General features: G+C 71.1%; 51 protein-coding genes (1 of these 51 running past the window's edge). 17 read left to right on the plus strand and 34 right to left on the minus strand.

Annotated elements, in window-relative coordinates:
- On the plus strand, positions 1–1,349 hold a 1,349-nt coding region (locus HII36_RS15645), incomplete at its 5' end, for a type III PLP-dependent enzyme domain-containing protein (protein ID WP_173523906.1).
- Positions 1,350–1,407: 58 nt separating this feature from the next.
- Entirely contained in the window at positions 1,408–1,947 is a 540-nt protein-coding gene (locus HII36_RS15650) for a hypothetical protein (protein WP_173523907.1), read from the plus strand.
- Between the two features lie 105 nt (positions 1,948–2,052).
- Here the strand turns inward: HII36_RS15650 and HII36_RS15655 are convergent, their stop codons facing one another.
- Genes HII36_RS15655 through HII36_RS15675 form a run of 5 tightly spaced genes read right to left on the minus strand, consistent with a single transcriptional unit; the run spans position 2,053 to position 6,691 of the window.
- Positions 2,053–3,345 carry an ABC transporter substrate-binding protein gene (locus tag HII36_RS15655; RefSeq protein ID WP_173523908.1) on the minus strand — a complete coding sequence of 431 codons (1,293 nt, stop codon included), beginning with the start codon at positions 3,343–3,345 and terminating at the stop codon, positions 2,053–2,055.
- A gap of 10 nt (positions 3,346–3,355) precedes the next feature.
- A complete protein-coding gene (locus tag HII36_RS15660) occupies positions 3,356–4,348 on the minus strand; it encodes a branched-chain amino acid ABC transporter permease (protein ID WP_173523909.1) in 993 nt (330 codons plus the stop codon).
- Positions 4,345–5,226 (minus strand): branched-chain amino acid ABC transporter permease, encoded by an 882-nt coding sequence (locus tag HII36_RS15665; protein WP_173523910.1) that lies wholly within the window; start codon positions 5,224–5,226, stop codon positions 4,345–4,347. Before HII36_RS15665 ends, HII36_RS15660 begins: the two co-directional genes overlap by 4 nt.
- Positions 5,223–5,939: an ABC transporter ATP-binding protein gene (locus HII36_RS15670; protein ID WP_173523911.1), complete on the minus strand. Its 717-nt coding sequence runs from the start codon at positions 5,937–5,939 to the stop codon at positions 5,223–5,225. Before HII36_RS15670 ends, HII36_RS15665 begins: the two co-directional genes overlap by 4 nt.
- Positions 5,936–6,691 carry an ABC transporter ATP-binding protein gene (locus tag HII36_RS15675; protein WP_173523912.1) on the minus strand — a complete coding sequence of 252 codons (756 nt, stop codon included), beginning with the start codon at positions 6,689–6,691 and terminating at the stop codon, positions 5,936–5,938. Before HII36_RS15675 ends, HII36_RS15670 begins: the two co-directional genes overlap by 4 nt.
- Before the next feature lie 178 nt (positions 6,692–6,869).
- On the opposite strand from HII36_RS15675, the gene HII36_RS15680 reads away from it, so the two are divergent.
- Together HII36_RS15680 and HII36_RS15685 are read left to right on the plus strand one after the other, a co-directional pair.
- Complete coding sequence (locus tag HII36_RS15680) at positions 6,870–8,219, plus strand: PucR family transcriptional regulator (RefSeq protein WP_173523913.1); 1,350 nt, start codon at positions 6,870–6,872, stop codon at positions 8,217–8,219.
- Positions 8,216–9,697 (plus strand): long-chain-fatty-acid--CoA ligase, encoded by a 1,482-nt coding sequence (locus HII36_RS15685; protein WP_173523914.1) that lies wholly within the window; start codon positions 8,216–8,218, stop codon positions 9,695–9,697. The genes HII36_RS15680 and HII36_RS15685 overlap by 4 nt, the downstream gene beginning before the upstream one ends.
- A 33-nt stretch (positions 9,698–9,730) precedes the next feature.
- Here the strand turns inward: HII36_RS15685 and HII36_RS15690 are convergent, their stop codons facing one another.
- The 3 genes from HII36_RS15690 to HII36_RS15700 are packed head-to-tail and all read right to left on the minus strand — an operon-like array spanning position 9,731 to position 12,643.
- Complete coding sequence (locus tag HII36_RS15690; protein ID WP_328807725.1) at positions 9,731–10,777, minus strand: carbohydrate kinase family protein; 1,047 nt, start codon at positions 10,775–10,777, stop codon at positions 9,731–9,733.
- 12 nt (positions 10,778–10,789) lie between these two features.
- On the minus strand, positions 10,790–12,247 hold the full coding sequence (locus tag HII36_RS15695; protein ID WP_173523915.1) for a penicillin-binding transpeptidase domain-containing protein: 1,458 nt from the start codon (positions 12,245–12,247) through the stop codon (positions 10,790–10,792).
- A 36-nt stretch (positions 12,248–12,283) separates the two neighbouring features.
- A complete protein-coding gene (locus HII36_RS15700; protein WP_173523916.1) occupies positions 12,284–12,643 on the minus strand; it encodes a MerR family transcriptional regulator in 360 nt (119 codons plus the stop codon).
- A 134-nt stretch (positions 12,644–12,777) separates the two neighbouring features.
- On the opposite strand from HII36_RS15700, the gene HII36_RS15705 reads away from it, so the two are divergent.
- The gene (locus tag HII36_RS15705; RefSeq protein ID WP_173523917.1) at positions 12,778–13,704 is read left to right on the plus strand and encodes an aldo/keto reductase; all 927 of its coding nucleotides are present in this window, start codon (positions 12,778–12,780) and stop codon (positions 13,702–13,704) included.
- Positions 13,705–13,720: 16 nt separating this feature from the next.
- Here the strand turns inward: HII36_RS15705 and HII36_RS15710 are convergent, their stop codons facing one another.
- Positions 13,721–14,359 carry a TetR family transcriptional regulator gene (locus HII36_RS15710; RefSeq protein ID WP_173523918.1) on the minus strand — a complete coding sequence of 213 codons (639 nt, stop codon included), beginning with the start codon at positions 14,357–14,359 and terminating at the stop codon, positions 13,721–13,723.
- Positions 14,360–14,451: 92 nt separating this feature from the next.
- Here HII36_RS15710 and HII36_RS15715 point away from each other — a divergent pair, with 92 nt between their 5' ends.
- Positions 14,452–15,753, plus strand: coding sequence for a GH1 family beta-glucosidase (locus HII36_RS15715; RefSeq protein WP_173523919.1), 1,302 nt, complete (start codon positions 14,452–14,454; stop codon positions 15,751–15,753).
- A gap of 48 nt (positions 15,754–15,801) precedes the next feature.
- On the opposite strand, the gene HII36_RS15720 is transcribed toward HII36_RS15715, so the two are convergent.
- The 3 genes from HII36_RS15720 to HII36_RS15730 all read right to left on the minus strand — a co-directional run bounded on the left by HII36_RS15720 (position 15,802) and on the right by HII36_RS15730 (position 17,829).
- The gene (locus tag HII36_RS15720; RefSeq protein ID WP_173523920.1) at positions 15,802–16,077 is read right to left on the minus strand and encodes a hypothetical protein; all 276 of its coding nucleotides are present in this window, start codon (positions 16,075–16,077) and stop codon (positions 15,802–15,804) included.
- A gap of 126 nt (positions 16,078–16,203) precedes the next feature.
- Entirely contained in the window at positions 16,204–16,914 is a 711-nt protein-coding gene (locus tag HII36_RS15725) for a nucleoside/nucleotide kinase family protein (protein ID WP_217369565.1), read from the minus strand.
- An 18-nt stretch (positions 16,915–16,932) separates the two neighbouring features.
- Positions 16,933–17,829, minus strand: a complete 897-nt coding sequence (locus HII36_RS15730) for a hypothetical protein (protein ID WP_173523921.1) — start codon at positions 17,827–17,829, stop codon at positions 16,933–16,935.
- A gap of 197 nt (positions 17,830–18,026) precedes the next feature.
- On the opposite strand from HII36_RS15730, the gene HII36_RS15735 reads away from it, so the two are divergent.
- Together HII36_RS15735 and HII36_RS15740 are read left to right on the plus strand one after the other, a co-directional pair.
- Positions 18,027–21,056, plus strand: a complete 3,030-nt coding sequence (locus HII36_RS15735; RefSeq protein ID WP_328807726.1) for a M14 family metallopeptidase — start codon at positions 18,027–18,029, stop codon at positions 21,054–21,056.
- 134 nt (positions 21,057–21,190) lie between these two features.
- Entirely contained in the window at positions 21,191–22,624 is a 1,434-nt protein-coding gene (locus HII36_RS15740) for an aldehyde dehydrogenase (RefSeq protein WP_173523922.1), read from the plus strand.
- Positions 22,625–22,823: 199 nt separating this feature from the next.
- Here the strand turns inward: HII36_RS15740 and HII36_RS15745 are convergent, their stop codons facing one another.
- The 5 genes from HII36_RS15745 to HII36_RS15765 form a co-directional block, all read right to left on the minus strand.
- The gene (locus tag HII36_RS15745; protein ID WP_236003537.1) at positions 22,824–23,576 is read right to left on the minus strand and encodes an alpha/beta hydrolase; all 753 of its coding nucleotides are present in this window, start codon (positions 23,574–23,576) and stop codon (positions 22,824–22,826) included.
- A gap of 13 nt (positions 23,577–23,589) precedes the next feature.
- Positions 23,590–26,052, minus strand: coding sequence for an ATP-binding protein (locus HII36_RS15750; protein WP_173523923.1), 2,463 nt, complete (start codon positions 26,050–26,052; stop codon positions 23,590–23,592).
- Positions 26,053–26,104: 52 nt separating this feature from the next.
- A complete protein-coding gene (locus HII36_RS15755) occupies positions 26,105–26,518 on the minus strand; it encodes an AMP-binding protein (RefSeq protein ID WP_173523924.1) in 414 nt (137 codons plus the stop codon).
- A gap of 56 nt (positions 26,519–26,574) precedes the next feature.
- Positions 26,575–28,995: an ATP-binding protein gene (locus HII36_RS15760; RefSeq protein WP_173523925.1), complete on the minus strand. Its 2,421-nt coding sequence runs from the start codon at positions 28,993–28,995 to the stop codon at positions 26,575–26,577.
- Between the two features lie 112 nt (positions 28,996–29,107).
- Positions 29,108–29,851, minus strand: coding sequence for an AMP-binding protein (locus HII36_RS15765; protein ID WP_173523926.1), 744 nt, complete (start codon positions 29,849–29,851; stop codon positions 29,108–29,110).
- Positions 29,852–30,115: 264 nt separating this feature from the next.
- Here HII36_RS15765 and typA point away from each other — a divergent pair, with 264 nt between their 5' ends.
- Both typA and HII36_RS15775 read left to right on the plus strand, forming a co-directional pair.
- The gene (gene typA / locus HII36_RS15770; protein ID WP_173523927.1) at positions 30,116–31,966 is read left to right on the plus strand and encodes a translational GTPase TypA; all 1,851 of its coding nucleotides are present in this window, start codon (positions 30,116–30,118) and stop codon (positions 31,964–31,966) included.
- A gap of 277 nt (positions 31,967–32,243) precedes the next feature.
- Positions 32,244–34,769 (plus strand): hypothetical protein, encoded by a 2,526-nt coding sequence (locus HII36_RS15775; RefSeq protein WP_173523928.1) that lies wholly within the window; start codon positions 32,244–32,246, stop codon positions 34,767–34,769.
- A 1-nt stretch (position 34,770) separates the two neighbouring features.
- Here HII36_RS15775 and HII36_RS15780 read toward each other — a convergent pair whose 3' ends face one another.
- From HII36_RS15780 to HII36_RS15795, 4 genes are all read right to left on the minus strand, one after another.
- The gene (locus tag HII36_RS15780) at positions 34,771–35,448 is read right to left on the minus strand and encodes a DUF2461 domain-containing protein (protein WP_328807727.1); all 678 of its coding nucleotides are present in this window, start codon (positions 35,446–35,448) and stop codon (positions 34,771–34,773) included.
- Positions 35,449–35,456: 8 nt separating this feature from the next.
- The gene (locus tag HII36_RS15785) at positions 35,457–36,161 is read right to left on the minus strand and encodes a polysaccharide deacetylase family protein (RefSeq protein ID WP_328807728.1); all 705 of its coding nucleotides are present in this window, start codon (positions 36,159–36,161) and stop codon (positions 35,457–35,459) included.
- Between the two features lie 102 nt (positions 36,162–36,263).
- Positions 36,264–36,569, minus strand: a complete 306-nt coding sequence (locus tag HII36_RS15790) for a hypothetical protein (protein ID WP_173523930.1) — start codon at positions 36,567–36,569, stop codon at positions 36,264–36,266.
- A 120-nt stretch (positions 36,570–36,689) separates the two neighbouring features.
- Positions 36,690–37,265 (minus strand): helix-turn-helix domain-containing protein, encoded by a 576-nt coding sequence (locus tag HII36_RS15795; protein ID WP_173523931.1) that lies wholly within the window; start codon positions 37,263–37,265, stop codon positions 36,690–36,692.
- 90 nt (positions 37,266–37,355) lie between these two features.
- On the opposite strand from HII36_RS15795, the gene HII36_RS15800 reads away from it, so the two are divergent.
- On the plus strand, positions 37,356–38,189 hold the full coding sequence (locus tag HII36_RS15800) for an EamA family transporter (protein WP_173523932.1): 834 nt from the start codon (positions 37,356–37,358) through the stop codon (positions 38,187–38,189).
- Positions 38,190–38,216: 27 nt separating this feature from the next.
- Complete coding sequence (locus HII36_RS15805; RefSeq protein ID WP_328807729.1) at positions 38,217–39,161, plus strand: sensor histidine kinase; 945 nt, start codon at positions 38,217–38,219, stop codon at positions 39,159–39,161.
- Positions 39,162–39,219: 58 nt separating this feature from the next.
- Here the strand turns inward: HII36_RS15805 and HII36_RS15810 are convergent, their stop codons facing one another.
- Positions 39,220–39,804, minus strand: a complete 585-nt coding sequence (locus HII36_RS15810; RefSeq protein WP_173523934.1) for a sigma-70 family RNA polymerase sigma factor — start codon at positions 39,802–39,804, stop codon at positions 39,220–39,222.
- A 249-nt stretch (positions 39,805–40,053) separates the two neighbouring features.
- On the opposite strand from HII36_RS15810, the gene HII36_RS15815 reads away from it, so the two are divergent.
- On the plus strand, positions 40,054–41,127 hold the full coding sequence (locus HII36_RS15815) for a PLP-dependent cysteine synthase family protein (protein ID WP_173523935.1): 1,074 nt from the start codon (positions 40,054–40,056) through the stop codon (positions 41,125–41,127).
- 47 nt (positions 41,128–41,174) lie between these two features.
- On the opposite strand, the gene HII36_RS15820 is transcribed toward HII36_RS15815, so the two are convergent.
- Positions 41,175–42,137, minus strand: coding sequence for an ABC transporter substrate-binding protein (locus HII36_RS15820; RefSeq protein WP_173523936.1), 963 nt, complete (start codon positions 42,135–42,137; stop codon positions 41,175–41,177).
- Positions 42,138–42,238: 101 nt separating this feature from the next.
- On the opposite strand from HII36_RS15820, the gene HII36_RS15825 reads away from it, so the two are divergent.
- The 3 genes from HII36_RS15825 to HII36_RS15835 are packed head-to-tail and all read left to right on the plus strand — an operon-like array spanning position 42,239 to position 45,107.
- The gene (locus tag HII36_RS15825) at positions 42,239–43,273 is read left to right on the plus strand and encodes a FecCD family ABC transporter permease (protein ID WP_328807730.1); all 1,035 of its coding nucleotides are present in this window, start codon (positions 42,239–42,241) and stop codon (positions 43,271–43,273) included.
- Complete coding sequence (locus HII36_RS15830) at positions 43,270–44,313, plus strand: FecCD family ABC transporter permease (protein ID WP_236003538.1); 1,044 nt, start codon at positions 43,270–43,272, stop codon at positions 44,311–44,313. The genes HII36_RS15825 and HII36_RS15830 overlap by 4 nt, the downstream gene beginning before the upstream one ends.
- Complete coding sequence (locus HII36_RS15835) at positions 44,310–45,107, plus strand: ABC transporter ATP-binding protein (RefSeq protein ID WP_173523937.1); 798 nt, start codon at positions 44,310–44,312, stop codon at positions 45,105–45,107. The genes HII36_RS15830 and HII36_RS15835 overlap by 4 nt, the downstream gene beginning before the upstream one ends.
- A gap of 29 nt (positions 45,108–45,136) precedes the next feature.
- Here HII36_RS15835 and HII36_RS15840 read toward each other — a convergent pair whose 3' ends face one another.
- The 6 genes from HII36_RS15840 to HII36_RS15865 form a co-directional block, all read right to left on the minus strand.
- Positions 45,137–46,807: a tetratricopeptide repeat protein gene (locus tag HII36_RS15840; RefSeq protein WP_173523938.1), complete on the minus strand. Its 1,671-nt coding sequence runs from the start codon at positions 46,805–46,807 to the stop codon at positions 45,137–45,139.
- Between the two features lie 255 nt (positions 46,808–47,062).
- A complete protein-coding gene (ftsY, locus tag HII36_RS15845; RefSeq protein ID WP_173523939.1) occupies positions 47,063–48,244 on the minus strand; it encodes a signal recognition particle-docking protein FtsY in 1,182 nt (393 codons plus the stop codon).
- A 68-nt stretch (positions 48,245–48,312) separates the two neighbouring features.
- Entirely contained in the window at positions 48,313–51,987 is a 3,675-nt protein-coding gene (gene smc / locus HII36_RS15850; protein ID WP_173523940.1) for a chromosome segregation protein SMC, read from the minus strand.
- Between the two features lie 177 nt (positions 51,988–52,164).
- Positions 52,165–52,359, minus strand: coding sequence for a hypothetical protein (locus tag HII36_RS15855; protein WP_055505123.1), 195 nt, complete (start codon positions 52,357–52,359; stop codon positions 52,165–52,167).
- Between the two features lie 190 nt (positions 52,360–52,549).
- The gene (locus HII36_RS15860) at positions 52,550–52,828 is read right to left on the minus strand and encodes an acylphosphatase (protein ID WP_173523941.1); all 279 of its coding nucleotides are present in this window, start codon (positions 52,826–52,828) and stop codon (positions 52,550–52,552) included.
- A 49-nt stretch (positions 52,829–52,877) separates the two neighbouring features.
- Positions 52,878–53,777: a LysR family transcriptional regulator gene (locus HII36_RS15865; RefSeq protein WP_173523942.1), complete on the minus strand. Its 900-nt coding sequence runs from the start codon at positions 53,775–53,777 to the stop codon at positions 52,878–52,880.
- Positions 53,778–53,866: 89 nt separating this feature from the next.
- On the opposite strand from HII36_RS15865, the gene HII36_RS15870 reads away from it, so the two are divergent.
- Positions 53,867–55,018, plus strand: a complete 1,152-nt coding sequence (locus HII36_RS15870; protein ID WP_173523943.1) for an MFS transporter — start codon at positions 53,867–53,869, stop codon at positions 55,016–55,018.
- Here HII36_RS15870 and mutM read toward each other — a convergent pair.
- From mutM to coaD, 5 genes are all read right to left on the minus strand, one after another.
- A complete protein-coding gene (gene mutM / locus HII36_RS15875; RefSeq protein WP_173523944.1) occupies positions 54,966–55,811 on the minus strand; it encodes a bifunctional DNA-formamidopyrimidine glycosylase/DNA-(apurinic or apyrimidinic site) lyase in 846 nt (281 codons plus the stop codon). The two genes, HII36_RS15870 and mutM, sit on opposite strands and share 53 nt — an antisense overlap.
- 60 nt (positions 55,812–55,871) lie before the next feature.
- Positions 55,872–56,591, minus strand: a complete 720-nt coding sequence (gene rnc / locus HII36_RS15880; RefSeq protein WP_173523955.1) for a ribonuclease III — start codon at positions 56,589–56,591, stop codon at positions 55,872–55,874.
- 214 nt (positions 56,592–56,805) lie between these two features.
- Positions 56,806–56,985 (minus strand): 50S ribosomal protein L32, encoded by a 180-nt coding sequence (gene rpmF, locus HII36_RS15885; protein WP_033409409.1) that lies wholly within the window; start codon positions 56,983–56,985, stop codon positions 56,806–56,808.
- A gap of 1 nt (position 56,986) precedes the next feature.
- Entirely contained in the window at positions 56,987–57,556 is a 570-nt protein-coding gene (locus HII36_RS15890; protein ID WP_407940795.1) for a YceD family protein, read from the minus strand.
- Between the two features lie 53 nt (positions 57,557–57,609).
- Positions 57,610–57,671: the 3' portion of a pantetheine-phosphate adenylyltransferase gene (coaD, locus tag HII36_RS15895; protein WP_173523946.1), read on the minus strand. Its footprint extends 415 nt past the window's final position; 62 of the gene's 477 nt are visible here — the last part of the coding sequence; its start codon lies off the right edge, out of view; the stop codon is at positions 57,610–57,612.

Consider the following 57,671-nt stretch of genomic DNA (forward strand, 5'->3'; position numbering starts at 1 on the left):
CCTCGGTCCTCCCCCGCCCGTCCCGCCGCCCGTCCGCCGAGCGGGCCGCGGACGTCGTCCGTCACGCCGTACAGGCCGGGCTTCTGGGAGACGAGCAGCCGGTGGCCGGATTCCTCGACGTCGAGGGCGTGCGCGACTCGGTCGCCGCGCTCCAGGAGGCGTTCGCCGAGACGCCGGGCGTGCTGCACACGTTCGCCGCCAAGGCCGCCTCGCTGATCCCCGTCCTGCGGCTGCTGGCCGACACCGGCATGGGCTGCGAGGTGGCCAGCCCGGGCGAGCTGCGCATCGCGCTGGACGCCGGGTTCGACCCGGCGCGGATCGTCTTCGACTCCCCGGCGAAGACGCGCACCGAGCTGCGCCAGGCGCTCTCGCTCGGCGTCGCGGTCAACGCCGACAGCCTGTCCGAGCTGGCCCGCATCGACGAGCTGCGGCCTGAGCACTCGTCCTCGGTGCTCGGGTTGCGGGTCAACCCGCAGGTCGGCACCGGGTCCATCGGTGCGATGAGCACCGCGACGGCCACGTCCAAGTTCGGCGTGCCGCTGCGCGACCCGGGCATGCGCGAGGCCATCGTGCGGGCCTTCGTCGAGCGTCCCTGGCTGACCCGGCTGCACGCGCACGTCGGCTCGCAGGGCTGCCCGCTGGAGCTGATCGCGGCGGGCATCGCGGAGATCCACCGGCTCGCCGAGGAGATCAACGCCACGCTCGGCACCCAGCGGATCACCAGCCTGGACATCGGCGGCGGCCTGCCGGTCAACTTCGACGACGACGAGGTCAGGCCCACGTTCGCGGAGTACGTCTCGGCGCTGCGCACGGCCGTGCCCGGCCTGTTCGACGGACGCTACGCGCTGGTCACCGAGTTCGGCCGGTCGCTGCTGGCCAAGAACGGGTTCATCTGCGCGCTGGTGGAGTACACCAAGAACGCGGGCGGGCGGCGCATCGCCATCACGCACGCGGGGGCGCAGGTCGCCACCAGGACCGTGCTCATGCCGGCCGCGTGGCCGCTGCGCGTCGGCGCGTTCGACGCCCAGGGCCGCCCCAAGGACGGCCCGATGCTGGCCCAGGACGTGGCCGGCCCGTGCTGCTTCGCCGGTGACGTGGTGGCGCACGACAGGGAGCTGCCCGAGCTCGCCGAGGGCGACATCGTGACCCTGTACGACACGGGCGCGTACTACTTCTCCACCCCGTGGGCCTACAACAGCCTGCCGCGCCCGGCCGTGTACGGCTTCACCACCGCCGAGGACGGCGGCGACGTGCGGCTGGCCGTCGTCAGGCCGGCGCAGTCGCTCGACGAGATCGCGCTGGAGAGCGGCCTGGAGCACGCCGGCGCCCTGGTCGCGCTGGGCTCGTGACCCCGCCGGGGCCAGGGGTACGGTGCTGGTAACGACCCGGGGAAAGGAGAGTGCGCACGTGCTGTACGTCTACGGTTTCGAACGACTCGGCGTGGCCGTGAGCGACATCTACTTCGTCGACCCGAATCCGAACCAGGGCCAGGAGGGCGCCGAGCGGGGCGTCCGGCTCGAACTGCGGCTGCTCGAACAGGGCGAGCTGCAGGGCACCATCTACGCGGCGCGCCCGATCGACCTGGCCAGGCCGCTGTGGCGGGTCGACCTGCTCGAATCGGTCGACGGCCGGCCTGGCAGCTTCGACCGTACCCATCACCACCCGGTCTTCACCAGGTGGGACCCGGGGCCGCGCGTGTTCGACAAGGAACTGTCGGCCGACCCGCCGGGCTGGCTGGCGGGCCGGCTGTCCGACCTGGACGGCGTGCTCAAACAGGCCGGCCTGGACGACGACCCCGGGCTCGCCGCCGACGCCGCCGCGTTGCGCACGTGCGCACCGGAGATCGTCGACACGGTGAACCGCCTGCTGGCCAGGGTCCGCGCGGGCGAGCTCGGCCGGCCACCTGGCGAGGGGCCGGCCGACAGCGTCAGGGCGAGCTGGCTGTGACCCCCGCGCGCCCGGCCCGGCGACGGGCCCGGGCCGCGACCACCAACAGCACGGCCGCGACCGCGCCGCCGCCGGCCCCCTCTGGCAAGGCGCCGGCCCGTTCTGTCAACCGGTCAGCGGGCCGAATTCCTTGCGGGTGTCGATGACCTGGCCGAACAGCTCCCACCGTTCGCCCTTGAACGTCATGAGCTGCAGCGACTCGATCGGGAAGCCGTCACCGGCGGCCGTGTCGAGCGTGACACCCGGCAGCAGCATGTCCACCTTGACCCCCTTGAGGTCGCGCATCGAGTCGCGCAGCCCTTCGCGGGTCGGGCACTTGGCCGCCTCCATGGCCTTGTGGAAGCTGCTCGCCACGGCCCAGCCGAAGGTGTGGTACGGCACCGCCGGGTCGGCGTCGGGCGCGTACTGCTTCATCTTCTCGTGGTAGAGCTTCATCTCCGCGTCGTCCTTCCAGGTCGGGTCGGTCGGGTCCTTGTAGTAGGACGCCGACACGATGCCCTGGACGTTCTGGAAGCCGACCGGCTTGAGCACGGTGATCGAGGCGGCCACGTTGTTCACGATGTGCAGCGGGTTCCACCCGGTGTTCTTGGCGTCGGCGGCCAGCGCCTGGGAGCCGAACTTGGGCGTGGTCACGTTGAGCAGCACGTCGGCCTTCGACTCGGCGAGGTTGCGCATCTGGGCGTCCACGCTGGGGTCGGTCACCTCGTACGACTGCTCGGCCACGACCTTGACGCCGCTGCCCTCGACGGCCCGTTTGAAGCCGTCGAGCAGGTCCTTGCCGAAGTCGTCGTTCTGGTAGAGCACGGCGACCTTGGCGTCGGGCTTGTCGGTCTTGAGGTACTGGGCGTAGACGCGGGCCTCGGAGATGTAGTTGGGCTGCCAGCCGATCGTCCACGGGTGCGCGGTGTCGGTGCCCCACGTGGACGCGCCGGTGGCCACGAACACCTGGGGCACCTTGCGCTGGTTGGCGTAGTCCCAGGTGGCGGTGGTGGACGGGGTGCCGAGGGTCTGGAAGAGCGCGAACACCTGCTCCTGCTCGACCAGCCTGCGGGCCTCCTCGACCGCCTTGGGCGGCTGGTAGCCGTCGTCGCGGACGACGAACTCCACCTTGCGCCCGCCGATGCCGCCCTTCTCGGCGTTGACGTAGTCGAAGTACGCCTTGATGCCCTTGGGGATGGCGCCGTAGGCGGAGGCGGGGCCCGACAGCGGGTAGATGCCGCCGAGCTTGATGGATGTGTCGGTGATGCCGGTCGTCTGCTGTCCCTGGCACTGGCCGGCGGCGGCCGTCGCGCCCCCGCCGGTGCCACTCGTGCCACCGGTGCCCGTGTCGCCCCGGCCGCCGCAGGCTGCCGCCGCCAGCAGGAGCAGCGCGGCACAGCCGATCGAAGTCACTCGCATCCCATACTCCTTAACGGACCTTGCGGAATCTACGGAAGATCGTCTGGATCAGTCCGGCCAGACCGGTCGGCGCCACGTACATCACCACGATGATCAGCAGGCCGAAGATGACACCCGGGGCGGCGTCGTTGACGTCTTGAGAGATGCTCGGCACGAACATCACGAACAGCGCGCCGAGCACCGGCCCGGCCAGCGCGCCGAGCCCGCCGACCACCAGGCCGGCCAGCAGCGTGATCGACAACGTGGCCGGGAACGAGTCCGGCGAGACGAAGCCGATCACCCAGGTGTAGAGACAGCCCGCCGCCCCGGCGAACATCGCGCTCCAGGCGAAGGCGAGCGTCTTGTACCAGGCCGGGCGCACGCCCATCACCTCGGCCGCGATCTCGTCGTCCCTGATCGCGTGCAGCGCGCGGCCCACGCGGGACCGCAGCAGGCCGCGGGCCAGCGCGAACGCGGCGAGCGCGACGGCGAGCGCGAGGAAGTACAGCCACTGGTCCTCGGCCAGGCCGCTCCAGGCCGGCGGCGCGGGCTTGGCCAGGGTCAGGCCCATCGAGCCGCCGGTGACGTCCTCGAACCGTTTGAGCAGCGGCACCAGGAAGATCGCGATGGCCAGCGTGACGAGCGCCAGGTAGAGCCCGCGCAGCCGCATCGCGGGCACGCCGAGCGCCAGCCCGAGCAGGAAGGCGACCGCGGCGGCGATCGGCAGGGTCAGCGGGTACGGCAGCGCCCAGCGTTCCATCGTGACCGCCGCCGTGTACGCGCCGGCCGCGAAGAACGCGCCGTGCCCGAGCGAGATCTGGCCGGCGTGCCCGACCAGCAGGTTCAGCCCGAGCAGCGCCACCGCGTAGACCAGCACCATGGTGAGCTGGAAGACGTGGAAGGGGACGAGCTGGAACGGCGCGTAACAGGCCGCGGCCAGCGATACGGCCGCCGCCGCCCATCGCCACCGCGCCGCCGCGACGGGCCTGGCCGGCGCTTCCAGCCGCTCCGGAGCCTGGATCATGCGCGTTCCACCACCGCTCGTCCGAACAGCCCCTGCGGCCGCAGCAGCAGGACGCCCAGAATGATCACCAGGGGCACGCCGACCTTCAGGTCGGAGCCGATGACGGCGACGTACGCGCCGGCCAGCGTCTCGGCCACGCCCACGATCAGCCCGCCGGCCACCGCGCCCACCGGACTGTCGAACCCGCCCAGCGTCGCCGCGGCGAACGCGTAGATCAGGACGCCGCCCATCATGTTGGGCTCCAGGAACAGCAGCGGCGCGACCAGCACGCCCGACACCGCGCCCACGGTCGCGGCCAGGCCCCAGCCGAGCGCGAGCGTCCAGCCGACGCGGATGCCGACCAGCCGCGCGGAGTCCGGGTTGGTGGCCACCGCCCGCATGCCCAGCCCGATCCTGGTGTGCTGGAACAGCAGGTAGAGCAGCCCCATCACTACCCCGACCACGGCGAACACGCCAAGAGTCGCGTAGCCGACGCTGATCCCGCCGGCCTCGAAGGCCCCGGAGGGGAACGGGTTCGGGAAATCCTTGATCAGGAACGTCCAGATCCAGCCGGCCGCGGCGTTGACGAAGATGAACAGCCCCACGGTGACGATCACCACGGTGAGCTCGGGCGCGCCTTCGACCGGCCGGATGATCACGCGTTCGATGAGCATCCCGCCCGCGAACGACACCACCAGCGTGAGCCCGAGCGCCGGCCAGAACGGCAGCCCGGCCGCGGTGAACTGCCAGGCCAGGTACGTGGCGAACATGGCCAGCTCGCCCTGCGCGAAGTTGACGATCCCGGTGAACCGGTAGATCAGCACCAGCGCCAGGGCAAGGCTGGCGTAGATGGCGCCCGCGCCCAGCCCCTCGATCACCTGCTGCAGGAAGCCGTTCATACCCGGTACCCCAGGTAGGACTGGGCGACCTGCTCGTCGGCCTGGATCTGCGCGGCCGTCCCGGACAGGACGATCCGCCCGGTCTCCAGCACGTGCGCCTGCTGGGCGATGCCGAGGGCGAGATGGGCGTTCTGCTCGACGACGACCACGGTGGTCCGCTCCTCTGCGTTGACGGCCTGGACGATGCGGAACAACTCCCTGGTGACCAGCGGGGCCAGCCCGAGCGACGGCTCGTCGAGCAGCAGCAGCTTCGGCCGGAGCATGAGCGCCCTGCCGATGGCCAGCATCTGCTGCTCGCCGCCGCTGAGACTGCCCGCGGCCTGCTTGAGCCTGGTCTTCAGCACCGGGAAGTAGGCGTAGACGCGGTCGAGGTCGGCGGCCACGGCGCGGGAGTCGCGCCGGGTGTACGCGCCGAGCCGCAGGTTCTCCTCGACCGTCAGCGGGACGAACGTGCCGCGTCCCTCGGGCACGTGAGCGACGCCGAGCCTGGCCAGGGTGTCCGGCGGGCGTCCGGCCAGTTCGGCGTCGCCGAGCCTGATGCCGCCCCTGGCCCTGACCATGCCGGACAGGGCGCGCAGCAGCGTGGTCTTGCCGGCGCCGTTCGGGCCGAGAATCGCGCAGATCTCGCCGGCGCCGACGGTCAGGCTGATGCCGTGCAGCACCTTGGCGTCCCCGTAGCCGGCGGACAGGTCGGTGACCACGAGGTCGCTCATGCCGCCGCCGTCCCCAGGTACGCCTCGATGACGGCCGGGTCGCGCTGCACCTCGGCCGGCGGGCCTTCGGCGATCTTGCGACCGAAGTCCAGGCAGACGATGCGGTCGCAGGTGCCCATGACGAAGCCCATGTGGTGCTCGACCACGATCACGGTCAGGTCGTACTCGTCGCGTATCGCGCTGAGCGTGCCCGCGAACTCGGCCACCTCGGCCGCGTTCAGGCCGTTGACCGGCTCGTCGAGCAGCAGCAGCCGCGGCCGGCCGAGCAGCGCCCTGGCCAGCTCCACCCGTTTGAGCGTGCCGAACGGCAGCCCGGTCGCCGGGTGCCCGGCCACGGCGGACAGGTCCAGCCGGGCGAGCACGGCGTCGGCGTCCGCGCGCAGGGCCCGTTCCTCGGCTCTGGCCAGGCCGAGCGCGGCCGTGCGGAATCCGGCGCGGCCCCGGTGATGCGCGCCGACCAGCACGTTGTCGCGCACCGACAGGCGACGGAACAGGCCCAGGTTCTGGAAGGTACGGGCGATGCCCAGCTCGGCGATCGCGTGCGGGGGCCTGGCCAGCAGGTTCTCGCCCTCGTACGTCACGCTCCCGGCGTCGGCGGCGTGGCGTCTGGTCAGGCAGTTGAACAGGGTGGTCTTGCCGGCGCCGTTCGGGCCGATCAGACCCACCATCTCGCCGCGCTCCACCCCGAAGCCGACGCCGTCCAGCGCGGTGATGCCCCCGAAGCGCACGGTGAGATCGCGTACCTCCAGCATGCGGCCTCCTGGAGAACAATGTTCTGAAGTTGGGGTCAGCGTAGGTTCACCGCGCTGACAGCCGCATTGGGCACGGTCACCACACCTGTGCGCGGCGAGTTGGTCCCGGAGCACAGCATCTGTCTCGGACCGGTCACGAACCGTTGACCGCCCGGCGGCGGGCATGGATCATCCCGGCATGTCCGGTGGTTTCAGCACGGAAACGCTCACTGGTACGGAGAGAGTCCGGGCGGAACGCGCGCGGATACTCGCCGAACTCCTCGCCGACCTCGACGGCCTGGCCGCGGCCGCGCTCGCGGCGATGAAGGCCGAGATCCCCGCGTACGCCGCCGAGGGCGCGGCCTTCCACGCCGACGTCCACGACCAGGTGGCCAGGCACTACCGCAGCAAGCTGGCCGTGCTCATGGAGGAACGCACGGTCACGCTGGACGACATCGCCTTCACCAGGCAAGCGGCCATGCGCCGGGCGCGGGCCGGGGTGGCGCTGGCCGACTACATCAACGCCTTCCGGGTCGGGCAGCAGGTGTTCTGGGAGTCGGTGGTCAGGCGGGCCGGACGTTCGTTCGCCGGTCAGGAGGCGGCGTTGTCGCTGGCCACGCCGCTCATGCGGTACTGCGACTTCGCCAGCACGCACGCCGCGAACGCGTACATGGAGTTCCAGCAGTACGCCACCGCCGAGGCGGTGCGCGAGAGCCGCGACCTGCTCGAAACCCTGCTGGGCGGCGGCGTCCCCGCGCGCGGCGGGCAGCTCGCGGCGGCGCAGGCGCACGGCCTGGCCCCGGGCACGCGCGTGCCGCTGCTCGTGGTGGTCGCGGTGCTCATCGGCCCGCGCGCGGTCACCGGCGCGGACGCCAGGCACGCCGCCTCCGCCGCCATCGCCAGGACCAGCGAGAACGGGACGCGCACGCTGTCGGTGGTCCGCCAGTCCGAGATCGTGGCCATCCCCGTGCTCGGCCCCGGCGGCGACCCGGGCGAGTTGTGCGACCGGCTGCGCGCGGTCCGCGACACGCTGGCCGGCGAGGGCATCAGGCTGGCCATGGGCATCAGCACGATCGCCGCGGGACCCGGCCTGATCCCGCAGGCCTACCTGGAGGCGCGGGCGATGCTGGAGTTCGTGCCCGAGGACGGCGGCGTGGCCGCGCTGCCGCTCATCACGCCCTTCCAGTACCTGGCGCTCAAGGCCGACGACACCGCCAGGCACCTGGTCGACCCGCGCATCCGCGCGCTGCTGGCCGAGGACCGCGAGCGCGGCGGCGTGCTCACCGCGACGATCAGGACGTTCGCCTCGGCCGACCTCAACCTGCGCGCCACCGCCGAACGCCTGCAGATCCACCCGAACACCGCGCAGTACCGCCTGCGCCGCATCCAGGAACGCACCGGACGCTCGCTCCGCAAGATCGACGATCTCGTCGAACTGCTCGTCGCGATCGCGTTGCAGGACTCGCTGCCGCCCAATCCCGGACGGCCAAGACTGGCCACCGTGACCGATGAGAGCCGGACGGGAACCGGCGTACGGTCGATGCCATGAATCTCGCTGACCGGCTCCACACCGCCGCCGACCGGCTCGGTGGCAGGGCCGTTCTCACGCTGGACGACGCGGAGCTCACCTACGGCGCCCTCGACCAGCTCAGCGCCCGGCTCGCGGCGCTGCTGACCTGCCGCGGGATCGGCAGGGGCGACCGGGTGGCGATCATGTTGCCGAACGTGCCGGAGTTCGGGGTCGTATACTACGGGGTGCTGCGGATCGGGGCGGTGGCCGTGCCGCTCGACCCGCTGCTGAAGAAACGAGAGATCTCCGCCTATCTCGCCGACTGCGGGGCGCGGCTGCTGATCGCCTGGCACGCGTTCGCCGAGACCGCCGAGTCCGGCGCGGCGGCCACCGGGACCGACTGCTTCTTCGTCGTCCCCGAGGAGTTCCGCCGGCTGCTGCGCGCGGTGACGGCCGAGCACGAGATCGCCCGCGCCGAGCCCGGCGACACCGCGGTGATCCACTACACCTCGGGCACCACCGGCCGGGCCAGGGGCATCGAGCTGACCCACGCCAACCTGGGCGGCAACGCGGCCACCGTGGCCCGCATGCACGCGCTCGGCGTGGACGACGTGGTGCTCGGCGCGCTGCCGCTCTACCACACCTACGGCCAGACCTGCTCGCTCAACGCCACCGTGCACGCCGGCGCCCGCCTGACCCTGCTGCCCCGCTTCGAGGCGGGACGCGCTCTGGAGGTCATCAGGCGCGACGGCGTCACGGTGCTCCAGGCGGTGCCCACCATGTACATCGCGCTGCTCGACCACCCGGGCGCCTCCGACCTGTCGCTGCTGCGCGTTTGCGCGTCCGGCGGCGCCGCGCTCCCGCTCGACGTGCTGCGCGCCTACGAGGCGCGGTTCGGCTGCCAGATCGTCGAGGGGTACGGGCTCAGCGAGACCTCCCCGGTGGCGGCCACCAACCGGGGCGGTCACGCCCGCCGTCCCGGCTCGATCGGCTGGCCGATCAGGGAGGTGGAGATGAAGGTCGTGGACGACGACGGCCGCGAGGTGCCGTGCGGCGGCATCGGCGAGATCGTGGTGCGCGGCCCCAACGTGATGAAAGGCTACTGGAACGACCCGGCGGGCACGGCGGAGGTGATCCGCGACGGCTGGTTCCACACCGGGGACCTGGGCCGGGTCGACTCCGACGGCTACTTCTACCTGGTCGACCGGCGGCGTGACGTGATCATCCGGGGCGGGTACACGGTGTATCCGCGCGAGGTCGAGGAGGTGCTGTACGAGCACCCGGCCGTGCGGCAGGCGGCGGTGATCGGGGTGCCGCACGCCGAGCTCGGCGAGGAGATCTCGGCGGTGGTGGCGGTGCGTGCCCCGGTGAGCGCCGACGAGCTGCGGGCGTTCGTCAAGGAGCGGGTGGCGGCGTACAAGTATCCGCGGCACATCACGTTCGCGGAGGCGCTGCCGATGAGCCCGACGGGCAAGATACTCAAGCGCGCGCTGACCCGGCCCGCGGCCTCCCGCTGACCTGCCGCCCCCGCCCTGACGCGCCGCCTGCGATCAGGCGGTCGGGGCGAGATCGCTCGCCCAGGGCGGGTCGGCGCCCGCGACGGTGCAGGTCAGCGCCGCGACCCTGGCGGCGAACGCGGCCGACTCGACCGCCGTGTCCAGGTCGAGCCGGTCCAGCCGCCCGCCCAGCAGCCCCCGCTCCCCCAACCGGTGCAGCAGCCCGGCGGTGAAGGCGTCGCCGGCGCCCACGGTGTCGACCACGTCCACCGGGACGCCGGGCACCTCGGCGCGGGCGCCGTCCAGCGACACGAGCGCGCCCCTGGCGCCGAGCGTCACCACCACCAGCCGCGTGCCCGCCGCGTGCCACAGGTCGCAGGCCCGCGCCGGTTCCATGCCGGGGTGGATCACGTCCAGGTCGTCGTCGCTGAGCCTGATCAGGTCGGCCAGCTCGCACCAGCGCGCCATCCGCTCCCGGTAGACGCGGGGATCGACCAGCGCGGGCCGGACGTTGGGGTCGATCGACACGGTCGCCCCGCGCGCGGCCTGGCCGGCGAACGCCTCCACCCGCTCGGCCCCGGGCGGGCACACCAGCGCCAGCGACCCGGTGTGCAGGCACGACGCCCCGCCCAGCCGGGCGACGTCCAGTTCGGCGGCCGCCCACTGGAAGTCGGCGGTGCCTTCGGCGTGGAAGGAGTAGGCGGCCCGCCCTTCGCCGTCGAGCGCCGCCACGCCCAGCGTGCTCGGTTCGGCCGCGGCTACGCAGCCGGTCAGGTCGACGCCGGACGCCGACAGCCGGTCGCGGAAGAGCGTGCCGAAGACGTCGCCGGACAGGCGGCCCAGGAACCTGGCCGGGGTGCCGAGCCTGGCCAGCGCGACGGCGGTGTTGGCCGGGCCGCCGCCGGGCAGCACGCGCAGGATCAGCTCACCGCCGGCGGGGCCGTCGGTGAAAGCGTCGGCGACGCACTCCCCGAGCACGGCGACCGGTGACCCGGGCGCAGCCGTCGGGGAACCGGGCACGGCCATCGGGGAACCGGACGCGGCCATCGGGGAACCGGGCGCGGCGCGCTGCTCTGCGGGGCCTGGGTCCTGACGGCGCACGACGCCACCGTACTAGGTGAGCGCGGCCGCCATCACGGCCCGGGCGACCGCCGTCGCCGCCCCGGCCCCGGCGCCCGGCCGCTCCAGCACCACGCCCACCGCCACCTCGGGCGCGTCGGCCGGCGCGAACGCGGTGACCAGCGCGTTGTCCTCGGCCCCTGGGATGGACCCGGCCGTGGCGGTGGCGGCGGCCACCTCCACCCCGGGCAGGGCCGCCGCCGCGCCCGTGCCGCCCGCGCGGGTGACCGTGGTCATCATGAACGCCAGCTGCCCGGCGAGCTGTTCCGGCACGGCGTCGCGGTACGGGCTGGGGCTGGCCCGGTTGATGATCGAGCCGTCCGGCAGGCGCACCTCCTCCACCAGGTACGGCCGCATGAGCACGCCCTTGTTGGCCACCGCGGCCGACAGCATGGCGATCATCAGCGGCGTGGCCCGGTTCTCGTGCAGGCCGATGGCCGACAGCGCGGTCTGCGGCCGGTCCAGCTCCTTCGGGTACGTGCTCGGGCTGCTGGCCAGCGGCACGGTCAGCCCGCCGGCGTTGAACCCGAACGCCTCGGCCTGGTCTCTGAGCAGGTCCTGGCCGAGCTGGAGCCCGAGGTTGGCGAAGGCGGTGTTGCAGGAGAGCTGGAAGGCGTACGTGAGCGAGGGGTGGGCGTTGCCGCAGGGGGCGGCGTCGGCGTTCTGCACGTAGGTGAGGCTGCCCGGCAGGTTCAGCCTGGACGGCGCGTCCACCGTCGCGGTCGGCGTGTACTCGCCGGACGCCAGCGCCGCGGCCGCCGTGACCAGCTTGAACGTGGCCCCGGGCGGATAGAGCCCATGCAGCGCCCGGTTGAACAGCGGACGGTCGGGCGCCTGCCTGAGCCGGTCGAGCCCGGCGGCCAGGGCCTTGGCGTCGAAGGTGGTGAGCGCGTTCGGGTCGTAGGCCGGATAGCTGGCCAGGGCCAGGATCGCGCCCGTCACCGGGTGGATCGCCACGACCGCGCCGGGTCTCCCGGTGGCCTTGAGCGCCCGGTAGGCGGCCCACTGGACGCGCTCGTCGATCGTCAGCCTGACGTCGGCGCCTTCCGCGGTGCCGTCCCTGACCAGGGAGCGCACCTTGACCTTGGCGTCGTCGCCGGACAGTACGGCGTCCTCGGCGCGTTCGATGCCGGTGGAGCGGTAGAGCGAGACGTGGCCGGTGATGGGGGCGTACACCTCGCCGCCGCGGTAGACCCGCTGGTACAGGTAGGGGCCGCTCCTGGTGGCCCGGCTGCCGGCGATGACGGTGCCGTCGTAGGTGAGGATGTCCCCGCGCGGCCGGTCGAACCTGGCGATGACCATCCGCTGGTTCCGCTGATCGGCGTTGAGCCGGTACGACCCGAACGCCTGGATCACGGTGACGTGCGCGAGCAGCGTGAACAGCAGCACCGCGCACAACATCGCGACGCGGCGCAACGGGATGTTGATGCGCTTCGCCCGGGGTCCGGCCATGGTCCTTGGTCTAACAACCGGACCCCCAAGGCCGAGCTACACCGCGCCCCGGTAATAGGAAATCTTGTGATGGATGTAGCGCCGGCGCTCGACCAGGTTCTCGATCTGCCCCTGCACCCGCCGGTCGTGCTCCTCCAGCAGCCTGGCCCGGTCGGCGAAGGTGTGGTCGCCCTCGCGTACCAGCTCGGCGAAGCGCAGCATCTCCGCGATGGGCATGCCGGTGTCGCGCAGGCACCGGATCAGCCCCAGCCAGCCGACGTCCTCCTGGCTGAACCTGCGCTGCCCGGCCGCGTTCCTGCTGATGGGTTCGAGCAGGCCGATCTTCTCGTAGTACCGCAGGGTGTCGAGGCTGAAGCCCGTCTCCTCGACCACCTCGGCGGGTGTGTACACGCTCACGGACGACAGGATCGCACCTGGAGCGCACTCCAGGTCAACCGCCCCCTGGACAAAACCGCCGATCAGGCCCGCGCGCCCGGCCACCTCCGCCCCGGTTTGACATGGAGTGCACTCCAGCTTCCAGAGTCATCCCCATGAACATCGCACTGGGCACGATCTCGTTCGGCACCTCCGTGAGCATGGAGGACACCTTCGCCATCCTCGACCGTTTCCACGAGGCCGGCGGCACCATGCTCGACACCGCCAACAACTACCCGTTCTGGATCGACGGCTGCACCGGCGACGAGAGCGAGCTGGCCATCGGCGCGTGGCTGGCCGCCCGCGGCAACCGCGACCAGATGGTGATCAGCACGAAGGTCGGCGGCCGACCCACCGTCCCCGGCGACAAGACCATGGACACCGCGGAAGGGCTCGCCGCCCCGGTCATCGCGCAGGGCGTCGACGGCAGCCTCAAGCGGCTGGGCACCGACCACATCGACGTGTACTGGTCGCACATCGAGGACCGGGCCACTCCGCTGGAGGAGACGCTCGGCGCCTTCGACGCGCTCGCCGAGCAGGGCAAGGTGCGTGCCATCGGCGCCAGCAACCTGCCCACCTGGCGGCTTGAGCGGGCCCGCGCCATCTCGGCGGCGAACGGCTGGCTGCCCTACACCCACCTGCAGCTCCGCCACACCTACCTGCGGCCGCGCCCGAACACCAGGCCGGTCGAGTCGGCACACCAGCTCGTCTCCGACGAGACCCTCGACTACGTCGCCAGCGAGCCCGGTGTGACCCTGTGGCTGTACAACACGCTGATGGCCGGGGCGTACACGGGACGGGCGGACCGGCCGATCCCGGAGATCTACGACCACCCGGGCACGACGCGCCGCCTCGCCGTGCTCCACGAGGTGGCGGCCGAGCTGGACGCCACCCCGAACCAGGTGGTGCTGGCCTGGCTGCTGGCCGACGGGCACGTGCCGATCATCGGCGCGACCAGGATGGCGCAGCTCGACGAGGCCATCGCGGCGACCCGGCTCGAACTGGACGCCGCGCAGCTCACCAGGCTGAACGAGGCCGGCTGACGCACTCCGGCGATGGTCAGGGCAGGTGGTCCGCCAGGTACCGGCGGACCAGTTGCTTGCACTCGGCGATCAGGTCGGCGTCGCCTGCCGGGTTCACCCGGAACGCCAGCTTGAGCACCGCGTCGGTGGCCTCCACCGCCACCAGCAGCGCCCGGTCGAGCCCGGGCCCGGCCGGGGCGTCCAGCAGGTCGAGGGTGAGCGCCCGCAGCCGGTCGGCGACCACCATGTTGTTGTCCATCTGCCCGTCGAGCGCCCGGTTCGTGCCCTCCAGCGCCGGGCCGCCGGGTGTCGGGAACACCTCGCCGAAGTCGACCACCGCGAACCCGGGCGTGGTGCGCTTCATCGCGACGAACTCGTCGACGGCCAGGTCGACCAGGTCGGTCCAGTGGCCCAGGTCGGCGACCGCGATGCGCTCGGTGACGCGTTCGAGGAACGCCTCCAGGTTGCGCACGGCCAGCGCGCGCACCAGGCCCTGCTTGTCGGGGAAGAACTGGTAGAACGTGCCGATCGGCACCTCGGCCCGCCGTGCCACCTCTTTGGTGGTCAGTGCTTCGTATCCGATCTCGTCGAGCAGGAGGGCGCACTCGTCGAGCATCCGTTCCACCCGCTCCACGCTGCGGCGCTGGGCTGGACGACGGCGCAAGGTACTCGTCATGGCCTCCATCCTGGCGTATTACCAGCAGGTACAGGGGGTCTCTTTGCCGTCCATTAACATGAGCCATACTCGCATAGCAGCAGGGAGCCCGCATGTTCCTCTGGGGTACGGCCACCGCCGCCTATCAGATCGAGGGAGCCGCGACGGAGGACGGCAGGGGCCCGTCCATCTGGGACACCTTCGCCCACGAGCCCGGCCGCACCCGCGACGGCCACACCGGTGACGTGGCCTGCGACCACTACCACCGCTGGCGCGAGGACGTCGGCCTCATGCGCGACCTGGGCGTGAACGCCTACCGCTTCTCCATCGCCTGGCCCAGGATCCAGCCCGAGGGACAGGGCGCGATCAACGTCAAGGGGCTCGACTTCTACGACGCCCTGGTCGACGGTCTGCTCGAAGCCGGGATCCAGCCGGTGCCCACGCTGTTCCACTGGGACCTGCCGCAGGCGCTCCAGGACCGGGGCGGCTGGCTGAACCGCGAGGTCAGCGAGCACTTCGCCGACTACGCGGCGGTCGTGGCCGAGCGGCTGGCGGACCGGATCCCGCTGTGGATCACCCTGAACGAGCCGTTCGTGCACATGGCCTACGGCTACGCGATGGGCATCCACGCCCCCGGCCAGGCCCTGCTGCTCGACGCGCTCCCGGCCGCGCACCACCAGTTGCTCGGCCACGGCCTGGCGGTACGGGCGCTGCGCGCGGCGGGCGCCGGGCAGGTGGCGATCACCAACAACTGCACGCCGGTCTGGCCCGCCTCCGACTCCCCTGACGACCTGGCCGCGGCCGCCGCCTACGACACGCTGCACAACCGCCTGTTCACCGACCCGGTGCTGCTGGGCGCCTATCCGGACCTGGACGCGTACGGCGCCGACCTGTCCTTCGTCGCGGACGGCGACCTGCGCACGATCTCCGCCCCGATCGACGCGCTCGGCATCAACTACTACAACCCCACCCGCATCGCCGCACCCGGCGGGCCCGGGCTGCCCTTCGCCGACGCCGGGATCACCGGCTACCCGACCACCGCCTTCGGCTGGCCGGTGGTGCCCGCCGGCCTGCGCGAACTGCTCAACACGCTCAAGTCCCGCTACGGCGCCGCGCTGCCGCCGATCCACATCACCGAGAACGGCTGCTCGCAGGAGGACGTCCAGGGCCCCGACGGCACGGTGCACGACCAGGCCCGCATCGACTACCTGAGCGGCCACATCGAGGCGACGCGCCAGGCGATGGCCGACGGCGTGGACGTGCGCGGCTACTTCGTCTGGTCACTGCTGGACAACTTCGAGTGGGCCGAGGGCTACCACCAGCGCTTCGGCCTGGTGCACGTGGACTTCGAGACCGGCCGCCGCACCCCGAAGGCGTCCTACGCCTGGTACCGGGAGCACCTCGCGGGCCGGTGACGGTCAGGTGACCGGCCGGGGAGCGACCCCGGCCGGTCGTTCATGGGGTCAGCGCCACCAGCGGCGGTGCAGGTGCACCCAGTACCCGTGGAACGCGCCGCCGTAGCAGGACAGCAGCGTCGGGCTGTGCGGGTCGGCGACGACGTGGCCGCCGCCGAAGTGGCACTCGATCCTGGAGACGAACCGGTGGTTGACGGCCGGGGCGGCGACCCCGGGAGCCCCGGGAGCGGCCTCCGGGGCGGGGGCGGCCGACGCGGGTGAGCCGAGGCTGAGCGCCCCGAGGGTGGCGGCGGAGGCGAGGGTGAGGGCGAGAAGACGACGCATCGCGGTCTCCAATCACTTTTAGCGACTATGCCGCTACTCTTAGTTACCGCCACTGCCAAGCCTGAAACTCCGACACGCCGTGAATGAGCATGGTTTTCGTCGTCGAACCGTCAGGTGAGGAGCGGTTCAGCCCCGGATCAGGCGCGGTTCGGCAAAGACGGTGTTGTCGATGACCACGTCCACGCGCGGCAGCGGGCCGGCCTCGGCCAGGTAGATCCGCTCGGCCACCAGGTAGCGCTCGCGGTGCAGCCGCTCCGCGTCGGGGCCGGCCCAGTCCTGGTCGCGGGCGGTCCCCCGGCGGACGGACAGCTCGGCGTCCACCTCCAGCCAGATCCGGAAGTCCCAGTAGCCGTCGATCTCCGGGCGGAAGGCGAACACGCCGTCCACGATCAGCACCGAGTCCGGCTCCAGCGGCGAGGTGACCGCCGAGTGGTCCTCCTGGGTCAGCGGGTCGAGCAGGCACAGCGTGCACGAGGTGGCCGCCGCCGAGCGGCACGGGTCGAGCAGCAGCCGCCTGACGCCGTCGTAGTCGAAGGCGTTGCGGTAGTACCCCTCGCCCGACTCCCTGTCGTAGCGGTGCCGGTCCTTCCACGGGCGCTTGAAGTCGTCGAGCGTGGCGCGCAGCACCGAGCGTCCGGCAACGCTGATCGCCGCGGCCAGCTCGTGACCGAAGCCGGTCTTCCCCGCGGCGGTGAGCCCGTCGACGCCGACCAGCAGCCGTCCGGCGCCGATTGCCCGCACGCGTTCCGCCACTTGCGCGACGAGCGCGGTGCGCTGCGGCGAGGCGGCCGGCGGGCTGGGCTGCCGCCAGGTCGAGATCGAGTGGTGCACCGGCACGACGAACCGCCCGAAGTATCAGAACACGGACACGTGTACGTGATCGTAGTGGTTGGCCGTGACGCCGCCGCGGTTGGACATGGGGTCCCAGCCGCCGCCGGAGCGGATGTCGTAGTACCGCTGCTTCCAGATGATGTACATGACCCCGAGCCGCGAGCCGTTCGCGATCAGCCAGGCGGCCAGGTCGTCGCCGCGGGCCTCGTTGTCGCCGCCGGCCATGCTGCCGCCCGGGGACATCATGAAGTCGCACGCCCGGCCCTTGCCGTGCTCGCCCGGGTCGCCGGGGCGCAGGCAGCCGACGCCGTACTTCATCGGGAAGTTCTGCATGACCTCGGCCCGGACGTTGATCATGCGCTCGGTCAGGCCCTCGGCGCCGCCCGGCTGCTGGAAACCGTACTTGGCCAGCAGGCGCTCGATGTCGCGCCGCTTGGCCTGCATGGCCTTGATCTCCTTCTTCAGCTTGTTGATCTTGTCGTTGGCGTTGAGCTTGGCCTCTTTGGAGTCCTCGATCAGCTGCTGGATGTGCTGGACCCGGCTGGCGCGCTCGCTGGCCTGGTGGTTCAGCACGGCGGCCTGGCCCAGCGCCTTGTACGGATCGACGTTGAGACTGAAGATCTGCGTGGGGTCGAGCGGCCCGAGCATGTACGCCGTGCGCGCGATGTCCGCCACGTCGGCCTGGGCCTCGGCGAGCTGCTTCTGCAGCGACCCCGACACGTCGGTGGCGTTCTTGGCCTGGATGCGGATCTCCTCCAGGCTCTGGATCTGGCCGCGGTAGCGCTTGTTCAGCGCGTCGGCCTGCTTGGTGAGCCTGCGCAGCTCGGCAGGACTGGGGTCGGCCAGGGCGGACTGCGGGGCCTGCAGTCCGAGCAGCCCGGCGAGGACGGCGACGAGCACGGCGAAACGCCAGATCCTCACGCCCGCCCCTCCCCTCATAGACGGACCGAAACTATAGAAGATGATCTTGAATGCTGTCATCCGAACGCCGGAACTGACGCACCTTTGGCGAACTATATGCCCATTTGTCGGGATAGATTGACCCCCAATATTGGGCCTTGCCTGGAACGCGACATGGGTCTGAGATCGAGTCGACCTCATCTGCGAAGGGGCAGAACGTGTCTCGAACCATGACCCTCGCCGCGGCCGTCGTCGTCGGCTTAGCCACCTCCATCGTGGGCGTGGCCGTACCGGCAGTCGCCTCGGTGGATCCGCTTCCCCCCGCCGATCGCATCGAGCTCTACCAGCTCGACAGCCCGCCGGGCACCGCGCAGGAACTCAGGGAGAAGGGCTTCGACGTCGTCCAGCAGGAGAGCAAGGACGGCAAGGAGCACATCGAGCTGACCGCGGCCCAGGTGGACCTCGACACCCTCAAGAAGCTCGGGCACCAGCCCGAGCCGGTACGCAACCCGCAGGGCCAGACCCAGCTCGAGGCCGCCAAGGCCCAGGCGGCGGCCGGCTACACCGTGTTCAAGTCGTACTCGGAGCCGGGCGGCATCGCCGACCAGCTCAAGGCCATCGCGAACGCCAACAGGGACATCGTCAAGCTCCAGTCCATCGGCAAGTCACTCAACGGCCAGGACATCCTGGCGGCCAAGGTCAGCACCGGCGCCCGCCACCTGCCCGACGGGCTCAAGCCGGCCACGCTGTTCTCGGCCACCCAGCACGCCCGCGAGTGGATCGCCACCGAGGTCGACATGCGGCTGCTGAAGTACGTGGTCGCGAACAAGGCCACGCTGAAGGACCTGCTGCACAAGACCGAGCTGTGGTTCGTCCCGGTGGCCAACCCGGACGGCTACGACTTCACCTTCACCGAGGGCAACCGCCTGTGGCGCAAGAACCTGCGTGACAACAACGGCGACGGGAAGATCACCAACGGCGACGGCGTCGACCCGAACCGCAACTTCCCCACGAACTTCCACTACGACGAGGAAGGCTCGTCGAGCATCCCCAGCAGCGAGACCTACCGCGGCAGCGGACCGGCCAGCGAGCCGGAGACCAGGGCCATGGACGGCCTGCTGAACCGCGTCCGCTTCGAGATGCAGCTCAACTACCACTCCTACGGGCCGCTGCTGCTGTACCCGATCGGCTTCCAGATCGCCACGGAGACCGCGGACAACCCGATCTACGAGGCGCTCACCGGCACCGACGCCAACCCGGCGATCCCCGGCTTCGACCCCGACCTGGGCGCCGAGCTGTACACCACCAACGGCGACACCAACGACCAGGCGCACGCCAAGTACGGCACGCTGTCGTGGACGCCGGAGCTCAACGAGGGCTGTGAGGGCTGCGGATTCGTCTTCCCCGACAACGAGGCGCTGGTGCAGGCCGAGTTCGAGAAGGGCATCCCGTTCGCGCTCGACGTGGCCAAGTCGGCGATCAACCCGGTCGAGCCGGTCACCCACCTGGGCAACACGACCCCCGACTTCGTGATCGATCCGTTCGAGGTCAGCTACGGCAAGAACCAGACCGTCCAGGTCAACGCCAAGCGCAAGCTCGGCCCGGTGTTCCTGAACTACCAGGTCAACGGCGGCCGTACCAAGGTGGCGCTGACCGGCGAGTGGCGCGGCGGCGAGCGTTACGGCAAGGGCTACAACCGCTACTACCACTGGATGCGCGGCAAGATCACCGGCACCAAGCCTGGTGACAAGGTCAAGGTCTGGTTCAGCTCGTTCGGCAAGAAGAGCGCCGACTTCACCTACACGGTCGCCGCCGACATCGGCGGCAAGGTGCTGGTGCTGGCCGCCGAGGACGTCACCGGCCTCAGCCCCGCGCAGGGCGTGACCGAGGCGAAGTACGCCGACGAGTACGCCAAGGCGCTGGAGGAGTCCGGCCACACCTCCGACGTGTACGACATGGACAAGATGGGCCGCAAGGCCCCGCACCCGCTGGGCGTGCTCAGCCACTACAAGGCCGTGGTGTGGGAGACCGGCGACGACATCATCCCGAGGTCGACCGGGCAGGTGGGCGGCACGACGTCCAAGGCCGGCGTGGACACCGAGCTGGCCGTGCGCGACTACCTGAACGAAGGCGGCAAGCTGCTGCACGCGGGCAAGTACCCGTCGTACGCGGCCAACGCCAACGGCTCGTACTACTACCAGCCCGACCAGCCGGCGCAGGGCGAGTGCACGGTGCCGAACGACCCGCCGTGCATCCCGGTCTTCAACGACTTCCAGCAGTACTGGCTGGGCGCCTACGTCTTCTTCGACGACGCGGGCACCGACCACTCGACGAACCAGCCGTACCCGCTCAAGGGCGTGGCCGGCGCGTTCGACGGGTTCGACGCCACGATCGAGCCGGGCCACACCAACTCGTTCGTGGCCACCTCGGCGATCCTGCCGGCCGCGCAGTTCCCGCGCTTCGCCAGCTCGGCGCCGCTCAAGTGGGTGCGTCCCGGCGGCCCGTTCGACCCGCACACCGGGTCCTGGGACGTCTACAGCGGCATCGCCGACGTCTCGTGGAAGCGCCTGACCAAGACCATCGACCTGACCGGCAAGTCCAGCGGCGACCTGTCGTTCTGGACGTCGTTCGACACCGAGGCCGACTGGGACTTCCTGACGGTCGAGGCGCGGACGGCCGGCGGTGACGACTGGACGACGCTGCCCGACGCCAACGGGCACACCAGCCAGAACACCGGCGAGAGCTGCAAGACGGAGAACAGCGGCGGCTGGCGCGTGATCCACCCGTTCACGCAGCGCTACCAGGGCGTCAACTGCGAGCCCTCCGGCTCGTCCGGCGCCTGGCACGCGGCCTCGGGCAACTCGGCCGGCTGGCAGCAGTGGAAGATCGACCTGACCCCGTACGCGGGCAAGCAGGTCGAGATCTCCATCTCCTACCTCAGCGACTGGGCCACCCAGGGCGCGGGCGTCTTCCTGGACGACTTCAAGGTCACCCTGGACGGCGCGACGGCCGAGGAGACCTCGTTCGAGTCGGACCTGGGCGGCTGGAACGTCGCCGAGCCGCCCGCGGGTTCGTCCGTCTCGATCAACAACTGGTTCCGCACGGACCAGGTGTTCGAGGAGGGCGCGGGCATCGCCACGAAGGACACGGTCTATCTCGGCTTCGGCGCCGAGAGCCTGACCAGCCAGGCCACGCGTACGGACCTGGTCAAGCGGTCCATGCAGCATCTGCTCGGCGATCACCGGTAGTCGTCCGAGCGGTCAGCGAGGGGCGCGGCGGGCACTCGCCGCGCCCCTCTTGCGCGTGCCGACAGAACATGATTCGGTCGCCTTGGGACTTTCTCCGAACAAGCAAGCATTCGGTTAAGCAGGAGGCTCACGACATGCGCCAGCACGACACGCTGTTCATCGGGGGCGAATGGGTGGCCCCAGCGGGCACCGGAACGATCGACGTGATCTCCCCCCACACCGAGGAGGTCGTGGGCCGGGTCCCCGACGGCACGCCGGCGGACATGGACCGCGCGGTCGCCGCCGCCAGGCAGGCCTTCGACCACGGGCCGTGGCCCAGGATGAGCTTCGCCGAGCGGGCCGCCGTCATCGGCCGGCTGGCCGAGATCTACGCCGCGCGGCAGGGCGAGATGGCCGCGCTGATCACCGAGGAGATGGGCTCGCCCATCACCTTCTCCAACCTCGCGCAGGCGCCGCAGCCGCTCGGCATGCTGCAGTTCTACGCCGAGCTCGGCCGCACGTTCGAGCAGGAGGAACAGCGTCCAGGCCTGTTCGGGCCGATCACCGTGCGCAAGGAGCCGGTGGGCGTGGTGGCGGCCGTGGTGCCGTGGAACGTGCCCCAGTTCGTCACGATGACCAAGGTCGCGCCCGCGCTGATCGCCGGCTGCACGGTCGTGCTCAAGCCCGCGCCGGAGACCCCGCTCGACGCCTACCTGCTGGCCGAGATGGCGCAGGAGGCCGGGCTGCCCGCGGGCGTGCTCAACATCGTCCCGGCCGGACGCGAGACCGGCGAGCACCTGGTCTCGCACCGGGACGTGGACAAGGTCGCCTTCACCGGCTCCACCGCGGCCGGCCGCCGCATCGCCGCCATCTGCGGCGAGCAGCTCAAGCGGGTCAGCCTGGAGCTCGGCGGCAAGTCCGCGGCGATCATCCTCGACGACGCCGACCTGCAGGCCAGCATGGGCATGCTGGCGATCGCGTCGCTGATGAACAACGGACAGGCGTGCGTCGCGCAGACCCGCATCCTGGCCTCGCGCAACCGCTACGACGAGGTCGTCGAGGCGGTGGCCGGCATGGTCACCGCGCAGCCCGTCGGCGACCCGTCAGACGCCGCGACCGGCATCGGCCCGCTGGTGGCCAAGCGGCAGCAGGAACGCGTCGAGGGCTACATCAAGATCGGCATGGACGAGGGCGCCAAGGTCGTCGTCGGCGGCCTGGACCGGCCCTACGACCGCGGCTGGTACGTCGCGCCCACCGTGTTCGCCGGCGTCACCAACGAGATGCGCATCGCCCGCGAGGAGATCTTCGGCCCGGTGCTGGCGGTGATCCCGTACGAGGACGAGGCCGACGCCGTCCGCATCGCCAACGACAGCGAGTACGGGCTGGCCGGCACGGTCTGGACGGCCGACACCGAGCACGGCATGGACGTCGCCCGCCAGGTGCGCACCGGCACCTACGGGGTGAACTGCTACATGATCGAGTCGAACTCGCCGTTCGGCGGCTACAAGGCCAGCGGCGTCGGCCGCGAGCTCGGCCCCGAGGGCCTGAGCGGCTACCTGGAGTACAAGTCGATCTCCCGCCTCGGCTGAGACCGGCCGTCGGGACAGGACCCCGCTCCCCCGCGGGGCCCTGTCCCGGTGCCGATGGGTGACCCAGCGCGCCCCCGCGACGCTGGGCAACCGCCCGACTACTGAAGTATGTCCCATGGTCACCGACCGGCGGTTTCCTTCCCCAGGGACTTTTCTCCCGGCGGATTCCTCCCATCCGCCATAGGTAGACGTCTTTTATTCACAAAAGGTTCGAGGAGATCCACTTACCGATTCTCCGGACCAGTTCCGGCGTCGCGGCCGACTCCGCGTGGCCGTAGCCCGGCTCGATCCACAGCTCCTTGGGCTCGCGGGCGCCGGCGTACAACTGGTGGGCGTGATCGAGCGGGAAGAACCCGTCGGCGTCGCCGTGCACGATCAGCAGCGGGGTGGGCGAGACGAGCCCGGCCGCCTCGTGCGGCGGCAGCGGGACCGGGTCCCACCGGCCCGTGGCGATCCTGGTGCGCTTGGCCACCCGGGCCGCCCACCGGCCGAACGGCTGCTCGATGGCCCAGTGCACCTGGCGCATCGGCCGGGTGCCCCGGTAGTACCAGCGGGCGGGCCCGCTCACCGCGGCCACCGCGTCGACGCCGCCGTGCAGCGCGGCGTGCCGCACGGCCACCGCCGCGCCCATCGAGAAGCCGACCACCGCGATCTTGGAGTAGCCGATCACCCGGGCGTGCCGCACGGCCGCCTCGACGTCCAGGATCTCCAGGTCGCCGACCGTGGTCCGGCCGCCGGAGCGGCCGTGGCCGCGGAAGTCGAAGGCCACCACGCCGCCGAACCCGTTCAGCACGTGCACGATCCTGCGGGCGGTGCGCTCGCGCCAGGACCCGGTGAAGCCGTGCGCCACCACGATGCCCAGCTCCGTCGCCGCGGACGGGGTGTGCGCGGCGTCGATGCGGACGCCGTCCGCGGTCCTGAGCATGACGGGGAAGTGTGGTGCGAAAGGCATGCGAGAAGACTAGTTACCCGTGGTCGCGGCCATGTTCGGCGGCCCAGACCGCGATCTGCGCCCGTGAGGTGAAGCCCAGCTTGTCCATGATGTTGGCGATGTGCCTGGCCACCGTCGCCGGGCTGATCACCAGCTCCAGGGCGATGGCCCGGTTGCTCAGCCCGCGTCTGAGCAGTTCGGCGACCTCCAGCTCGCGGCCGGTCAGCGCGCTGTAGGCGAGCGTGGCGACCTGCGGCGACTCCACTGTCACCGGATCCCCTGACACCGGATTCCCTGCCGCCGGATTCCCTGCCGCCGGATCCCCGCCGAGCACCCGGGCGGCCACCTCGTCGGGGCTCTGATCGCCGCCCCTGGCCCACAGCAGCGCCACGCGGCCCTCGCCGAGCTCGGCCCGGGCCAGGGCGAGCAGGTCCTGGACGCGGCCGGGCGTGCCGTACTGGCCGATCGTCTCGCGCAGCGCGGCCGCGGCGGCGGCGGCCAGCACGGCGCCGTCGAGGTCGTCCTCGGCCAGCGCCAGCGCCGACAGCGCGGTCAGCGCCCTGACCTGCCCCCTGCGCTGACCGGTGCGCCGGCTCAGGTCGAGGCTGCCCGCGATGTGCCGCCTGGCCGCGGGGAAGTCGTGCAGCAGGGCGCAGACCCGGCCGAGCTGGGCCTGGCAGCGGGCCAGCTCGATGAGGTTGTCCATGTCGGCCAGCAGGGGCACGGCCGTGGCGTGGTGCTGCCTGGCCGCCTCCAGGTCGCCGGCCGCCTCGGCCACCGCGCCCAGGTGGGTCAGCGCCCTGGCGATGCTCCAGTGGTGCCCCGACTCCCTGGCCAGGGCCAGCGCCTCGACGCCGTAGCGCTGGGCCTGGCGCAGGCGGCCGTGGAAGAGCGCCAGGTTGAGCCGGGCGATGCGGGCGGTGGCCAGGTTGAACAGGTCGTCGTGCGCCTCCGCGGCCGACTCCAGCTCCTCCAGGTAGCGCCGGGCCGCGTCTCCGCGCCCCAGCCGGAAGTGCACGGTCAGCGCGACGCCGTAGGTGACGCCGAGCCAGTGCGTGTACGGGTGCTTCCGCTGCTCCGCCACGCCCGCCTCGACCAGCTCGGCCGCGCGCGGCAGCTCGTCGCGCACCTCCAGCCCGTACGCCAGCGCGCCCTTGGCCACCGCGACCAGGTCGGCGGGCACCTCGCGCAGGTCGAGCGCCAGCAGCCGCTCGTGCCAGCCGACCGTCTCGGCCAGGTCGCCGCGGACCGCCAGGATCGACAGGGCGGCGCGGGCCAGGCGCAACCCGAGCACCGGATCGGCGGCGGCCACCGCCCGGTCGAGCGCGATCCTGGCATCGTCGAGCAGGGTCCGGCCGCGGCTGAAGTGGGCGAAGCGGTCCGGCCACGGCTTGCGCCGGTCGAGCGAGCCCGCCTCGTAGCAGCGCTCCATCTCCTCGCAGATCACCCGCAGGTGCCTGTCGCGCACGCGGTCGGGCTCGCCGGCCTCGCGCAGCCGGTCGGCGGCGTACTCCCGGATGGTGGCCAGCAGCCGGTAGCGGCCGGACGCGCCGTGGTGCAGCACCAGGGACTTGTCGACCAGGCCGTGGAGCAGGTCGAGCACCTCCGGCCCGCGCACGATGCCGCCGTCGGCGCACACCCGTTCGGCCAGGCGCAGGTCGAACAGCCCGGCGAACACCGACAGCCGGCGCAGCAGCACCCGCTCCTTGGGCCGCAACAGGTCGTGGCTCCACTCGACGGCGGCCAGCAGGGTGCGCTGGCGGGCCGGCGCGGTGCGGTCGCCGACGGTCAGCAGGCGGAACCTGTCGCCGATCCTGTCGGCGATCCTGCCGGGGCTCAGCGCCGCCGCCCTGGCCGCGGCCAGCTCCAGCGCCAGCGGCAGCCCGTCGAGCGCCCGGCACAGGCGGACGACGTCGTCCATGTCGCTCGTCACCGCGCGGGCGCCGGCCGCCAGCGCCCGCTCCACGAACAGCAGGACGGACTCGGCGTCTGGACGGTGTTCGTCGGGCAGCTCCAGCGGCGGCACCCGCCAGACCAGCTCGCCCTGGATGTGCAGCGGCTCGCGGCTGGTGAGCAGGAACCGCAGCTCGGGGCACGCGGCCAGCAGTTCGGCCACCAGCTCGGCGCAACGTTCGACGAGGTGTTCGCAGTTGTCCAGGACGAGCAGGGCACGCGCGCCGCGCAGCCGCACGAGCAGCGCGTCGAGCAGCCGGCCCGACACGTCCTCGCGCACGCCGAGCGCCTCGACCACCTCGTTCACGATCAGGCCGGGATCGGCGACCCTGGCCAGCTCGACCAGCCACACGCCGTCGGCGAAGGTCGGCGCGACCGCCCCGGCCACCCGCAGCGACAGGCGGGTCTTGCCGATGCCGCCGACGCCGCTGAGCGTGATCACCCGGTGCTGGTGGACGAGCGCGCACAACTCGGCCACGTCGCGCGCGCGTCCGACGAAACGGTTCGGCTCTGCGGGGAGGTTGTGCGTGGCATGCGCGCTCATGTGCGTCCCAGGGGGTAGCGGGAGGATCACATCGTGCTCAGTCTCCCCCTCTTCAGGCGCCCGCGCGATCACTTTCCGTGCAGAATCGGCGACTGGACGGATACGAATCGGCCGCCCCCAGGTCGGCCACGCTCATCACGATCCGCACCCGCGATTCCTCCGCCGCGTCCAGCGCGTGCGGGGCGTCGCAGACCATGACCCGGGCGCCGCTGGCCTCGATGCGCGCCCGCAGGTCGACGGCGTCGAGCTCGATGGGCACCGGCCAGGCGGTGCCGCCCGCGGCGATCACCGCGTCGGTCGTCACGAGCAGGTCGATGCCCACGGGCAGGCAGACGAGCACGGTGTCGCCCGCGCGCACTCCGCTGCGCCGCAGCTGGACGGCCGCCGTCGCGGTCTTCTCGTCAAGCTGCTGCTCGGTGAGTCTCAGGCCGGTGCCCGAGTCCACCATGACGATGCGCTCATCCATGACGCCCACCGTAGGGAGGGCGTCTCGTGCACACATGGGGGAGAATATGCAGATCCCTATGCAGAAGGCTGCGGGTGCTCGGCGGCCCACACCGCGATCTGGGCGCGCGAGGTGTAGCCCAGCTTCTCCATGATGTTCGCGATGTGCCTGGCGACCGTCGCCGGGCTGATCACCAGCTCCTCGGCGATGGCCCGGTTGGACAGCCCGCGGGTGAGCAGCGCGGCGATCTCCAGCTCGCGCGCGGTCAGCAGCGAGTGCCTGGCCGGGCTGGTGGCCGCGGGCGCGGGCGGCGGCGGGGTCAGCCGCTCGCCGTCCAGCACGTGCCTGGCGGCCGCGTCGGGATGCATGGCCCGGCCGCGCGCCCAGAGCGAGGCGGTGCGGCCGTCGCCCAGTTTGGCCCGGGCCCGGGTGAGCAGTTCCTCGATGCGGCTGGTGGCCGACTGCTGCCCGATGGACTCGCGCAGCGCCGACGCCGCCGCCGCGGCCAGCACCGCGGCCTCCAGGTCGCCTTCGTGCTCGGCCAGCACGGACAGGCCGACCAGGCACCTGGCCACGCCCTGCCGCTGCCCGGTCTCCCTGCTCAGCGAGAGGCTGGCGGCCAGGCGCTCCCTGGCCACGGCGAACTCGCGCAGCATCGCCGCCACCCGGCCCACCCTGGCCAGGCAGCGGGCCAGGTCGAAGACGTTGCCGAGCTCGCTCAGCCAGGGCACGGCCATCTCGTAGTGCGACTTGGCGGTGGCCACGTCGCCGCGGGCCTCGGCCACCGCGCCGAGCTGCACCGCCGTGCGGGCCATCATCCAGCGGTGCCCGTGGTCGCGGGCGCGGGCCAGCGCCTGCTCGCCGTGCCGCTGGGCCTCGCGCAGCCGGCCGCGGGTCAGCGCCAGCGCCGACAGCCCGGCCAGCCCGGCCGCCTGGTTCCACCGGTCGCCCGACTCGGTGGCCAGCGCGAGCCCCGCCTGGGCGTGGTGCAGCGCCTCGTCGGCGCGGCCCATGCGCAGCAGCACCACGACGGACAGGCTGTGCATGACGCAGCGCGGGAACGCCGCGTCCTCGGCCATGCCGGCCAGGCTCTCCGTGGCCAGCTCCAGCGAGCGGGTCAGCTCGTCGCGCGCCTCCAGCCCATAGGCCAGGTACGCCTTGGCCTGCGCGATCTGCTCCCCCGGCACCTCGGCCAGGTCGAGCGAGAGCAATCGCTCGATCCAGCCCACGATCTCGGTCAGGCTGCTGCCCACCGGGAGCAGCCCGGTGCTGGTGGCGCAGAGCCGCAGCCCCAGCGACACGTTCCCGGACTCCACCGCCCAGTCGAGCGCGGCCCGCTGGTCGTCGAGCAGCGACCTGCTCATGGTGAGCGCCGCGCGCCTGCGCTCCCACGGCACCCCGGCCTCGACCATCTCGGTGGCGAAGTGGCGTTCCTGCAGCGCGCACAGCACGTTCAGATGCCGGTCGAGCAGGACCTCGCGCTCGTCGGCCTCGCGCAGCCGCTCGACCGCGTACCGCTTGATCGTCTCCAGCAGCCGGTAGCGGCTGCGGCTCTCGTCGCACTGCACCAGGGACTTGTCGACCAGCCCGCCCAGCAGGTCGACGATCTCGGGCTCGGCGATGGGCCGCTCGGCGCAGACGCTCTCGGCCAGGTCGAGGTCGAAGGAGCCGGCGAACACCGACAGCCGGCGCAGCAGCACCTGCTCCTTGACCGACAGCAGGTCGTAGCTCCACTCGACGGCGGCGAGCAGCGTGCGCTGCCTGGCCGGGGCGGTGCGGCCGCCGGTGGTGAGCAGCGAGAAGCGGTCGTCGATGCGGTCGGCGATCTGGCCGGGGCTGAGCAGGCTCGTACGGGCCGCGGCCAGCTCCAGGGCCAGTGGCAGCCCGTCGAGCGCCCGGCACAGCCTGACCACGTCGTGGTGGCTCTCCTGGCCCAGCCTGGTGCCCGCGGCGGCGGCCCGTTCCATGAACAGCTGCACCGACTCCGCGTCGGCGGCGTCGCCCTCGGGCAGGTCGAGCGGCGGCACGCGCCAGATCAGCTCGCTGGCGATGCGCAGCGGCTCTCTGCTGGTGGCCAGGACGCTCAGGCCGGGGCAGGCGGCCACCAGCTCGGCGGCCACCTCGGCGCACCTGAGCACCAGGTGCTCGCAGTTGTCGAGCAGCAGCAGGCAGCGCAGGCCGCGCAACCGGGCGGCCACGGTGTCGAGCAGCGGACTGCTGCCCTCCTCGCGCACGCTCAGCACCCGGGCGATCTCCTGGACGACCAGCTCGGCCCGGGTGATCCTGGCCAGCTCGACCAGCCAGACGCCGTCGGGATAGGCGGGCAGCAGCCGGGCGGCCACCCGCAGGGCCAGCCGGGTCTTGCCGATGCCGCCGACGCCGCACAGGGTCACCACGCGGGTCTCGGCGATCAGCTCGCACAGGTCGTCGAGATCACGTTCGCGTCCGACGAACCTGTTGGGTTCTGCTGGAAGGTTGTGCCTGGGGGGATCTGGCATGTGGTCACCCTGCGTCGCGGAAGGATCACACTCTCCCACAGTGTCGCACTTTTCACGTGTCCCTGGCCGCACTCCGTGAGACGGCCGGCCGCCGCACGAGCCGGCGGCGCGCTCACAGGGCGAGCGAGCTCACCACGGCCCGTTCGTCGATGACACGCAGGGTCGGGTCGCCGAGCAGCCGCCTGGCCAGGTCGTACGGCGCCACCACCATCGTGGCCCGGTGTTCCTGGGCCAGCACCCGGCAGCCCACCAGGCTGGGCTCGTGCGCGATCACCACGCGGGCCCCGGCCAGCATGGCCAGGTCGAGCACGCGCAGCCCGGTGAAGGGGTCGCCGACCGCGGCCAGGACCACGTCGTCCTTGGCGATGACCAGGCGGGCGGCGACCTTGCGCAGGTCGGTGGTCAGCTCGGCGTGGTCGAGCACCCGCTCGCCGTCGACGCTCAACGCTGGACCGGCCAGCGGGCCGAACTCCAGCGTCGCCTCGCCGATCAGGCCGGCGAACGGGAGCGCGCCGGGAAACGGGCGGACCGCGAAGACCTTGCGCACCTCGGCCTTGGGCGGCTCGGCCGGGCCCCTGGTGATCATCATGTCGGCCGGGCCGGTGGATCTGAGCACCGCGACCCCGCCCGCCCACGCCACGGCGTGCACCGCGACGGGCAGCACCGCGCCGAACGGCAGATCGACGATCACCCGGCGGCCGATGCGCAGGCCGTGCCTGCGCAGCCCGGCGGCGGCCTTGGTGACCCGTCTCCTGAACGCCGTGTACGACAGCGCCTCGCCGGTCCTGACGTCCTTCACCGCCGGCTGATCACCCTGGATCGATGCGGAGTCCATGACCAGCTCTGTCCACGTCATGACGTCAATCTAGAGACCGGGGGCCGCCCTGCCATGCGCAGGATTGTGCAACCCGCTATGTACGTCGGCCCCGTACCCTGGGGAATATCCCGCGGCCCGCCCGCGTCGTTCAGAAGTGCCCGCGCGTACGGTGCCCGCTCGTACAGTGCCCGCGCGTACGTCTGAAGGCACCTCGTCCCGCTCTTGCCACAAGAGGGGATCAACTAGACTTGGGAGGCCGCGATTTCGCGCGGCCGCCCCCACGACACAGAGCGAGACGTCATCATGCCTTTGAACAGCCGCGACGACCTGCGGAACATCGCGATCATCGCGCACGTCGACCATGGCAAGACCACGCTGGTCGACGCCATGCTCTGGCAGTCCGGGGCATTCCGCGCGAACCAGGATGTCGATGACCGGGTCATGGACTCCAACGACCTCGAGCGCGAGAAGGGCATCACCATTCTCGCCAAGAACACCGCGGTCAAGCACGGCGGGATGACCCTGAACATCATCGACACCCCCGGCCACGCCGACTTCGGCGGGGAGGTCGAGCGCGGCCTGTCCATGGTCGACGGCGTGGTCCTGCTGGTCGACGCCTCCGAGGGCCCGCTGCCGCAGACCCGTTTCGTACTGCGCAAGGCGTTCGCCGCGAAGATGCCGGTCATCCTGTGCATCAACAAGGTCGACCGCCCCGACGCCCGCATCAAGGAGGTCGTCGACGAGGTCTACGAGCTGTTCATGGACCTCGACGCCACCGAGGAGCAGATCGACTTCCCGATCGTCTACGCCTCGGCCAAGGCCGGCCGGGCCTCGCTGAACCGTCCCGAGGACGGCGGCATGCCCGACTCCGAGGACCTCGAGCCGCTGTTCGACATCATCAAGTCGACCATCCCGGCCCCGACGTACGACCCGAGCGCGCCGCTGCAGGCGCACGTCACCAACCTCGACGCCTCGTCCTACCTGGGCAGGATCGCGCTGTGCCGCATCCACCAGGGCGTCATGCGCAAGGGCCAGCAGGTCGCCTGGTGCCGCACCGACGGCTCGATCCAGCGGGTCAAGATCACCGAGCTGCTGATGACCGAGGCGCTGGAGCGCAAGCCGGCCGAGGAGGCGGGCCCCGGCGACATCATCGCCATCGCCGGCATCCCGGAGATCATGATCGGCGAGACCCTGGCCGACCCGGAGGACCCGCGTCCGCTGCCGCTGATCACGGTCGACGAGCCGGCCATCTCGATGACCATCGGCACCAACACCTCGCCGCTGGTCGGCAAGGTCAAGGGCGCCAAGGTCACCGCCCGCATGGTGAAGGACCGCCTCGACAAGGAGCTCGTCGGCAACGTGTCGCTGCGGGTGCTCCCGACCGACCGTCCCGACGCCTGGGAGGTGCAGGGCCGCGGCGAGCTGGCGCTGGCCATCCTGGTCGAGCAGATGCGCCGCGAGGGCTACGAGCTGACCGTGGGCAAGCCGCAGGTGGTCACCAAGACCATCGACGGCAAGCTGCACGAGCCGGTCGAGCGCCTGACGGTCGACTGCCCCGAGGAATACCTGGGCGCGGTCACCCAGCTCCTGGCGGTGCGCAAGGGCCGCATGGAGCACATGACCAACCACGGCACCGGCTGGATCCGGATGGAGTTCGTGGTCCCGGCGCGCGGCCTGATCGGCTTCCGCACCGAGTTCCTGACCGAGACGCGCGGCACCGGCCTGGTGCACCACGTCTTCGACTCCTACGAGCCGTGGTTCGGCGAGCTGCGCACGCGCAACAACGGCTCGCTGGTGGCCGACCGCTCCGGTCCCGTCACCGCGTTCGCCATGCTCAACCTGCAGGAGCGCGGCACCCTGTTCGTCTCGCCGACGACCGAGGTGTACGAGGGCATGATCGTCGGTGAGAACTCGCGTTCCGACGACATGGACGTGAACATCACCAAGGAGAAGAAGCTCACCAACATGCGCTCCTCCACGAGCGAGGAGACCGAGAAGGTCATCCCGCCGCGCACCCTGTCGCTGGAGCAGGCGCTGGAGTTCATCCGCGAGGACGAATGCGTGGAGATCACTCCCGACGCCGTCCGCATTCGCAAGGTGGTGCTCGACGCGGCCATACGTGGCCGGGCCGCGGCGCGGGCCAAGCGCAGCTAGTTTTTCGTAGTTCTCTAGAGTGGCTCCGCCCGTTCGGGCGGAGCCACTGTCATGTATGGGAAAATTCGGTTAATGCGCCGCGACTACCCAGAACTCGGCAGGTCAGGGTCAGTAAGCATGACCTCTACCTCCGCTCTGCCTCGTGCGATGGTTGGACGCTCCCGGGTCACGCTGTAAAGAAAAGTTGTAATGGGAGCAGCTGTAATCACACCGTGACCCTAAGAGATAGAACATTTGGGCCTTCACGTGAATCATCCACATTGTGGGAAAGCTCCGGATGATTATCGCGTTCGGGCTGGCTCTGGTGTCGTTCGGGGCGATTGTTTGGTGCACCGTGCTGGCCGCACCCGTTGCTGGGCCTGAACCGCCCACGAACAACACGGTGCAGGACCCGTGGACCACGGCCGCCGCCCGCGTCTCGCCGCAGACCGGAGTCCAGCGCCGGGCCACCACCGAGGTGCTGGTCACCACGGCCCGCGACGCGGACCTGGAGGCCGTCCCTGAAGGGCGGGTCGATCCCCGTCAGCGTCCGGTCAAGGTGACCGTCGTGCACCGGCTGCGGATGAGCCGCGACGACCCCCTGGTCGAGGTGCTGCGCCAGGGCGGTGGCTACCCCGCCTCGATCCAGCAGCTCACCGACGGCGTGTTCGGCGCGATCAAGGTGGACGGCCCGCCGCTGGCCACCACCACCCGGCTGGCCCCGCTGCTCACCACCGCGGGCGAGCACACCACCGTCCAGTTCACCGTGACGCTGCTGCGCCAGGTGAAGGTGGGCAACCTGCTGCGGTTCGACTTCCACGGGCCCAACGCCGTTCCGCTGATCGTGGTGCGCCGCACGGTCACCGTCGTGCCCGGCGAGTGGACCGTGCTGGGCAGCGAGGGGATCAAGCCGAGCAGGGAGGAGGCGGAGCTGCTGGAGTTCGGGATCGGGCCCTACCCGGTGACGATGACGCTGGCGCTCGACTCCTACGGCTTCCCCGACCACGAGGCCGAGGACGACTTCTCCTGGGCCACCGCGCTGGGCATCATCACCGCGATCGCGCTGATCGTGTTCGTGCTGCGCTCGCTGGGCATCCGCTGGTGGCAGCGCGAGGCCAACAGGGAGCTCGCGGTCGGGCTCGGGCTGGCCCTGCCCACGCTGCTGATCCCGCTGGCCGCCGAGGAGTGGACGCCCGTCGCGTACGTGGTGCTGTTCATGGCCGTGCCCGCCCTGGTGGTGCGGCACGCGGGCCGGGTCCTGCCGACCAGCCCGCCGTGGACCACCCACGACCTGCTCATCGTCACCGGGCTCGGCGTGGTGCTCGGGATCTGCATGCTGACCTGGTCGTCGCTGCACGGCCAGCTGCCCGGGCACACACTGATCGCCGGCGCGGCCGTCGCGTCGGTGGCCGCGGCCGGGTCCGCGGTGGCCTTCACCTCCGACCTCGGCGTGCGGCCGGTGATCGTCCGGGTGGCGGTGTTGTCGGCCGAGGCCGCGATCGGGCTGCTCGCGCTGGCCCTGTGGTCGCGGGCGCTGCTGTACGGGATCTACCCGCCCGACAGCATCAGGCTGGTGCTCGCGCTGGCCTGGTCGGCCATCCCGATCGCGGCGGTGGCCGTGGCCACCAAGCGCTGGACGCGCGGCGCGATGCTGGCCGCCGTCATCGTGGCGCTGCTGGTGCAGGGCTGGCCCACCGAGTGGCTGGACGCCGGCTCCTGGAGCCTGGACGTGCCCGAGCCGGAACCGCCGAAGATCGGCGACCTGGTGCTCGATCCGCTGGTGCGCGGGGTGCTCGGGCTGATGCTGCTCGGGTTCGTGCTGCTGGTGCTGCGGCTCAGGCGGCTCGGCGGGCGGCTGGCGTCCATCGAAAGGCCCGCGGTCGTCTCCACCGCGATCACCTGCCTGATGGTGCTCTACATCACGCCCGGCGGCAGCCTGACGCTGCCCGAGATCGACGTGCCGCTGCCGCTGCTCGCGATCACCTCGATCATGGCCTGGCTGACGTCGGCCTGGCTGCTCACCGGGCCGCACGCGTACGTGCCCGAACCGCTCGACCTGGAACAACACCGCGAGCTGATCAGGGCGGCGCTGCACAAGCGGCTGCTGCTCGTCTCGGAACAGGAGCTCTACCGCATCGGCCGCGGCAAGATCGGCGCGGGCGAGCTGGAGATGGGCGAATTCGACCGGTACCGGATGGAACTGGAAGGCGCCCTGCGCCAGCACGGCCGGCACCCGGAGACCGCGTTCGCCACCGCCGCCGGCTGCACGCCCTGGCACAACGGGGTGCACGCGTTCGTGGTCAGCCTGCTGCTCAGCCTGCCGTTCGCCATCGTGTACGGCTGGCCGTCCGGCGTGGACGTCACCAGCTTCATCTTCGACGCCCGCTACCTGCTGACGCTGCCGGCCTTCGGGTTCCTGTTCGGCTACTTCTACCCCCGCGTACGCGGCACCCAGCCCATGACCAAGGCCCTGCACCTGCTGGCGGCGGCCCTGATCACGGAGTTGTCCGGGTATCTGTCGACGCTCGCCGAGCCGGACATCGGCAGCCTGGACAAGGCGCAGGTGATCGGCATCGTGGTGGGCCAGGTGGCGCTGGTGTGCATCGGGCTCGGGCTGTTCTGGGAGTGGCGGATCATGTACCTGGCGGGCGAGCCGTGGGCGCGGGTACGCAACCTGCGCAGCATCCGCAGCCTGGCGGCGCCGACGCTGGCGGTGGTGATCGCGGTGGGCACGACGGCGGCCACGTCGGCGGCGGGGCAGACGGTGGACCGGATCCTCCAGGGTGACCGGGTGACGACCAGCATCACCGGCCCGCCCCGCTGAGTCAGCGGCGGGGCGGCAGCTCGCTGGCGCGGACGTGGGCGGACACCCAGTCGATCAGCGGGCGGAACGCGCGCCAATCCGCCCGCACCCGGTCGAGCACCTCCGGCGTGTGCACCCACGGCTCGGGCTCGTAGCGGCGACCGGCGTAGAGATGGCGGTGGCGCAGGAGCTCGATGCGCGGGTGGTCGGCGTCGAAGCCGCGCGGCCGGGTCTTGAGCCGCTCCCCGCCGATCGTGTAGCCGGCCGCTTCGAGCCCGGCCACGACGGCGGCCAGCGGCTTGCCGGTGAGGTCTTCGTCGACCGCCTCCCGGTAGCGGGCCAGCTGGTCACTGGCCTGGCTGTAGAAGCCGCCGGCCACGAACAGCCCGGACGCGCTGACCTCGACGTAGCAGCCGATGGCCGGCTGCACGTCGGCGAAGGCCCCCTGATGGGTCTTGTACGGCGACTTGTCCTTGGAGAAGCGCACGTCGCGATACGGCCGGAACAACTGGGCCGGCCCGAACTCACCGGCCAGTTCGTCGGTGAGCGCGAGCATGGGCGCGCGCACGGCCTCCTCGTAGAGGTGCTTGTGCCGGGTGAAGTAGGTCTTGGAGTTGTCCGCCTCGAGGCCCTCGTAGAACACGAAGGCCTCGTCGGGAAAGCCGGTGAAACCCATGACGTTCAGAGTGCCACGGGTCACCGACAGACTCACCTCTCGATGTAGGTCAACCCCGGTGTCGGCGGCTGACCGTACAGCTCGGAGACGGTGACGAACGTGTACCCCTTCCTGGCCAGGGTGTCGAGCATGGCGGGCACGGCGTCCACGCTGCTGGCGTGGATGTCGTGCAGCAGGACGATCGAGCCCGGCTTGGCCTCGCCGCCGCGCTGGGCCACCACGCCGGCCGACCGGTTGAGCCAGTCGAGGGTGTCGACGGTCCAGAGGATCTGGGCCATGCCCTGCTGTCGCGAGGCCTCGGCGACGGCGTCGTTCGTCGCGCCGTACGGCGGCCGCATCAGCCGCATCCGCACCCCGGTGATCTTCTCCACCAGGTCGCCGGTGCCTTTGAGCTCGCGGTGCAGCGCCTCCTGGGACAGCCCGGTGAGCGTGGGATGGCTCCAGGAGTGGTTGCCGAGCTCGTGGCCGTCCTCGACGATGCGCCGGGTCAGGCGGCCGCCGGGATCGGCGGCCACCATCTGCCCGAGCACGAAGAACGTGGCCTTGACGTCACGCCGGCTCAGGATGTCCAGGAGCCTGGCGGTCTGCTCGTTGGGTCCGTCGTCGAAGGTCAGCGCCACGCATTTGAGGCGCTTGCAGTCGAACTTCCGACTTCGCGGCCAGTCGGCCTGCTGCGAGATCAGGCGTTTGGCCAATATCTTCGGGTCCACCGCGGCCGGTGGCGGGGCCACGACCACGGAATCGTGCGATACCGGTTGAGTTCCACAGCCCGCCAGCGTCAGGAACGCCAGCGGCAAAGCCCATGCGCGCATGCTTCCCCCCGAGAAGCCGCACGCGGTCTATGGATAATCTTGGGCCGGATCCCCTCGTAGCTCCTTGGTCAGGTCGTCCCACCAAGGTGGGATGTCCGCCTGCAGCTCCGTGTAGCGTCGCGCCACTCGAATGGCACATCCACCCGGATCTGTACCCAAATGTCGGCGTTTCACCGCTCCTTCCTGCCAGCGATAGAAGCCGTCCCGGTAACGCACGACCAGGCCTATCCACACCGAGAGAGTCGCATCGTCGCCTACTTCATACGCGCTGGTGACGCCCAGACCGTGAAGCTCCGCCTGGAGCTTCTCCGTCGCCGCACGCGCTTCGCTCACACGTCACCCCCTGCCGACGTTTCGCCGTACACCCAGGGATGTACCCAACAACGGGCATCAGCCGTCCAAGACATGGAGTAATCATGAAACTCCACATGGTGATCCGGAGGGAGTTCTGTGTTATTGGTCGGGCGCCTCTCGCGGCTCGGCCACCATCATGATGAACCGCAGCTCCTGTTCCCCCTGGTTGGCGTAGCGATGCGCCCGGTCGGCGGTGAAGAGCACGGCGTCGTCCTGCCGGATCGTGTGGCTCTTGCCGTACACGGTGAGCGTCAGCTCGCCCGACAGGACGGTCAGCATCTCGCGCGTGCCCGGCGGGTGCGCGTCGCCGTCGTGGTGCTCGCCGGGGGCCAGCCGCCAGTCCCACAGCTCCAGGATCATCGGCGCGTCCGCGCCGACCAGCAGCCGCGCCTCGACCTCGCCCTGGCGGAACGTGACGACGTCCGACTTGTCGACGACGCGCACCATCGGCACGTCGGAGACCTCGACCAGCCTGGCCACGGTGACGCCCAGCGCGGAGGCGATCCTGGTCAGCGTGGAGACGCTGGGGTTCGTCCGGCCCTGCTCCACCTGGACGAGCATGCCCCTGCTCACCCCCGACCTGGCGGCCAGCGCGTCGAGCGTGAGCCCGCGATGCGAGCGCTGCGCCCTGACGTTGTTCGCGATGGCCTGCGTGATCGTCTCCGGATCCTCCATGCGGTTCATTGTAGTGATACTGATTTGCACTCTGTTGCACCCTGCGTGTTGTACTAGTAGTGCAACCTGTTGAACTTCAGAGGGGGACGCGTGACTGCGGTGATACTCGCCACCGCCTGTGCCGTCGTGTACGGCACGGCGGACTTCTTCGGCGGACTTGGTGCGAAACGGTCACCGGTTCTGGCCGTCGTCGCGCTGTCGCAACTGGCCGGGCTGGCGCTGATCGTCGCGCTGCTGCCGGTCCTGCCCGGCGATCTCAGCGCGCCGGCGCTGCTGTGGGGGCTGGCCGCAGGGATCTCGGGCGCGCTCGGGCTGGTCATGTTCTACCGGGCGCTGGCCGTCGGCGTGATGTCGGTGGTCGCCCCGGCCACCGCGGTGACCTCGGCGGCGCTGCCGGTGTTGTGGGGGCTGGCCAGCGGCGAACGCCCGCAGTTCTGGGCGCTGGTCGGCGTGGCGCTGGCGCTCGGCGCCGTGCTCCTGGTCAGCCAAGACAGGTCGTCGTCGGGCGGCGGCTCGGCGGGCTCGGTGATCGTCGCGCTGGTGGCCGGGGTCGGGTTCGGCGGGTTCTTCGTCCTGCTGGCCCAGGCGCCGCACGAGGCCGGGCTGTGGCCGCTGGCCGGCGCGAGACTGTCCTCGATCACCCTGGTGGTGACGATCGCGCTGGCGACGCGGCGCGCGCTCAGGCCGGGTCCCGGCTCGATCCGTCTCATCCTGGCCGCGGGACTGCTCGACATGACGGCCAACGTGCTGTACCTGCTGGCCCAGCGCGAAGGGCTGTTGAGCCTGGTCGCGGTGCTGGTCTCGCTCTATCCGGCGAGCACGCTGCTGCTGGCCAGGCAGGTGCTCGGCGAGCGGCTGCGGCCCGTCCAGGTGGCCGGCGTCGCATGCGCGCTCGTCGCGGTGGGGCTGATAGCCGTTGCATAGCCCGACCGTGCTTGTTACGTTTCGCCCGTGCGCCCTGACCGGGCACGTTCCGTTGGTGAGTCGTTCAAGCACGTCGCGGTGCCATACGACTCTGATGAGGCCTTTCTGGGATTCGTCGCGCCCCGCGTCCGCGCCGCGCTGAACGAGGGCAGGCGCGTGCTGGTGGTGACCTGCGCGCGCAAGCTGACACTGCTGGCCGACGAGCTGGGCCGCGACGCCGGACGCGTCGACAGCCGGGTCTCCAGCACCTGGTACGGCCACCCGCACCGGACCCTGGCCGCCTATCACGAGTACACCCGGGGACGCCGGACCCTGGTGGTCGGCGAGCCGGTCTGGAACGGCAGGAGTGAGCGGGAGATCAGGCAGCTGATCCGCTACGAATCGGTGCTCAACACCGCGCTCGAACCGGCCGCCGCGACCATGTTGTGCCTGTACGACCTGCGCCAGGTGCCGGAGACCGTCCTGGACCTGGAGCCGGTGATCCACCCGCTGCGGCTGGGCGCCGACGGCGAGGCGACGAGCCTGCGCTTCGTGCAGCCGCACGAACTGGTGCTGAACGGCGACCGCGCCCCGCTGCCCGCCCCCGGCGACGACGCCGAGACCGTGCGCTTCACCGCCCGCGAGCTCAAGCGGCTGCGCCAGACGGTGGGCGACTTCGCCAGGTCGGCCGGGATGGACCGCAATCTGATCACCTCGCTGGTGCTGAGCGTGTCGGAGATCGCCGCCAACAGCGTCGAGCACGGCGCCGGCTACGGCACGATCGCGATGTGGGTGCAGGGCAGGGAGCTGATCTGCGAGATCGCCGACCCGGGAGGTGCGCTGGACGACCCGCTGCCCGGCTACATACCGCCGGAGCCCGAATCCCCCAGGGGATACGGGCTCTGGATCAGCCGCCAGCTCTGCGACCACGTCGAGCTGCGGGCCGAGAACGGGATGTTACGCGTACGGCTGCACATGAGCCTCGACGCGTAGCCCCGGACACCAAGAAGTCCTGGACGCGAGAAACGTCCAGGACCTTCAGCTCTCCCCGTCAGGCCGCGCGCTGCGCGGGCAGGCGCACGGCGCCCTCCTCGCGGGCGTACTCCTCCAGCATGCCGCGCAGCTGGCGGCGACCCCGGTGCAGCCGCGACATGACCGTCCCGATGGGCGTGCCCATGCGCTCGGCGATCTCCTTGTACGGGAATCCCTCCACGTCGGCCAGGTAGACGGCCACGCGGAAGTCCTCCGGCAGCGAGCGCAGCGCGTTCATCACGACGCTGTCGGGAAGCCGGTCGAGCGCCTCGGTCTCGGCCGACTTCAGCCCGGTCGAGGTGTGGGACTCGGCCGCGTGCAGCTGCCAGTCCTCGATGTCCTCGGCCGCCGACAGCTTCGGCGAACGCTGCTTCTTGCGGTAATCGTTGATGAAGTTGTTGGTGAGGATCCGGTGCAGCCACGCCTTGAGGTTGGTGCCCTCACGGAACTGGTGGTAGGACGTGTAGGCCTTGGCCACCGTCTCCTGCACGAGGTCCTCGGCGTCGGCGGTGTTACGGGTCAGGCGCATGGCGGAGGCGAACAGCTGCGACGTCACGGGCACGACATCGCGCTCGAACCAGTCCTGACGCTGCTCTTCGGTCATGGTGATCAATTCAATTCCCCCTTGCGCTATCCCCCGACTCGGCACAAGCCGCCTGACAGCATCCCCAGCATCGCAAGTCCCGCATAAGGGACGCGTTAGTAGGATTTCGCCTGGTCAGAAGGGGTGTACAGTCCATCTGCTCGCGGCGTGCGTGGTCACGTCCACGGCCGGACAAGTCTCATTATCATAACACTAACTACCCAATTGCGCACTTATAGTGGCCAGAATCACAGGGGATAGCGTATGAGCATGGATTTCGTGGACCGTCACGACACGGGAACGCGCCGTTGGGTGGCGGAGGCCATTCGCAAGGTCGAGGCCGACGCCAATCGTAGTTGTGACACACACCTGCACGTCTTTCCGCTGCCCCAGCACTGGGGCGTAAACCTCTACCTGAAAGACGAGTCGGTGCACCCGACCGGTTCACTGAAGCACCGGCTCGCGCGGTCCTTGTTCCTGTACGGCCTGGCCAACGGCTGGATCGGCCCGACGACCACGATCGTCGAGGCGTCGAGCGGATCGACGGCGGTCAGCGAGGCGTACTTCGCCCGGCTGCTCGGGCTGCCGTTCATCGCGGTGATGCCGGCGTCCACATCGCCGGAGAAATGTCACCTGATCGAGTTTTACGGCGGCAAATGTCATCTCGTCGATGATCCGGGGGCGATCTACGACGAGTCACACCGGCTGGCGGCCGAGACCGGCGGTCACTTCATGGACCAGTTCACCTACGCGGAGCGAGCGACCGACTGGCGTGGGAACAACAACATCGCCGAGTCCATTTATTCCCAGATGGCCATGGAGCCCCATCCCGAGCCGGCCTGGATCGTGGTGGGCGCGGGAACCGGCGGCACCTCGTCCACGATCGGGCGTTACATCCGCTACCGCCGCCACCAGACGCGGCTCGCGGTGGTCGACCCCGAGGGGTCGGCGTTCTACCCGGGCTGGGTCTCCGGCGACACGTCCGTGACCGCGCCGGGCTCGCGCATCGAGGGCATCGGCCGGCCGCGCGTGGAGCCGTCGTTCCTGCCCGCGGTCATCGACCGGATGATCACCGTGCCCGACGCCCGCTCGATCGCCGCCATGCACTGGACGCGCGAGGTGACGGGCCTGGAGGTGGGCGGCTCGACCGGAACGAACCTCGCCGCCTGTGTGGAGCTGATCCGCGAGATGCGCGAGTCCGGCGACCAGGGCAGCATCGTGACGCTGATCTGCGACAGCGCGATCAGGTACCGGGGCACCTACGACAACCCGGAGTGGCTGGCCGCCCAGCGGCTCGACCTCGAACCGCACCTGGCCGACCTGCGCGCCTTCCTGCCGCGCTGATCCGGGCGGTGACGCCCGCCCCTGCTACGGGCGGGCGTCACCCCTGGTCAGGCGGCCTTGGCCGGGTCGACCTCGAAGAGCTTCGCGACGTCGTCCAGCATGGAGTGCGCGCCCTGGATGCCCACCGCGCTCATCCAGGTCAGGTCGCTGACCTCGTGCTTGACGCCCTTGAGCTTGCCCCACAGCGGGTTGCCGACGAACTTCTCCTTCGGGCCGTCCGACGACGGGTCCGGGTAGGTGGCCACGAAGATGTGGTCGGCGTCCAGTTCGGAGATGCGTTCCTGGCTCACGTCCACCGCGATCGCGCCCTCCTTGGTCGGCTGGCCCGCCGGACGCGGGAAGCCGACGTCCTTCAGCACCACGCCCGAGTAGGAGTTCTCCACGTACAGGCGGGTGGTGGGCTCGCCGGCGAAGCGCACCACGGAGATCGTCGGCAGCTCGCCGTCCTTGGCCTTGATGGATGCGCCGATCTTGCCGGCCCGCTCCTCGAACGCCTTGATCTTGGTGTCGGCCAGCTGCTCCTTGCCCAGGGCCTGGCCCATGAGCCGCAGGTTGTCCTTCCAGATGGCCCCGGTGGTCTCGCTGAACACGGTCGGGGCGATCTTGGAGAGCTTCTCGTACAGGGCCTCGTGCCTGACCTTGGCCGAGACGATCAGGTCGGGCTTGAGGGCCTGCACCTTCTCCAGGCTCGGCGCCTCCAGGGTGCCCACGGCGGTGGCGTTCTTGCCGTACGTGCTCAGCACCGTCCCGAGGTAGTCGGGCAGCTTGTCGTCGATCGCCCGGTACGTCGTGTACCCGACCACCTCGGTCTCCAGCGTGAGCACGGCGTCCACGAAGCTCTGGTCGAGCGCGACGATCCGCTTCGGCTGGGTCGGGATCCTGGTCTCACCCATGGCGTGCTTGATGGTTCGGAACGGCGCCTCGCCTCCGGTGGCCGCCGGCTGCGTGGAACCGCAGGCCGCGACCCCCGCCATGAGGAAAGCGGCGACCAGCACGCGCAACGGTTTCATCAGATTCCCTTCTCGACGAACTTAGGTAAACCTCATTTAGGTTAGGGCTGCCTAACCTGGCATACTTCACCAGGATCGGGCAAACGCTGAGGAGGCAAAACGTGACCGCAACGGCCATCGCGCCGCGCCTGCAGGGCGTCCGGCGGCGACGGCTCGGCGTCCTCCTCGGGCTCCTCGCGGCGGTCCTGGTCGCGGTGGCGCTGAGCATCGCGATCGGCTCCAAGCCCATCCCGCTCGCCGACTCCTGGCACGCGCTCACCGCGCCGACCGGCTCGGTGAACGACGAGGTCATCCGCTCGCTGCGCATCCCGCGCACGATCATCGGCGTGCTGGCCGGCGTCGCGCTCGGCGTGGCGGGCGCGCTCATGCAGGGACACACCAGGAACCCGCTGGCCGACCCCGGGCTGCTCGGCGTCACGCAGGGCGCGGCCTTCGCGATGATCGGCTCGATCATCCTGCTCGGCACCTCCAGCCTGCTCGCCTACATCTGGTTCGGCCTGGCCGGCGCGCTGATCGCGAGCGTCGGCGTGTTCGCGCTCGGCATGGTCGGCGGCCGGGGCGGCCCCACCCCGGTCACGCTCGCGCTGGCCGGCACCGCCGTCAGCGCCCTGCTCCACGCGCTGACCTCCGCGCTCGTCCTGCTCGACGAGCAGGCCATGGACGTCTTCCGCTTCTGGCAGTCCGGCTCCATCGCCGGGCGCGGCGCCGAGGTGATCTGGCAGGTGCTGCCGTTCATCCTGGTCGGGCTGGTGCTGGCGCTGGTCAACGCCCCGGCGCTGAACGCGCTCTCGCTGGGCGAGGACGTGGCCCGCGGCCTCGGCCAGAACATCGCCATGACCAGGGCCGTCGGCGTGGCCGCCGTCACCCTGCTGTCGGGTGCCGCGGTCGCGGTGTGCGGGTCGCTGGCGTTCGTCGGGCTGATCGTGCCGCACCTGGTCCGCCCGCTGTCGGGCACCGACCATCGGTGGCTGCTGCCGTACTCGGGGCTGATCGGCGCGGCGCTGCTGCTGCTCGCCGACGTCATCGGCCGCGTGGTCGCGCCGCCCGGCGAACTCGAGGTGGGCGTGGTGCTCGCGCTGATCGGCGCGCCGTTCTTCATCGCCCTGGTACGCCGAAGGAAGCCGGTGCGACTTTGACCACACTCCCCCTGCGCGTCGCCGGACTCTCCTGGCGGCTGCGGCCCCGTGGCGTCACGCTGGCCGTGACCGGCCTGGCGCTGCTGGTGCTGCTCATGGCGCTGAACATGCGCATCGGCGACATCCCGATGAGCGTGGCCGAGGTGATCGGCGGCGCGATCGACGTCAACAGCCCCAACCACTTCGTCGTCATGGACCTGCGCCTGCCGCGCGCCCTGACCGGCGCCCTGGTCGGCGCGGCGCTCGCGCTGTCCGGCGCGATCATCCAGTCCATCGCGCGCAACCCGCTGGCCAGCCCGGAGATCCTCGGCGTGACCACCGGCGCGTCGGTCACGGTGGTGGCCGGCGTGGTGGCCAGCGGCAGCGCGTACGGCGGCGTCAGCGGCCTGCTGTCCACCCTGGGCATCCCGGCGCTGGCCCTGCTCGGCGGCCTGATCGGCGCGTTCGTCGTGTACGGCCTGGCCTGGCGGCGCGGGCTGGACGGCTACCGCCTGGTCCTGGTCGGCATCGGCGTGGCCGCGGTGTTCACCAACGTCAAGTACTGGCTGCTGACCATCGGCGACGTCAACGACACCAGCAGGGCCATGGTCTGGATCACCGGCTCGCTCAACGCCCGCGGCTGGGAGCACGTCGTGCCGGTGGCGTGCGCGCTGGCCGTGCTGGTGCCGCTGACCCTGCTCGGCACCCGTTCGCTGAACGCGCTGCGCTTCGGCGACGACACGGTCACCGCGCTCGGCGTGCGGATGAACCTGGCGCGCGGCCTGATGATCCTGGCCGCCGTGCTGCTGGCCGCGGTGGCGACCGCGTCGGCCGGGCCGATCGCGTTCGTGGCGCTGGCCTCGCCGCAGATCGCGCTCCGGCTGACCCGCTCCGCCCAGCCGCCGCTGCTGTGCTCGGCGATCGTCGGCGCGGCGCTGACGACCGCATCCGACCTGATCGCGCGGACCCTGTTCGCCCCGATCGAACTGCCCGTCGGCGTCGTCACCGCCGTGCTGGGCGCCCCTTACCTGATCCACCTCATCTGGAGGGCCCGCAAATGAGGCTGCAGGCGGCGTCCGTCAAGCTAGGTTACGGCGAGCGCGTCATCGTCGACGGGCTCGACCTCGGCATCGAGGCGGGCACGGTGACCACCATCATCGGCCCGAACGGCTGCGGCAAGTCCACGCTGCTGCGCGCGCTCGGCCGGCTGCTCAAGCCGCAGGGCGGCGAGGTGCTGCTGGACGGCAAGCGCATCGACAAGATCCCCACCCGCGAGGTGGCCAAGGTGCTCGGCGTGCTGCCCCAGGCGCCGACCGCGCCCGAGGGGCTGACCGTGGCCGACCTGGTGGCCAGGGGCAGGCACCCGCACCAGACCTGGTACCGCCAGTGGTCATCGGACGACGAGGCCGCCGTCGGCGAGGCGCTGGCCATGACCGGGCTGGCCGACCTGGCCGAACGCCCGCTGGACGAGCTGTCGGGCGGCCAGCGGCAGCGCGCCTGGATCTCGATGGCGCTGGCGCAGGGCACCGATCTGCTGCTGCTCGACGAGCCCACCACGTTCCTGGACCTGGCTCACCAGGTGGAGGTGCTGGAGCTGGTACGGCACCTGCACCAGGCGGCCGGCCGCACCATCGTGATGGTGCTGCACGACCTCAACCTGGCGGCCCGCTACGCCGACCGGCTGGTGGCCATGCGCGCGGGCCGGGTGGTCGCCTCGGGCACGCCGCACGAGGTGCTGACCGAGGACCTGCTGCGCGCGGTGTTCGAGCTGGACGCCAAGGTCATCGAGGACCCGGTGGCGGGCACCCCGCTGGTGGTGCCGATCGGCACCCACTCCGCGCGGCTTCCCGAGTAGTCCGGTCCTCCGCGCGGCTCCCGAGCAGCTCAGTCCTCCGCGAGCGCGCGCCTGATGTCGGCGTCGTCGGGGTTCAGCTCGGCGGCCCTGCGCAGGTCCTGCCTGGCCTCGGCGGCGCGCCCGGTCGCCCGGTACACCACCGACCGGTTGAACAGCAGGTCGGCCGTCTCCCCCAGCTTGATCGCGTGGGTCAGGTCGGCCAGCGCCGCCTCGTGCGCGCCGCGCTGGAAGGCCAGCTCGCCCCGGTTCGCCCAGGCGGCCGCCAGGTCGGGCGCCAGCTCCAGCGCCGCGTCGAAGGCGCTCAGCGCCTCCTGGTGCCTGCCCTGCGCGGCCTCCACCTGCCCGAGCACGCACAGCAGGTACGCGTTGCGCGGCTCCAGCTCCAGCCCCCTGCGCACGTCGGCCCTGGCCGCGCCGAAGTCGCCGTAGGCCACCAGCAGCCCGGCGCGGTTGACGTACGCGCCGACGAACGCCGGGTCGAGGTCGAGCGTGTGGTCGAGGTCGGCGCGGGCGCCCGCGTAGTCGCCGGTGGCGTAACGCACCTCGGCCCGGTTGTAGTACGCCTCGGGGAAGGGCGGGCTGAGCCGCATCACCGACTCGTAGTCGGCCACCGCCTCGGCCGTCCGGCCCAGCCGGTGCAGCAGGTTGCCGCGGTCGAGGTAGTGGTCGGGGTATCCGGGATCGGCCGCGATGGCGGCGTCGTAGCAGGTCAGCGCCTCGGCGGTGCGTCCTGCCGCGGCGAGGAGCTGGCCGCGGTTGGCCAGCAGCACCAGCCGGTGCACCGGGTGCTCGCCCGGCAGGTCGCGCTCGGCCAGCGCGATGGCCTCCTCGACCAGGCTCAGCGCCGCGTCGTGACGGCCCCTGCGCAGCTCGACCAGAGCCTTGCCGTTGAGGTCGAAGCCCAGGTGGAAGGCGCGGTCACGGGCGTCGGGCAGCAGCCCGGCGATCGTGACGGCCTCGTTGATCCAGGCCAGGGCCTGCTCGGGGTCTCTGCGCGCGGGGTCGTGGTGGCGTACCAGGATCATCGCGGTGCCGTAGGCCAGCGTGGCGCGGGTGCGCGGCTCGGTGACGTGCCGCCTGGCCGTGTCGTACAGCTCGCGGGCCTCGTCTTCGCGCTCGATGGCCTCCAGGGCCGCGGCCACCCGTTTGGCCAGCAGTTCCCACGCCTCGGGGTCGGCCTGGTGCGCCATGCCGCGCAGCGTCTCCAGCCCGGACTCGGCCATGGCGTGGTGAAAGCCCTCGTCGCGGTAGCGGTCGAAGTCCGTGCGCAGCGGGCCGCCACCGGCCTCGGACGGCCCGCGCACCACCCGCAGCAGCCCGGCGTCGAGCCGCCGGCCCAGCACCTCGACCAGTTCGGTGTCGGTCGGGTCGGCCTCGTCCAGGTTGGCCACCGTCAGCTCGGCCGGGCCGCTCCTGGCCAGATGCTCGCGGACGAACTCGGCGAGCCCGTTGGCGATGCGCAGCGTGCGCCGGGCGCCGGGGATGAGGATGCGCTCGGCCCGAGGCACGGTGTCGGCCAGCGACGTCCTGTGCCGGGGCACGGGCAGGTGCGGGGCGGCCACCCGGAGCTCGATGTCGTGCGCGGCGACCAGTTCCGGCCAGCGGGCCAGCGCGTCGGGGACGATCCGGTCGAGCAGCGCGGACGCCAGCGTGTAGGGGCCGCCCACCCGGCGGTCCGCGTCGAGGACGATCGTGTTCACTTGGCCTTCTTCCCTGTGGTCGGCGTCCCCTCGCGACGCCGACCCGCAGTTGTCAGGGAGTGTGCCTGGGCGCCGCGCCGGCGGCAGGCTTCACTGTTCCCGGCCTGTGAACCACGATCCTCTTCATCGGCATCCCTTCGCGGTTGACGATCTCGGATGACCGGTACATGTCAACACATAGAAAAGACGTCGATCAACCCTTATCCGGGAAGAGATATTTTCGATACAGGCCGTAATAGTGAGATATGTCCGAAATCAGTCGCCGAGGATGGCGTCCACGAACACCTCGGGGTCGAACGGCGCCAGGTCGTCGGGACCCTCGCCGAGCCCCACCAGCTTGACCGGCACGCCCAGCTCCCGCTGCACCGCGATGACGATGCCGCCCTTGGCGGTGCCGTCGAGCTTGGTCAGCGCGATGCCGGTGATGTTCACGACCTCGGCGAACACCTGGGCCTGGCGCATGCCGTTCTGGCCCGTGGTGGCGTCGAGCACCAGCAGCACCTCGTCGACCGTGGCCTTCTTCTCGATGACCCGCTTGACCTTGCCCAGCTCGTCCATGAGACCGGTCTTGGTGTGCAGGCGGCCGGCCGTGTCGACGATGACGACGTCGGCCTTCTCCTCGATGCCCTTGGCCACCGCGTCGAAGGCCACCGAGGCGGGGTCGCCGCCCTCCGGCCCGCGCACCACGTCGGCGCCGACCCGGTCGCCCCAGGTCTGGAGCTGGTCGGCGGCCGCGGCGCGGAAGGTGTCGGCCGCGCCGAGCACGACCTTCTTGCCGTCGCCGACGAGCGAGCGCGCCAGCTTGCCCGTGGTGGTGGTCTTGCCGGTGCCGTTGACGCCCACGACCAGCACCACGGCCGGACGCTCACCGTGCTTCTGGATGTGCAGCGTGCGGTCGAGGTCGGGGTTGACCTGGGTGAGCAGCTGCTCGCGCAGCAACCCGCGAACCTCCTGCGGGGTGCGGCTGCCCAGCACCTTGACCTTGGTGCGCAGCTCCTCGACCATCACCTGCGTCGGCGCCACGCCGACGTCCGCGGTGATCAGGCTCTCCTCGATCTCGTCCCAGACGTCGTCGTCGAGCCTGTCGCGCGACAGCAGCTCCAGCAGGCCGCGGCCGAGCGCGCTCTGCGAGCGGGCCAGCCTGGAGCGCAGCCGCACCATCCGGCCGGCCGACGGCGGCGGCACCTCGACCTCGGGCTCGACCACCATGGGCTCGGCCGGCTTGACCGGCGGCGGCGGGAGCGTGGTGGTCGCCCCTTCGGCCTCCTCGCCCACTCCGGCGGGCCGCTCCTCCTCCTCGGGGAGCGGCGGCGCCTCCGGCGGCTTGACGGGCGGCGGCGCCGCCTTGCCACCCGGCCTGAACAGCAGGAAGAGACCGCCCGCCGCCAGCAGGGCGACGACGGCCACGATCACGATGACGCCGAGATAACCTTCCACAAGATGTCAGTTTTCCAGATCAACCAGCGTGCTCATGCCCAAGGGCGCGCGGACCGGGCCGATTCGCGTCAGGCCGATTCGCGCTCGCGCAGCCGCTGGCTGACCACCTGGGTCACGCCGTCGCCGCGCATCGACACGCCGTAGAGCGCGTCGGCGATCTCCATCGTCCGCTTGTTGTGCGTGATGACGATGAGCTGTGAGCTCTGCCGCAGTTCCTCGAACAGGGTCAGCAGCCGCTGCGTGTTGGTGTCGTCGAGCGCGGCCTCGACCTCGTCCATCACGTAGAACGGCGAAGGCCGCGCCTTGAAGATGGAGATCAGGAACGCCACCGCGGTCAGCGAGCGCTCGCCGCCCGACAGCAGCGACAGCCGCTTGACCTTCTTGCCCGGCGGCCTGGCCTCCACCTCGATGCCGGTGGTCAGCATGTCGTCGGGAACTGTGAGCACCAGCCGGCCGTCGCCGCCGGGGAACACCCTGGTGAAGATCTGCTCGAACTCGCGCGCCACGTCCTCGTACGCCGAGGCGAACATCTGCTCCACCCGGTCGTCGACCTCCTTGACCACGGTCAGCAGGTCGCGCCTGGTCTTCTTGAGGTCTTCGAGCTGCGAGGTGAGGAAGGCGTGGCGCTCCTCCAGCGCGGCGAACTCCTCCAGGGCCAGCGGGTTGACCTTGCCGAGCTGGTTCATCTGCCGCTCGGCGGCCCTGGCCCGCTTCTCCTGCTCCTCGCGCACGTACGGGACGGGCGGGTCGCCGGGGACCTCGGCGTCGGGGCCGTACTCGGAGATCAGCGCCTCGGTCTCGACCCCGAACTCCTCCAGCGCGCGCTGTTCGAGCTGTTCGAGACGCAGCCGCTGCTCGGTGCGCGCGACCTCGCTGCCGTGCACCCGGTTGACCAGCTTGTCGAGCTCCTGGCCCAGCTCACGCACGCGCACGCGGACCTGCTTGAGCTCGGCGTCGATCGCCACCCTGGCCAGGTCGGCCTCGTCGCGCTCCCTGGAGGCGAGCTGCACGGAGGCCGTGAGAGCTCTCAGCACCTGCTTGGCGCCCTCGCTCACCGCTTCGGCCACCCGGGCCTGCCGGCGGCGTCTGGCGCGCTGAGCCGCCGCCTGAGCGCGTTCGGCGCGCTCGCGCTGGGCGGCGCGCAGCAGGCCGTCGGCCCGGCCCTCGATGCTCTTGACGCGTTCTTCCGCGGTGCGGACCTGCAGGCGGGTGTCCATCTCTCGCTGCCTGGCGCTCTCGCAGGCCGCGGCCAGGTCGTCGCGCAGGTCGGCGGTGGGCTCGGACTCCAGCTCCTGGGCGTATTCGGCCTCGGCCAGCCGGATCTCCAGCTCGGTCAGCTCCTCCAGGCTCGCCGCGCGCGACTCCTCGGCCGCGGTGACGCTGCCCGCCAGGCGTTCCGCCTCGGCGTGCGCGGCGGCGGCCGCCGCTTCGAGCTGGGCCAGCCGCTTGGCGGCGGCGGCGTTGCGCTGGTCGGCCTCCCGCTGGCGGCCCCTGACCTGGTCGAGCGTGCCCTGCGCGGCGCTCACCCCGGCCTGCGCGGTGGTGACGGCGGTCTGCGCCTCGTTCACGTGCGCCTGCGCGGACTCCACCGCGGCCTGCGCCTCGTGCTCGCCCGACACGGCCGAGTCGAGCGCGTGCGCCGTCTCCTCGGCGGTGGACCCGGCCGCTTCGAGATCGCGTACGGCCTCGTCGAACGCGGCCCGCACCTGCAGCACGGACGTGCCGCCCTCGGACCCGCCGGTGACCAGGTGCGCGCCCACGACGTCGCCGGTGCTGGTGACGGCGCGCAGGTTGGCGTGCCGTTCGACGACCTGGCGGGCGGCGCCGAGATCGTCGACCACGACCACGTCGGCCAGCACCCGGTCGATCGGCCCGCGCAGGTGATCGGGCACGGTGACCAGCTCGGCGGCCCACCGGCCGCCCACCGGGGCGGGCAGCCGCCGCTCGGCCGCCGCGGGACCGGCCACCAGCAGCGTCGCCCGGCCGTCCGCGCCGGACTTGAGCAGGTCGAGCGCGTCGACGGCGGTGTCGAGCGACTTGACCGCGATGGCCTCGGCGACCGGGCCGAGCACGGCCGCGATCGCCACCTCCGCGCCCGGCGTGACCTGCAGCGAGGCGGCCAGCGGGCCGAGCACGCCGGCCAGGTCGGCGTCGAGCAGCGCGGCGCCGCCGTTGCCCGTGGCCAGGCCGAGCTCCAGCGCGTCGCGGCGGGCCTGCAGCGCGGCGACCGCCCGCTGGGCCTGCTGGTCGGCGGCGCGGGCGCCGCTCACGGCGGACTTGGCGGCCTGCAGCGCGGCGCGTGGCGCGTCGAGCGCGCTCTTGGCGTCGTCGGCGGCGGCGCGCGCCTCGTCGGCGGCGGCCTTCGCCTCCTCCACCAGCTCCTGCGCGGTGGCCAGTTCGGCGGCGAGCGCCGGGTCGGCGGCGGGCTCCTCGCTCCGCTGCGTCTCCAGCTCCTCCAGCGCCTGGCGCTCGCGCTCGGCGGCGTCGGACACGGCCCGCTGGAGCCGGCCGATCTCCTCCTCCGCGGCGCGGGCCCTGCTGCGCACGGAGTCGGCCTGGCCGCGCAGCTTGGCCAGGCCCTCGCGCCGGTCGGCGGCGGCCCTGGCGGCCATCGCCAGCCGCTGCTCCTCGGCGCTCAGCGCGGCCTCGGACTCGGCCCGCCGCTGGACGGCGTCGTCGAGCAGCTCGTGGGCCTGGTCGAGCTCCGCCTGAAGGATTAATTCGCGCTCGCGCACCTCGGCGGCCTCGCGTTCGAGGTCTTCCGGGTCGCGGCCGCGGCGTTCGATGGAGGCGGCGTCGAGCGCGTGGCGGTGCCGTTCGGCGGCGAGCTGCCCGAGCCCGGTGACGCGCTCGCGCAGCGACGACAGCCCGAAGTAGGTCTCCTGCGCGGCCCGCAGTTTGGGCTGGGCCTCGGCCTCGGCGGCCTCCAGCGCGCTCTCGCGCTGCTGGCCCTCGGCCAGCTCGGTCTCGACCTGGTTGCGCCTGGCGGTGATCGCGGCCTCGTCGGCGGCCTCGCGCTCCAGCGTCGTACGCAGGATGCACACGTCGTCGGCGAGCAGCCGGAGCCTGGCGTCGCGCAGGTCGGCCTGGATGACGGCGGCCTTGCGGGCGATCTCGGCCTGCCGGCCCAGCGGCTTGAGCTGCCTGCGCAGCTCGGTGGCCAGGTCTTGCACGCGGGTCAGGTTGGCCTGCATGGCGTCGAGCTTGCGCAGCGCCTTTTCCTTGCGCTTGCGGTGCTTGAGCACGCCGGCGGCCTCTTCGATGAAGGCGCGGCGGTCTTCGGGCCCGGCGTGCAGGACGGCGTCGAGCTGCCCCTGGCCGACGATGACGTGCATCTCGCGGCCGATGCCGGAGTCGGACAGCAGCTCCTGGATGTCGAGCAGGCGGCAGGTGTCGCCGTTGATGGCGTATTCGCTCTGGCCGGACCTGAACATCAGGCGGCTGATCGTGACCTCGGTGTAGTCGATCGGCAGCGCGCCGTCGGAGTTGTCGATGGTCAGCGTGACCTCGGCGCGGCCGAGCGGCGGCCGGGAGGAGGTGCCGGCGAAGATGACGTCCTCCATCTTGCCGCCGCGCAGCGACTTGGCGCTGTGCTCGCCCATGACCCAGGCCAGGGCGTCGACGACGTTGGACTTGCCGGAGCCGTTGGGGCCGACCACGCAGGTGATGCCGGGCTCGAAGCGCAGGGCGGTGGCGGAGGCGAAGGACTTGAATCCGCGCAGGGTGAGGGTCTTCAAGTACAAGCGCGGACCCCCTTCTCCCTGAACGACCTTCGGAAAAGCCTACTGGTCCTTTACTGCCCCCCGCTGGCGACCGCAGTCGGCGCGGGGGTGACCTGGGTAAAGGAAGCTTTTCCCATCAGGGAAAATAACAAGGGACGCCTCTTCGAGACGTCCCTGGGTCTTGCGCTCCGATCACTCTCAGGTGAGTGCCGGCTCGCGCTCCTGCATGCGGCTGAGTGCCTCATCGCGGGTTTGCGCCGCAAGAGCGTCATTCTGGGCCTGGAGTCGGATGAGTTCTGCCTCCAGGTCTCGGATGCGCTGCTGCAAACGACGCATCTCCGAGACCATTCGAGGGTCAGGACCGCCGACGTGGCCGAGTAGAGCCTTCGCCATGGTAAAGGGTCCTCCACGCTGAGTGACCAGACTGGTTCGCGCACTTCTATTCCGCGGGAGGGGTGCGCGTGGTACCTAACAAGAGTCGCACCGGCGGTGTGGGCGGTCAAGTCGAACGCACCGCATAGACCTACCGACAGGCACTCTCGACATACAACTATACCCTATTTGGGCGGTTTAACGGAAGGGGTTACCGCTCCACAAACCCGCTCAAACTACCTCGGGCTTCACTCCAGCGTTCTACTACTCCATCCACTCTTCCCGGCGTGTCGCAACCTCTGAGCAGCTCCAGCAGCTTGACGCACGCCTCGCGAGGTCCCTCGGCGACCACCTCGACCCGGCCGTCGTCGGTGTTCCTGGCCCAGCCGACCAGCCCGAGCTCCAGCGCCCGGGCGCGAGTCCACCAGCGGAACCCCACACCCTGCACCCTCCCCCGCACCCAAGCGGTCATTCTGCTGTTCTCCGACATCTTCCCTCCGTTACCCTCCGTGACCATCGCTCCCGTTATACCGATCCGGTCAGGCGACCAGCGGCACCCGGGCGGAGTACCGCTCGGCCGCCTCGTTGAACGCCCTGATGGCCGAGGTCTCCGCCGACCTGGACCAGACCAGGCCCATGACCGAGTCCGGCAGCCCCGAGACGGGCACGAACGCCACGTCGGGCCGCCCGTGATAGGAGGCCGCGGGCGTGCAGAACAACATCGCGCCCCGGTTGAGCGCCACCAGGGTGAGACCCTCCTGACTGGTGGCCACCGCGCCGGCCCGCGGGATCGGCCGTCCCGACGGGGTGAACGACGGCGTCACGTGCTCCTGCCACTCGCGCGGCGCCGGGCCCTCCAGCCCGAACAGCGGCAGCTCGGCCAGCTCCTCCGCGCCGATGGTCGCCCGCCTGGCGAACGGGTGCCTGAGCGACAGCCCCACCTTGTACGAGACCCGGTTCAGCGCCCGCCCTGTCACCAGGTCGGGCTCGTTCACCGGCAGCAGCGTGAACGTCAGGTCCACCCGGCCGGCGCGCAGCTTGCTGAAGGGGTCGGACAGCGGGATCTCCACCAGTTCCACCTCGCACCCCGGGTGCAGGCGCTCGAAGCTCTCCACGCTGCCGGTGACCACGTCGGTGGGCGTGGCGAAGAAGCCCAGCCGCAGCACGCCCGTCACCTCCCTTGCCCTGGACCTGGCCTGGTTCACCGCGTTCGCCAGGCCGTCGTAGGCGGGCCGCAGGTCGGCCAGGAAACGTTCGCCCAGCGGGGTGAGCAGCACCCGCCTGCTGGTGCGGTGGAAGAGCCGGCCGCCGATCCTGGTCTCCAGCGACCGCATGAGCTGGCTGACCCGGCCGGGCGACAGGTAGAGCCGATCGGCCGTGCGCGCGAAGTGCAGTTCCTCGCTCAGCACCACGAACGCTTCCAGTTCCCTGAACTCCACCGCGCACCCCCTGATCGCTTAGCCCACCTAAACCAAGCCTTCGGGCTTCGTCATTGTTCCGCCGCCCGGCCGGCAGAAGGCTGGACGGCATGACGATGACTGCTCAATCCAGCGCCGTGCAGCCGCGCTGGCTCGCCGTTTTCTCCGTCGCGGTGGGCACTTTCGCCCTGGTGACCAGCGAGATGTTGCCCGTCGGCCTGCTGACGTCGATCGCCGCCACGCTCGGCGTGAGCGACGGCACGGCCGGGCTGATGATGTCGGCGCCGGGCCTGGTCGCCGCGATCTCCGCACCCGTGCTCGCGATCGCCACCCGCCGTTTCGACCGGCGTCTCACCTTGCTCGCGCTGATGGCCCTGCTCGCCGTGTCGAACCTGGCGGGGGCGATCGCGCCGGACTATCCGGTGATGCTGGCCGCGCGGGTGCTCGGCGGGGTGAGCATCGGCGGGTTCTGGGCGTTCGCCGCCGGGCTCGGCACCCGGCTGGCCCCCGAGCGCTCGGTCGGCCGGGCCACCTCGATCATCATGGCCGGGGTGTCGGTGGCGTCGGTGCTCGGAGTGCCCGCGGCCACGTTCATCTCCTCGTTCGCGGGCTGGCGCAGCGCGTTCGCGGCTATGGGCGTGCTGGCGCTGATCCTGCTCGCGGTGCTGGCCGTGACGCTGCCGCCGATGCCGGGCGCGGATTCGCACCGGTCCGGTGAGCGGCTGTCCTGGCCGCTGAAGGCCGTCGTGCTGGCGACCGTGCTGATCGTGACCGCGCACTTCGCGGCCTACACCTACGTGCGGCCGTTCCTGGAGCAGGTCGCGCACGCCGACCCCGGGCTCGTCAGCGTCGCCCTGCTCCTGTACGGCGTGGCCGGCGTCACGGGCAACTTCGTGGCCGGATCGTGGGCGGCGCGGAATCCCAAGCCGGTGCTGATCGTCCTGGCCGGGCTCATCGCGCTGGCCACGGCGGCGCTGCCGGTGCTCGGCACGCCCCTGTTCGTGCTGGTGGTGTGGGGGCTCGGCTACGGCGGCGTGGGCGTGACGCTGCAACTGTGGATCATGCGGCACGGCGGCGGCGAGCTGGCCACCGCCGTCTACGTCAGCGCGTTCAACCTGTCGATCGGGCTCGGCTCGTTCGTCGGCGGCCGGGTCGTGGACGGGATCTCGACCTCCGCGGTGATGTGGACGGGCGCGATTCTGGCCCTGCTCACCGCGGCTTTCGCTGGCATCTGGGGCAGGAGTACGACGACCGGTTCATGAACGCCTCGCGCCTGATCGGCGTGCCGCACCGGGAACACGGCAGGTCGCGCCGGCCGTACGCCTCCAGCGAGCGCTCGAAGTAGCCGCTCTCGCCATTGACGTTGACGTAGAGGCTGTCGAACGACGTGCCGCCCTGGTGCAGCGCGGCGCTCATCACGGTACGCACCGCGGCCAGCAGCTCGGCCACCTTCGGCCGGGTGAGCGTCTGGGTGGGCCTGGCCCAGTGCAGCCTGGCGATCCACAGCGCCTCGTCGGCGTAGATGTTGCCGACGCCGCTGATCAGCGACTGGTCGAGCAGCGCCCGCTTGATCTCGGTGCGCTTGGCGCGCAGCCTGCGGGTGAACTCCGCCTCGTCGAACGACTCCTCGAACGGGTCGGGCGCGATGTGCGCGATCGGCTCCGGCACGCCGCCGACCAGCGGCGTCAGCATGACGTGGCCGAACGTGCGCTGGTCGACGAATCGCAGATCGGGGCCGCCGTCGGCGAAGCGCAGGAGCACCCGCAGATGCTTCTCCGGCGGCGACTCCGGATCGACCACCAGCAACTGGCCGCTCATGCCCAGATGGGCCAGCAGCGCCTCCTCGGCGCCGGACAGCGGCAGCCACAGGTACTTGCCGCGGCGCTCGGCCGACAGGATCGCGCGGCCCTTCAGCCGGGCGGCGAACTCGTCGGCGCCCGGCTCGTGCCGCCTGATCGCGCGGGGGTGCAGCACCTCCGCGGAGGCGATCTCGCGGCCGGTGACCCACTGCTCAAGGCCGCGCCTGACGACCTCTACCTCGGGAAGTTCGGGCAACCTGACCTCTTCTTGAACTGCCTGGCTCGTTGAACCGCCCGGCTGGTTGAACCGCGTGGCTCAGCCGGCCGGCTGGCTCTCGCGCTGCTCGCGGCGGGCCCTGATGCGGGTCCACGCCGCCTCGGCCGCCTGCTGCTCGGCCTCCTTCTTGCTGCGGCCGGTGCCCGAGCCGTACGACTCGCCGCCCACCCGCACCATGGCGGTGAACGACTTGGCGTGGTCGGGGCCGCTCTCCTCGACGTGGTACTCGGGGACGCCGAGCGCCTCGGAGGCGGTGAGCTCCTGCAGCGAGGTCTTCCAGTCGAGACCGGCGCCGAGCGAGGCCGAGCGCACGATCAGCGGGTCGAACAGCAGGTGCACGACCCGGAACGCCTCGTCGAGGCCCTTGTCGACGTAGATGGCGCCGATCAGCGCCTCCAGCGTGTCGGCCAGGATGGACGACTTGTCGCGCCCGCCCGTGCCCTCCTCGCCCCGGCCGAGCCGCAGGAACCGGCCCAGGCCGAGCCCCCTGGCCACGTCGGCCAGTGCGCGCATGTTGACGACCGCGGCCCGCAGCTTGGCCAGCTGGCCCTCGGGCAGGTCGGGGTGGTTGCGGTAGAGGGTGTCGGTGACCACCAGGCCGAGCACGGAGTCGCCGAGGAATTCAAGGCGCTCGTTGGTCGGCAGGCCGCCGTTCTCGTACGCGTAGGAGCGGTGCGTGAGCGCGCGCTCCAGAATGTCGGGGTCCAGGCTTACCGCGAGAACCCGCTCCAGCTCTTCCTTGGCGACCTCAACGGCCACCGGCTTAGGACCAGCGCCCACGTGCTTCCTCCTCGGACATCTTCACATGGCGCGTCGGCTGCGGAAGATGCCCGAAAACGTGGTGGGCGTCGGGGAGAACAGAGCCCCGGCGTCCACCACGGCCGCGGGCGGAACCGCCGCCGTACGCATCTGAGACGGTAACGCCGACCGGGGCACAATGGCACCCGGTCGGCATCACGTCAACTCAGCGAGATCAGGCGGACGGCTCGATGACCTGACGACGGTTGTAGGTGCCGCAGGTGGGGCACGCGATGTGCGGCTGCTTGGGCGAACGGCACTGCGGGCAGCTCACCAGGGCGACAGCAGTCGTCTTCCACTGGGAGCGACGGGCGCGGGTGTTGCTCCGCGACATCTTTCGCTTCGGGACGGCCACGTCACTTCTCCTGATCGTTATCGTTCTCGGAAATCAGACCTTGCAACGACGCCCAGCGGGCGTCGATCTTCTCGTGCCGGTGATCGTCGCCGGCCTCGGCCAGCTTGATCCCGCACTCCGTGCAGAGCCCCGGGCAGTCTTCACGGCAGACCGGGCTCAACGGCAGTGCGAGCACCACCGCGTCGCGGAATGTCGGCTCGAGGTCGAGCAGCTCTCCGTCGAGCAGTGAGTCCTCGTCCGAGGCGTCCTCGTCGGAGTAGAAGAACAGCTCCTGCAGGTCGACCTCGAGGTCCGAGGCGACCGGGTCAAGGCACCGCGCGCACTCCCCGGCCAGCGGGGCCTGCGCCGTGCCCGAGACGAGCACGCCTTCCATCACTGCTTCGAACCGGAGATCCAGCTCGACTTCGGCGTCTTTGGGGACACCGATCATGTCGACGCCGACATCCACCGGTGCCGGGAGCGTCAGGGTCATCCGCTTCATCGTGCCCGGCCGCTTTCCCAGGTCGTGAGTGGAGATCACCCAAGGGGAGCGGGGGTCGAGGTGCTGAGTCATCCTGCTCTCGCTAGGCATGGCGAAAATATCGCCGTCGTACAAGGCCGAAATGAAAGGATACCAGGTCGCGGTCAGCCTCTGAGCCGCTCGATGAGCAGCTTGTGCACCAGGTCGGGGACCAGCCCCGACACGT

The organism is Nonomuraea antri (assembly GCF_013283785.1).
GTDB lineage: Bacteria > Actinomycetota > Actinomycetes > Streptosporangiales > Streptosporangiaceae > Nonomuraea > Nonomuraea antri.

Excerpts from the sequence above, each read along its gene's own strand:
- HII36_RS15890 (WP_407940795.1), bottom strand. The coding sequence starts at position 57,556 with ATGCCTAGCGAGAGCAGGATGACTCAGCACCTCGACCCCCGCTCCCCT.
- HII36_RS15795 (WP_173523931.1), bottom strand. The coding sequence starts at position 37,265 with ATGGAGGATCCGGAGACGATCACGCAGGCCATCGCGAACAACGTCAGG.
- HII36_RS15870 (WP_173523943.1), top strand. The coding sequence starts at position 53,867 with ATGACGATGACTGCTCAATCCAGCGCCGTGCAGCCGCGCTGGCTCGCC.
- HII36_RS15745 (WP_236003537.1), bottom strand. The coding sequence starts at position 23,576 with ATGCCTTTCGCACCACACTTCCCCGTCATGCTCAGGACCGCGGACGGC.
- HII36_RS15860 (WP_173523941.1), bottom strand. The coding sequence starts at position 52,828 with ATGTCGGAGAACAGCAGAATGACCGCTTGGGTGCGGGGGAGGGTGCAG.
- HII36_RS15720 (WP_173523920.1), bottom strand. The coding sequence starts at position 16,077 with ATGCGTCGTCTTCTCGCCCTCACCCTCGCCTCCGCCGCCACCCTCGGG.
- HII36_RS15710 (WP_173523918.1), bottom strand. The coding sequence starts at position 14,359 with ATGACGAGTACCTTGCGCCGTCGTCCAGCCCAGCGCCGCAGCGTGGAG.
- HII36_RS15685 (WP_173523914.1), top strand. The coding sequence starts at position 8,216 with ATGAATCTCGCTGACCGGCTCCACACCGCCGCCGACCGGCTCGGTGGC.
- HII36_RS15750 (WP_173523923.1), bottom strand. The coding sequence starts at position 26,052 with ATGAGCGCGCATGCCACGCACAACCTCCCCGCAGAGCCGAACCGTTTC.
- HII36_RS15810 (WP_173523934.1), bottom strand. The coding sequence starts at position 39,804 with ATGACCGAAGAGCAGCGTCAGGACTGGTTCGAGCGCGATGTCGTGCCC.
- typA (WP_173523927.1), top strand. The coding sequence starts at position 30,116 with ATGCCTTTGAACAGCCGCGACGACCTGCGGAACATCGCGATCATCGCG.
- HII36_RS15765 (WP_173523926.1), bottom strand. The coding sequence starts at position 29,851 with ATGACGTGGACAGAGCTGGTCATGGACTCCGCATCGATCCAGGGTGAT.
- HII36_RS15670 (WP_173523911.1), bottom strand. The coding sequence starts at position 5,939 with ATGAGCGACCTCGTGGTCACCGACCTGTCCGCCGGCTACGGGGACGCC.
- HII36_RS15695 (WP_173523915.1), bottom strand. The coding sequence starts at position 12,247 with ATGGCCGGACCCCGGGCGAAGCGCATCAACATCCCGTTGCGCCGCGTC.
- HII36_RS15705 (WP_173523917.1), top strand. The coding sequence starts at position 12,778 with ATGAACATCGCACTGGGCACGATCTCGTTCGGCACCTCCGTGAGCATG.
- HII36_RS15755 (WP_173523924.1), bottom strand. The coding sequence starts at position 26,518 with ATGGATGAGCGCATCGTCATGGTGGACTCGGGCACCGGCCTGAGACTC.
- HII36_RS15665 (WP_173523910.1), bottom strand. The coding sequence starts at position 5,226 with ATGAACGGCTTCCTGCAGCAGGTGATCGAGGGGCTGGGCGCGGGCGCC.
- HII36_RS15660 (WP_173523909.1), bottom strand. The coding sequence starts at position 4,348 with ATGATCCAGGCTCCGGAGCGGCTGGAAGCGCCGGCCAGGCCCGTCGCG.
- HII36_RS15680 (WP_173523913.1), top strand. The coding sequence starts at position 6,870 with ATGTCCGGTGGTTTCAGCACGGAAACGCTCACTGGTACGGAGAGAGTC.
- HII36_RS15820 (WP_173523936.1), bottom strand. The coding sequence starts at position 42,137 with ATGAAACCGTTGCGCGTGCTGGTCGCCGCTTTCCTCATGGCGGGGGTC.
- HII36_RS15855 (WP_055505123.1), bottom strand. The coding sequence starts at position 52,359 with ATGGCGAAGGCTCTACTCGGCCACGTCGGCGGTCCTGACCCTCGAATG.
- HII36_RS15715 (WP_173523919.1), top strand. The coding sequence starts at position 14,452 with ATGTTCCTCTGGGGTACGGCCACCGCCGCCTATCAGATCGAGGGAGCC.
- HII36_RS15775 (WP_173523928.1), top strand. The coding sequence starts at position 32,244 with ATGATTATCGCGTTCGGGCTGGCTCTGGTGTCGTTCGGGGCGATTGTT.
- HII36_RS15675 (WP_173523912.1), bottom strand. The coding sequence starts at position 6,691 with ATGCTGGAGGTACGCGATCTCACCGTGCGCTTCGGGGGCATCACCGCG.
- HII36_RS15760 (WP_173523925.1), bottom strand. The coding sequence starts at position 28,995 with ATGCCAGATCCCCCCAGGCACAACCTTCCAGCAGAACCCAACAGGTTC.
- HII36_RS15655 (WP_173523908.1), bottom strand. The coding sequence starts at position 3,345 with ATGCGAGTGACTTCGATCGGCTGTGCCGCGCTGCTCCTGCTGGCGGCG.
- HII36_RS15835 (WP_173523937.1), top strand. The coding sequence starts at position 44,310 with ATGAGGCTGCAGGCGGCGTCCGTCAAGCTAGGTTACGGCGAGCGCGTC.
- HII36_RS15740 (WP_173523922.1), top strand. The coding sequence starts at position 21,191 with ATGCGCCAGCACGACACGCTGTTCATCGGGGGCGAATGGGTGGCCCCA.
- HII36_RS15815 (WP_173523935.1), top strand. The coding sequence starts at position 40,054 with ATGGATTTCGTGGACCGTCACGACACGGGAACGCGCCGTTGGGTGGCG.